Source organism: Streptomyces sp. NPDC029526 (assembly GCF_040637405.1).
In the GTDB taxonomy this organism is placed as follows: Bacteria; Actinomycetota; Actinomycetes; order Streptomycetales; family Streptomycetaceae; genus Streptomyces.
Genome location: NZ_JBEZWE010000025.1, coordinates 1 through 55,254, shown reverse-complemented (window position 1 = coordinate 55,254; position 55,254 = coordinate 1). Strand labels below are relative to the sequence as shown.

Sequence of the window (55,254 nt, the reverse complement as noted above, 5' to 3'; positions counted from 1 at the left end):
GGGGTCCCCACCTGGGGCGGTTATCGGCCCCCCCACCCCCCCCCCCGCTAGCCCCCAACCCCGGCGCGTCGTCGCAGCACTGCGACGACGGCCGTGGTTGTCGGGATCGTCGACCGTTTGAGGGCCGTGCCCCAACCCCGCCGCTTTCTGAGTGAGGGTCATGGTCAGGCTGGCGTCCTCGAAGCGCGTCCGAAGAGCCTCGGCCAGTGCCCTGGGCTCGCGCGGTTGTCCTACCAGCGGAGCAGGGCTGCGAACGGGCCAAACGCAGGATCAGTGGTGCACGGCCCCTGGAACGTAATCGGCGGCGTGGTTCGTCATGCTGCCCCCGAGCCAGGGCTGTGGCCGGCCTCGGCAGCCCACCGGGCGGCGAGTTCTCCGGCGTACCGGATGCGTCTGCCACCGCTTCGGACCCGTCCCCCGCCTGCTGCCCTGCCGCGTACCCGACCAGGAAGGTCGTCAGCGGTGCGGCGGGCGGGGCGACACCGTGAGCGGCATCGCCCGCGAGGGCGAGGAGCAGCGCCCGGTCGACTTCGAGCTCGATGCACAGCTCGGCCTTGAGAGTGGCGGTTCATACCTGCAGTACGTCGTCCACGATCCCTGTCCTCTCGTTCGTGGCCATGCGACCAGTGCGCGGCCTGTGCGCGGAGGGCGGTGGCCGGTTACAGCAGGCTGCTCCAGTAAGGCCAGAAGCGGGTGAGGACGAGGAGCGCAATCACGCCGTACCAGGCGCTGAGGAGCATCCAGTGGGTGTCGCGGACGACATGCAGCACGCCTCGGGGCACGGGGACGATCCCCCGTTCCAGGCAGTGCAGGGTGAGGTACCAGAACAGGGCGATGGTGGCGATCCAGACCACGGCGCAGTAGGGGCAGAGCTTGTTGAGCTCGTAGAGCGACTGACCGATCAGCCAGTGCGCGAACACCACTCCGACCAGCGCGCCGGCGGTCAGCGCGAGCCACAGCCGGCGGTGCAGTCGAGCCCCGCAGAGCACGGCGATGCCCAGGGCGATCACCGCGGCGAAGGCACCCAGCCCCAGCAGCATGTTGGGGAAGCCGAGCAGACTGCCCTGGGGACTGGACATGACGCTGCCGCAGCTCACGACGGGGCTGATGTCGCACGGCGGCTGGTAGGCGGGGTCGCGCAGCAGCCGCCAGTCGTCCACGGTGAGCTGGAAGGAGGCCAGCCAGCCGACGATCCCGGTGACGACCATCACCCACCCCGTGCGGCGGCTCGCGCCCACCGCGGCGGCAGACCGGGTGGACGGGGCCGCCAGCGCGAGCGCGGGTCCGTGACTCATGCCGCTCGCCGGGAGCCCGAGGCTGACCGGGTCCGGCCGCCCGTCGTCGTGGCTGCCGTCGGGGTGGTGCGCCGTCGGTAGACCAGGTACGGGCGAGTCAGGTAGCCGATCGGGGCGCTCCACACGTGGACCAGACGGGTGAACGGCCAGGCGGCGAAGAGCAGGAAGGCGGTCAGGGCGTGGAGCTGGAACAGCAGCGGGGCTCCGGAGATCGCCTCCGGGTGGGGCTGGAGGACGAACAGGCCGCGGAACCAGACGGAGACGGTGGAGCGGTAGTCGTAGCCGGCGCCGAAGACGTTGTGGGCGGCGGTGGCGGTGATGCCGAGCAGGACGGTGGCGGACAGCAGGGGGAAGAGGAGCTTGTCGCTGCGGTCGGTGCCCCGGCGGATCTGGCGGTTCAGCAGCCGGCGGGCGCACAGCATGCCGAGTCCGGCGACCATGGCTACGCCCGCCACCGAGCCCGCCCAGACGGCCGTGGTGTGGTAGGTGTGCTCTGTGATGCCGACGGCTTCGGTCCACGCGTGGGGGATGGCGAGGCCCACGACATGTCCGGCGATGACCATGAAGGCACCGAGGTGGAACAGCGGGCTGCCCCAGCGCAGCCAGCGGTGTTCGAGAAGCTGGGTGGTGCGGGAGGTCCAGCCGAACTGGTCCTGACGGTAGCGCCAGATGTGCCCGACCACGAACACGGCGAGGCAGATGTAGGGGACGGCGACCCACAGGAGCAGGTCGGCACCACTCGCCGAGGCGGCGGCCACGGGGACGGGTACGGCGTTCATCGGAGGCCTTCCGTACGGCTGGTCGGGGCGGGCGGGACTCGCGTCGGCGGGGCCTGCATGGGTGGTACGAAGGTGCCGGGAGGTGCGAACTCCCCGTCTCCGTAGGTCCCGTAGGGGTCGAGGCCGACCTCTTCGTCGGGCGGGCCCTCGGCGACGAGCCGGGCCACTGCCGCGCGGTCGGCCTCGGTGGGCGGTGGCAGCAGGCTGAGCAGCGCGGCCAGGAGGTGTCGGTAGGGGGAGTCGGCGTCGGTCAGAGCACGGTGGATCAGTTCCAGGCCGCGTCGGTGCTGGCGCAGGGGGGCCTCGCCGCCACCGGGGCCTGCCAGGGCTGCGAACTCCAGGACGACCGGAAGGTGGTCGGGGAGTTCACCGCCGCCGGTGTCCCAGCCGGCGGCCCGGTAACGCTGGTTGAGGGTGAGCAGGGCCATGCCGCGGCGGCGGGTGTCGCCGTGCAGGTAGTAGGTGAGGTAGAGGCTGCTTTTCCGGCGCAGGTCGAACATCTCGACGTAGTGCCGCTCCAGCGCCTCGGAATCCTGTGCGCCGAACCAGTCGGTGAACCGGGCGAGGTGTTCCGCCGCGGGCGTGGCCGGCAGAGCTGTGACTGCGGTCGTCAACTCGGCACGCGCTGCGGTCAGTTCCACGTCCGGATACTGCAGGAGCAGCGATACGAGCCGCAGTGTCAGCGCCCGGCCCGCCGTCTCCTCGGGGGTGAGCCTGGCTGGGCGGCGCACGGCGGCCCGGATGCGGGTGCGGACGAGGGCGGGAATCGATGCCGGCAGCGGGCTCACGATCGGCCTCCGGCAGTGGTGTTGCGGCGCAGGGTGGGGATGCCGAGCATGATCTTGCGGGGCTCGGGGTCGCCGGACGTCTCGACCGGGCAGCGGTTCTCCATCGCGGTGAGCGCGGCGGCGTCCTCCTTGTGGGCGGCGGGGACGACGTAGCGGTCCTGGTATTTGGCGACGGCGAGGAGTCGGTGCAGGTCCTCCGCCTCGCGTACGGTGAGCCCGACGGCCTTGAGCACGGCCTCGTCGCCGGCCTCGCCGAGGGTGCGCTCGCGCATGTACGAGCGCAGCGCGGTGAGCTTCATCAGCACCCCGGCGACCACTTCGGAGTCGCCGGCGGTGAACAGCTCCGCCAGGTACTCCAGCGGGATGCGCAGCCGGGTGACGGCAGCGAACACGTGGTCGGGGTCGTCCTGGTCGCCGCCGGCCGCGTCGACGGCGTCCAGTACCGGGGAAAGCGGCGGCACGTACCAGACCATGGGCAGGGTGCGGTACTCCGGGTGCAGGGGCAGCGCGACCCTGTAGCGCATGACCAGGTCGTACACGGGGGAGCGCCGGGCCGCCTCCAGCCAGTCCTCGGGTATGCCCGACGCCCGTGCGGCGGCGGCGACCTCGGGGTCGTGCGGGTCGAGGAATACGCCCCGCTGGGCGTCCAGCAGGTCCTTCTCGTCCGGGGTGGCGGCGGCCTCGCCGACGCGGTCGGCGTCGTACAGCAGCAGGCCGAGGTAGCGCAGCCGGCCGACGCAGGTCTCGGAGCAGACGGTGGGCTGCCCGGCCTCGATGCGCGGGAAGCAGAAGGTGCACTTCTCGGCCTTGCCGGTGGTGTGGTTGACGTACACCTTCTTGTACGGGCACGCCGTCACGCACATCCGCCAGCCGCGGCACTTGTCCTGGTCGACCAGGACGATGCCGTCCTCGACCCGCTTGTACATGGCGCCCGACGGACAGGCGGAAACACAGGCGGGGTTGAGGCAGTGCTCGCACAGCCGGGGCAGGTGGAAGAGGAAGGTCTGCTCGAACTCGAACCTCACCTTCTCGGCCCACTCGCCCGACAGGTTGGGGTCGGCGCCGGCGTTCTCCGGGGCGCCGCCGAGCCCGTCCTCCCAGTTGGCCCCCCACGTGATGGCCGTGGGCTTCCCGGTGAGGACCGAGCGGGGCCGGGCGACGGGCACGTCCGGTCCGGCGGGGGCGCTGATGAGGTTGTCGTAGTCGTAGGTGACCGGCTCGTAGTAGTCCTCCAGGGACGGCAGGTCGGGGTTGGAGAACAGCGAGAGCAGCCGCTTGACCCGCCCCCCGGAGCGCAGGACGAGACGTCCGCGCCGGTCGAGCATCCAGCCGCCCTTCCACTGCTCCTGGTCCTCGTAGCGGCGGGGGTAGCCGACGCCGGGCTTGGTCTCGACGTTGTTGAACCAGGCGTACTCGACGCCGGTGCGGTTGGTCCACGTCTGCTTGCAGGTGACCGAGCAGGTGTGGCACCCGATGCACTTGTCGAGGTTCATCACCATCGCCACTTGAGCCATCACGCGCATGTCAGTACTCCACATCCTGCGAGCGACGACGGATGACGGTGACCTCGTCGCGCTGGTTGCCGGTGGGTCCGTAGTAGTTGAAGGCGTAGGTGAACTGGGCGTAGCCGCCGGCGAGGTGGGTGGGTTTGAGCAGCAGGCGGGTCAGCGAGTTGTGGATGCCGCCGCGGCGGCCACTGACCTCGGTCTTCGGGACGTTCACGTTGCGGTCCTGGGCGTGGTACATGTACACGGTTCCCTCCGGCATCCGGTGGGTGACCACGGCGCGGGCGGCGACGACGCCGTTGCGGTTGTACGCCTCGATCCACTCGTTGTCCTTCACGCCGATCTTCTCGGCGTCCTCCAGCGACATCCAGATGACCGGGCCGCCGCGGGACAGGTCGAGCATGTACTTGTTGTCCTGGTAGTTGGAGTGGATGGACCACTTCGAGTGCGGGGTCAGATAGCGGACGGTGACCTCGGCCCGGCCGTCCTCGCGCAGCTGCTCGTCGCCGTAGTGCCGGGGGGTGTTCAACGGCGGCCGGTAGACCGGTAGTTGCTCACCGAGTTCGGCGATCCAGTCGTGCTGGACGAAGAAGTGCTGGCGGCCGGTGAGGGTGTGCCAGGGCTTCTTGTGCTCGGTGTTGATGACGAACGGGGAGTAGCGGCGGCCACCCGTCTCCGAGCCCGACCACTCGTAGGAGGTGATCACGGAGCGTGGCTGGGCGCGGGTGTCGGCGAAGGTGATCCGCTCGGCCTCGCGTTCGGAGGCGAGCTCGACGAGCCCTTCGCTGCCGGTCTGCCGCTCCAGTTCGCGGAAGCCCTCGGTGGCCAGGCGTCCGTTGGTGGTGCCGGACAGGGCGAGGATCGCCTCGCACATGTCGGAGGCGGTGGCGAGCGAGGGCCGGCCGGCTGCGATCCCGTCCCGGACGGTGCCGTTGCGCCGGCGCAGGTCCTCGATCTCCCGCTCGGGGTGGACGGTGACGCCCTTGGTGGTGGTGCCCAGGGTGTCCAGCAGCGGGCCGACGGCGCGCATCTTCTGCGCGATCGCGGCGTAGTCCCGTTCGATGACGGCCAGCTTGGGCATGGTCCGGCCCGGTATCGGCTCGCACTCCCCGGTCTTCCAGTCCCGCACCACTCCGCCCGGCTGGGCGAGTTCGTCCGGGGTGTCGTGCAGCAGCGGAACGGCGAGAACGTCGGTGCGCGTGCCGAGGTGTTCGGCGGCCAGCTCACTGAACCGGTCGGCCATGGTCAGGAAGGTGTCGTAGTCGGTGCGGGCCTGCCAGGGTGGGGCGATGGCCGGGGTGAAGGCGTGCACGAAGGGGTGCATGTCCGTGCTGGACAGGTCGTCCTTCTCGTACCAGGTCGCGGCCGGCAGGACGACGTCGGAGAACAGACCGGTGGAGGTCATCCGGAAGTCCATGGTGACCAGCAGGTCGACCTTGCCCTCGGGCGCCTCGTCCCGCCACACCACGTCCTTCGGCCGGTGCTCGGGCGGGGTCTCCTCGGAGCGGACTGCCGCGTCGGTGCCCAGCAGATGGCGCAGGAAGTACTCGTTGCCCTTGCCGGAGGAACCCAGCAGGTTCGCCCGCCACACGGTCAGTACGCGCGGGAAGTTGGCCGGGTCGTCGGGGTCCTCGGCGGCGAACCGCAGCCGCCCCGACTTCAGCTCGTCGACGATGTGCTCGGCGACCGGCCGCCCTGCCGCGGCTGCCTCGTCGGTCAGGTCGAGGGGATTGCGGTTGAAGCCGGGGTGACCCGGACTCCAGCCCAGCCGCACGGCCTGCGCGAGTGTGTCCGCGAACGCCTTGCCCTTGAACCGGCCGTTGCCGAGCGGGGAGGCCAGCTCGTCGGGCCCGAACGCCTCGTAGCGCCACTGGTCGGAGTTGAGGTACCAGTACGAGGTGCCCGCCATGTGCCGGGTGGGCCGCTGCCAGTCGAAGGCGAAGGACAGATGCTGCTGCCCGGTGACCGGGCGGACCTTCTCCTGGCCGACGTAGTGCGCCCAGCCGCCGCCGTTGACGCCCTGGCAGCCGGTCATGGTGGTCAGGGCCAGGAAGGCGCGGTAGATGGTGTCGGAGTGGAACCAGTGGTTGGTTCCGGCACCCAGCGCGATCATTGAACGGCCCTGGGTGCGCTGGGCGTTGCGGGCGAACTCACGGGCGATCCGGGCCGCCTGCTCCGCAGGAACCGAGGTGATCGTCTCCTGCCAGGCAGGCGTGTACGGCTCGCTCGCGTCCTCGTACGACGACGGCCATGTGCCCGGCAGCCCGGGGCGTCGTACCCCGTACTGGGCGAGCATCAGGTCGAAGACGGTGGTGACGAGCCGGCCGCCGATCCGGCGCACCGGAACGCCCCGGACCATGACCGAACCGCCCTCCGTGGTTCCCTCGTCGAAGCGGGGCAGCGCGACCTCCGCCGTGTCCACTGCACGCTCGAGAAGGCTCAACTCAGGGACGACATCACCCAGTTCGAGGTTCCAGCGGCCCCGCCCGGCTTTCCCCCAGCGGAAGCCGAGCGAGCCGCCGGGGACCACGGGTTCACCTGTGGCCCGGTCCAGGAGGACGGTCTTGGACTCCGCGTTCTCCTCGCCGTCCTGCCCGAGGTCTGCGGCGGTCAGGAACCCGTCCGGGACGAGACCGTGGTCGTGCTGGCGCAGGGTCACCAGGAACGGCGCGTCGGTGAACTTCCGCAGGTAGTCCTGGAAGTAGGGCACCTCGCGGTCCACGAGGAACTCGCGCAGGATCACATGTCCCATGGCCATCGCCAGCGCGCCGTCGGTGCCGGGGTGCGGGGACATCCACTCGTCGGCGTGCTTGACGTTGTCCGCGTAGTCCGGGCTGACCGCGACGACCTTGGTGCCGCTGTAGCGGGTCTCGGTCAGGAAGTGCGCGTCGGGTGTGCGGGTGACCGGGATGTTGGAGCCCCACATGATCAGGTAGCCGGCGTTCCACCAGTCGGCCGCCTCCGGCACGTCCGTCTGGTCACCGAACACCTGCGGGGAGGCGATCGGCAGGTCGGCGTACCAGTCGTAGAACGACAGCAGCGTGCCGCCGATCAGTGAGTGGAACCGTGCCCCTGCCGCAAAGGACGCCATCGACATCGCGGGGATGGGCGAGAAGCCGGCGACGCGGTCGGGACCGTACGTCTTGACGGTGTGCACCTGGGCGGCGGCGATCAGCTCGCTCACCTCGTCCCAGTCGGCGCGCACCAGACCGCCCTTACCGCGCGCCCGCTTGTACGCCCGCGCCTTCGCCGGGTCGCCGGTGATCTCGGCCCAGGCGGCCACCGGGTCGCCCAGCCGTCTGCGGGCCTCGCGCCACAGCTTCAGCAAGGCACCGCGCACGTAGGGGTAGCGGACCCGGCTGGGGGAGTAGGTGTACCAGGAGAACGACGCCCCCCGTGGGCAGCCGCGCGGCTCGTACTCCGGGCAGTCCGCGCCGATCGACGGATAGTCGGTGGCCTGGTGCTCCCAGGTGATGATGCCGTCCTTGACGTACACCATCCACGAGCACGAACCGGTGCAGTTCACCCCGTGCGTGGATCGCACCACCTTGTCGTGCGACCAGCGGTCCCGGTAGAAGCCCTCCCACTTCGGATCGCCCGTGCCGAACACGGCGCGTCCGTCGGCGGACACCTCACGGCGGGTGAGCAGCCTGCGGGCGGCCAGCGGCCAGCTTTCACCGGTGCGCAGCGCCTCACGCCGTGCGTTCTGATCGTTCTCCATGACCGGGAACGCTAGGCGGCACACCGCGCCCCCCGCCTGGGACCGGCGGTCCCTGCCGGATCGCCTTCCGACCCCATCCTGCAGGTCGCCACAGGGCCCGATGGTCCCTGTGACGGGGACCGGCCGGCCGAGAGGCCACCGCGCCCGACCCTGCATGCCGGGCATGGATCGAGCCGCGGATGCCCATCGGTACGACCGCATTCCGTGCCGGCCAGACGGCCCGTCCCCGTCCCTGACCGCCGCAGGCGCAGCGCGGACGACGCAGTGGCCGACTGCCGCAGGGGACCCCCGCCCGCGCTGCCTCTCCGACGGTCCGTCCGGCCCTCTTGCACTGGCACGAAGAAGGACCAACGGCCCTGTCCGACAAGACCATCGGCTGCCGCGCCGGCCACCGCCGCCGGTGGATGCTGACGGCGACCGATCCGGAGGTGTCTCGTGCACGACCACATCGACCGCCCTCGAGGCCGATTCCACCGCTGTCGCTCGCGGTGGGTGCCGCGCCCTGCCCGGTCAGGTCACCGTCCGGCCGCCCGCCTCGTCTGCCCCGACTCCAGGGCGGCCGGACACAGCCTCCGGGCGCTCGGCCGGGCTGCGCGATGAACGCCGTCGCCCAGCCCATCCGGCGTCAGCGACACGACGCGGGGGAGCGGCCGTTCATCGTCATCTGGGAGTCCACCCGGGCCTGCCCGCTGGCCTGCCTGCACTGCCGTGCCGAGGCCGTGCCCGACCGCGACCCGCGCGAACTGGACACCGCCGCCGCCAAGGACCTGCTGCACCAAGTGGCCGCCTTCGGGCAGCCCGCCCCGCTGTTCGTGATCACCGGTGGCGACCCGTTCCAGCGCCCCGACCTGACCGAGCTCATCGCCTACGGCAGGGAGACCGGCGTCCGGGTCGCGGTGTCCCCCTCCGGTACGCCGACGCTCACCGCCGAGCGGCTGCGGGAGCTGCACACCGCGGGTACCGTCGGCCTCTCACTGAGTCTGGACGGTTCCACCGCCGACCTCCACGACACCTTCCGAGGCGTGGCCGGGGTGTTCCGCTGGACCCTGGACGCCTGGGACACCGCACGCGCACTCGGCATGAAAGTGCAGATCAACACCACGGTCGCCCGGCACAACCTGCACGACCTCCCCGACATCGTCCGCCTGGTCGCCGAGCACGGCGCGATGCTGTGGAGCGCCTTCTTCCTGGTGCCCACCGGTCGCGGCCGCACCCTCGGCGCACTCACACCGGCGGAGACGGAAGACGTCCTCAACTTCGTCCACGACGTCGGCCTGACCGTACCCGCCAAGACCACCGAGGCGCACCACTTCCGCCGCGTCGCCCTGCAGCGCAGGATCCTCGCCGCCACCGGTGACGACCACGTGGCGGTCCTCGGACTCGGACCGCTGTACCGGGAGTTGCGCGAGCGGGCCGCCGAGCTGGGCCTGGACGCCGCAGCGCGCCGGGCGAGGCGTCCGCCGCTGGACGTCAACGCGGGCCGCGGCTTCGTCTTCATCTCCCACACCGGCACCGTGCACCCCAGCGGCTTCCTGCCGCTGGGCGCCGGAAGCGTCCGCGAGACGCCGCTCACGGAGATCTACCGCACCTCCGAGCTCTTCACCGGACTGCGGGACGCCGACCGGTTGGGCGGCCGGTGCGGAGCCTGCGAGTTCCGCCGGGTCTGCGGCGGCTCGCGATCGCGCGCGTACGGCGTCACCGGCGACCCGTACGCCGAGGAACCGTGGTGCGGATACGTCCCCGGATCCTTCCCCCACCAGGCGGAGTTGACCGCGCTGCTGCCCCGCGGCAGCGACGGCGGGAACGCTTCGCACCAGGACAGCGACGCGGGTTCGCAACAGCACCGAGGAGTGGCATGACCACCGTTGCCGACGGGCCCACCGGGACAGGCGACGCGAGCGGACCCGCCAAGTACCCGAACAGATTCAGGGCGTCGGGTGTGCAGGCCCGGCATCTGCGCGCCCACGTCCTGGTCGTGGCGTGGCTGGGCCTGGCCCTGCTCGCGGCCGCGGCGCAGGAGACCATGCCGGTGGCCCGCTGGCTGTCCATCCACATGTTCCTGCTCGGTGCCGTCACCACCGCCGTCCTGATCTGGAGCGAGCACTTCGCCGTCGCCCTGCTGCACGCGAGGATCCCCGACCAGCGCTGGAGCACCGCCCGGCTCGCGACGGCCAACCTCGCCGTGGCCGGACTGCTCCTCGGGGTGTGGACCGCCACTGCCGTCCTCACCGCCGTCTCCGCCGCGTCGCTGGTGGCCGCGGCCGGCGCGCACCTGGTGATGCTGGTCCGCCTGGGGCGGGGCGCACTCGGCGGACGGCTCAAGCCGATCGTCTCCTACTACCGGGCGGCCACCGCCGCTCTGATCGCCGGCGCCGTCCTGGGCTGGATGCTGTCGAGCGGCGGGGCCGGCGGGCCCGGCCGGTACGCCGGACTGCGCCTGGCGCACCTCCACGTCACGTTGCTCGGCTGGATCGGGCTGCCCGTCCTGGGCACGCTGTTCATGCTGTGGCCGACCGTGCTGGGCGTACGGATGAAGGACCGCACCACCACGGTGTCCCGATGGGTGCTGTGGCTCACCGGCAGCGGACTCCTGGTCGCGGCCGCCGCTCTGGCCCTCGGCCGGCGCCTGCCGGCGGCGGCGGGCGTCGCCCTCTATGCGGCGGGCGCGGCTCTCGCCGTCCACCTGCTCGTGCGTACGGTACGCGGCAGCCGTCCCGTGTCCGCGGCAGCAGCCTGGATGCTCGCCACGGCCACCTGCTGGCTGCTGATCGCCGTGGCGGCCGACCTGGCACGGCTCGCCGTCCGACCGCTCGCGGAGGCACAGGCCGCGATCGACGCTCTGCTGCCGGTGCTGCTCATCGGCTTCGTCGCCCAGATCCTCATCGGGGCCCTCACCTATCTGCTCCCGGTCGTCCTCAGCAGCGGCCCCGGAGACCGTGCCACCGTACGGGCGCTGCTCGAACGGGGTTGGCTGCCGCGGCTGGCGGCCCTCAACACCGGTGTAGCGCTCGCGGCACTCCCGCTGCCCGATCCCGCCGCCACGACCGGCATGCTGCTGGCCGCGCTGGCCGGGGCCGCGTTCCTCACCCTCGCGGTGCCCGTACTCGTCCGCAGCAGCCGGAAGGCGTCCCCGGACGCGGGAACCGCCGGTGCGTCTCGGCGCCCCGCGCTGTGGGGCACGGCCGCGGGCGTCGTCCTGACCGTGCTGGCCGCGCTCGTGGCCAACAGTGGTGGTGACACCGGCGATCCGGCCGTCGCCTCCGCGGGGGGAACCGGAGCTGCGGCCGCGACCCGCACCATCGAGGTGACCCTCGCCGCCATGCGTATCCGCCCGGCCCGGCTCGACGTCGCTGCGGGAACGGCGCTGCGGCTGAAGGTCACCAACGCCGATGTCCAGCGCCACGACCTCAAGGTCGAGGACGGCCCGTCGACTCCGATGCTCGGCAAGGGCGACAGTCATACCCTCGACCTCGGAACCGTCACCGAGGACCGCGAGGCGTGGTGCACCCTGCCGGGCCACCGGGCCGCCGGGATGACGATGGACATCGTCGTGAAGGACACCGCGAAGAACGGCACGGCCGAGCACGCGGACGGTCATGACGGGCACTCCACCACCGGGAACGGACTGGACCTCGCCGCCGACTTCTCCGACGGCTGGCAAGCACGCGACGCCGAACTCGCCCCCGCGCCCGGCGGAACCGTCCACGAGGTCGAACTGCACGCCGCCCACACCACGGTGGAGGTCGCCCCCGGCGTGAAACAGCAGATGTGGACCTTCGGCGGCACCGCACCCGGCCCCACCCTGCGCGGCAAGGTCGGCGACGTCTTCGAGATCACCCTCGTCAACGACGACACCGGCATGGGCCACGGTATCGACTTCCACGCCGGCGCCCTCGCCCCCGACAAGCCCATGCGCACCCTCGATCCGGGTGAGCGGCTGGTCTACCGGTTCCGTGCCGAGAAGGCCGGAGCGTGGCTGTACCACTGCAGCACCTCGCCGATGCTCCAGCACATGGGCAACGGGATGTACGGCGCCGTGATCATCGACCCACCCGGCCTGGCGAAGGTCGACCACGAGTACGTGCTGGTCTCCTCCGAGCTCTACACCGGTACGCCCGGCAGCACGGCCCAGGTGACGAAGATGCGCCGGAACACCCCGGACGCCTGGTTGTTCAACGGCATCGCGAACCAGTACACCCAGCGGCCCCTGAAGGCGAAGGCCGGCGAGCGGGCCCGCTTCTGGGTGGTCGCCGCAGGTCCCAGCGACGGTCTCGCCTTCCACATCGTCGGCACCGTCTTCGACACCATGTACAAGGAGGGCGCCTATGCGCTGAAGCCCGGCGACGCGGGCGGTGCCCAGGTACTGGACCTGGCCCCGGCGCAGGGCGGCTTCGTCGAGACGACGTTCCCCGAGGCCGGCCACTACCCGTTCGTCGACCACGACATGCGCCACGCCGAGGCCGGCGCGCACGGCCTCGTGGAGGTGAGCGAGTAGTGGACACCGTCGGCTGGTGGTCCCTGGTGCGTTTCGCGCACGTGGCCGGCGCCGCCCTGTGGGTCGGGGGCCAGCTGGCCCTCTCCCTGGTGGTCCTGCCGCTGGCCCGCCATCTGCTCGCCCCGGAGGCCAAGGACGGCTTCACCGCCGCGGCCGGCCGCCGGTTCGGGATGCTGACCGGGGCGGTGTTCCTGCCCGTGCAACTGGCCACCGGCTGGGCCATGGCCTGGCACAAGGGAGTCACCTGGGCCTCGCTCGCCGAACCCGGCTACGGCCGCACCCTGACCACCAAACTCGCCCTGTTCGTGATGGTGATGTTTGCCGCGGCCGGACACGGCATCGCCCACGCAAAGGGCCGTGCGGACCTGGCCCGCGCCCTGGCGGGCGCCTCCCTCGTCGGCTCACTCGGCGTCGTCGTGCTCGCCACCGCCCTGCCCGTCACCTGACCAGCAGCCACGAAGAAGAAAAGGGAAGAAGAAGGAAAAGGAGAAGGAGAAGGCATCATGCGTACCCGAGCCGTCCTGGACGCAGCCACCGTGGAGTCGCTCCTGAGGGCCGCCGTAGCGGCCCCGTCGATCCACAACACCCAGCCCTGGCGCTTCCGCCTCGACCCCCACCACCAGGTGCTGGAGGTCCATTCGGCACCGGAGCGCACGCTGCCGCTGACCGACCCCCTGCACCGCGCCCAGTACCTGTCCGTGGGCGCCGCCGTCTTCAACCTCCGTCTCGCCGCCCTCCACCTGGGCCGGCGCCCGGAGGTGAGGCTGTTGCCGGACCCGCACAACCCCGGCCTGTCGGCCACCGTACGACTGACCGATCCCCTCGGCGCGGACGAACAGCCAATGAGCGATGGCCTCTACGAGGCCATCGCGCGGCGGCACACGAGCCGGATGCCGTTCACCGGCCGCCCCGTGCCCGAGCCGATCGTGGCGGAGATGACGTCGGCGGCACACGCCGCCGGCGCACGTCTTCACGTACCGGACTTCGCCGGAACACGGCGGCTTCTGCGCCTGACCGCCGCAGCCGAGGCACGCAACCAGGCCCACCCGGACCGCACCGCCGAAACCCTCACCTGGATCACCGCTCCAGGAAGGGATGCCCCCTACGGCATACCGGCCACCGCACTCGGCCCGCCGGACGCGGGTAAGCGCATGCCGATGCGGGACTTCACCGGTCCCCTTTCCGCCGGCCGCCGGCCCGCCGTGTGGTTCGAACGCCACGTCCAGCTCGGTCTGCTGTGGACGGCACACGACCGGCGGGAGGACTGGTTGCGGGCGGGCCAGGCCCTGCAGTACGTCCTCCTGACGGCGACCGCCCATGGGGTGCGCACGTCACTGCTGCACCAGGCCATGGAATGGCCCGACCTGCGGGCCGCGACCGCCCTTCCGCGACCCAAGCGGTGCCACCCTCACGTGCTGATCCGCTTCGGCTACGGACCGGACGGCGCCGGCACACCGCGAGCCCCCGGGCAATCCGCTGCTCGGCCAGCACCGCCTCCCGCAGCCGGAACCGAGGAGGACTGAGCGCTGCACCGTCCTGCTCCGGACACCCGGGGCCTGTCCGTGTGCATACGAGCCAGGTGACCCTTCGGTAGGAGATTCATGTGCCGCGGAGTTGACGGGGGCTGGGTCCCGGGTGCGTCGCGACCGCCGACCCCGCGGTCCCCGTGCACGACAGGAGGCCCGGCAACGGGGTCCTGCCGGAGGACAGCGCCGCAGCGAGTGGTCCATCGGGGGGCTGCGGTCGGGAGGGCCCCGGGCTGATGGCGTATCACCGGGCCCGTGCCGACCGGCCGCCTTGCCCGAGGTCGCGGCGGCCGATATCCGTGCGACGTACCCGTGCGGGTGCCCCTCGGAATAGGCCGAGCCTTTGCATGGCATTGTTCACCAGCTGGTTCTTCGTCTGCTGGTAGTGGTCGAGCCTCATCTTGCGGGTCTCGTGGCCGGTGCCCGAGCCCTTGTAGCCGCCGAAGGCGGCGTGGGCCGGGTGGGCGTGGTAGCCGACCGACACCGCAATCCAAGCGGCCGGAGCCCAGGGCCGCGCCTCACCGCATGCCGGGCGTTCCCCTGAGTTCGCGTCCGGTGACCATCTCCGACTCGATTCGTACGAACACCTCGTCCTGCAGGGGCATCCATGACGCGGGGCCGGTCTCCGAGAGCCGGGCGTGCTCGTCGGGACCGGTCACGACGGTGGCCCGTCCGGTGACGACCACGCTCCAGCCGGACCGGTTCGCGACGTCGAACTCGTCCGCCTCGAAGGCGACCACGACGCCGTCGATGGCGCGGACGAGGTCCGAGTCCGGAGACGTGCGCAGCAGGACGGAGGCGTCCGTGTCGAGGGAGAAGTTGATGGGCAGGACCGCGGGCAGTGCGTGTCGGGTGTAGACGACGCGGCCGACCGGCACCTTGGCGAGCAGGCGCAGGCACTCCTGCCGGTCGAGTGCGCGGAAGGCATCGTTGTGGGACATCGGTCCATCGTCCCCGCGGATGCCGTGTGGGGGTAGGGCCGACCGGCCCTACCCCCATGGGCCCCTCGCGGTGTGCGGACGGCCGACCGCTGCCGTCGTTTCGCGGGAGCCGTGCGGGTAAGCCGGTAGACGAGGGCCGCGGCCGCGCGGAGGGACGCGGCCGCGCGGAGGGACTCCCGGGTCCGAGTCAGAGGACCGTCCGTCCGTCGGCAGGGACTGTTGGCCCATGCCTGCGGTCGGCCCTGATGCGGACAGTGGTTCCTGGAGGCCGTTCCGCAGGCAAGGGGCCTGCGGTCATGTGTGATCCACGTGGCGCAGCACCACCACACGACGAAAGGGACGGACAACATGGCCCAGCCGTTGAAGTCGATGAGCGGCAGTTCGCCGTCAAGCGCCCCGGTGTCCGGCCGGGCTTGGCTCATGCTGGCCCTGGCCACGGTCGGTTTCGCCGTGAACTTCTGGGCGTGGGCGCTGCTCAGCCCACTCGGCCCCCGATTCAAGGACGGCCTCGACCTGTCGTCGTTCGAGCAGTCGCTGCTGGTGGCGGTTCCGGTCGTAGTCGGCTCCCTGGGCCGCATCCCCGTCGGCGCTCTGACCGACCGGTTCGGCGGACGGGTCATGTTCCCGATCGTGTCGGCGGCCACCATCGTGCCGGTGCTCTACCTCGGCCTGGCCGGACACGATTCCCTCGCCGCCCTGCTGATCGGCGGCTTCTTCCTCGGCATCGGCGGCACCGCGTTCGCCGTCGGCGTGCCGCTGGTCAACGCCTGGTTCCCGCCCGAGCGGCGCGGCCTGGCCATCGGCGTCTTCGGCGCCGGCATGGGCGGCACCGCCATCAGCGCCTTGACCACGGTGAAGCTGGTCGACGCGAACAGCATGTCTACCCCCTTCCTGATCACCGCCGCGGTGTTGGCCGGCTACGCCTTGGTCGCTGCGCTGCTGCTGCGGGACGCACCCGGCCGCACCGTGCCGACCGAGCCGCTGGGCCGCCGCCTGGCCACCACCGCCCGGCTGCCCATCACCTGGCAGGCGTCCGCGCTGTACGCGGTCGCGTTCGGCGGCTACGTGGCCTTCTCCGTCTACCTGCCCACCTACCTCAAGACCGGCTACGGCCTCACCCAGGCCGATGCCGCCAACCGCATGGCCGGCTTCGTGCTGCTCGCCGTGGCGATGCGTCCGATCGGTGGCTGGTTGTCCGACCGGTTGGGCCCGGTCCGCGTGCTGGCCGGCTCGCTGGTCGTGGTCGTGGCCGGGGCGGTGACCCAGGCGTTCACCCCGGCGCTGGCCCCGGCAGGCACCATCGCCTTCCTGGGCATGGCCGCCGCTCTCGGCGCGGGCAGCGGAGCGACCTTCGCTCTGGTGGCCCTGCGTACCCCGGCCGACCAGGTCGGCTCTGTCACCGGTGTGGTCGGCGCCGCGGGCGGCCTGGGCGGCTTCCTGCCGCCGCTGGTCATGGGCTCGCTGTACGGTCAGTACGGAACGTACGCGGCCGGCCTGGCCCTGCTCGCCATCGTCGCCGCCGCCGCGTTGGCCTACACCCTCACCGGCGTCCGCACGGCGGCCGGTGGTGGCAAGCGCACGCCGCGTGCCGGCCGTCGGCACACGCCCCGCACGCCCCCCCCAATCCCCGCCTTGCAACAACAATTTTGGGCCTTGCGCCCCGCTCAGCTGAGCGGGGCACAGGGCCGACATGCCCAGGTGCGGTCACTCGAAGTCCGGTTAGCCCACCCTGGACGCAGAACGATCTTCACCAAGTCGCACGCTGCTCGTGGAGTTGGTTGTTGACCTTGCCGGGGGCGGCAGTCGTAGAGTCAGCAGCGGCCGGAACCGATCACGATTCGAACGGGCGTCTCGGGTGCCCGGAGCGGAGTGGCACGGTGAGTACGGAGACCAGCCCGGAACGGGCACGGGCGGGCATGGACGGCGATCTGGCGGAGGCGCTGGTGCGCAGCCGCCGCTTCTTCACCAGGGCGGAGGTCTCTGACGACCTGCGCACCCTGCACCGCAAGGGCGGCCGGCAGGCGGACGAGTTCTACCGGGACCGCTGGTCGCACGACAAGGTGGTGCGGTCCACGCACGGGGTGAACTGCACGGGTTCGTGCTCGTGGAAGGTGTACGTCAAGGACGGCATCATCACCTGGGAGGCCCAGCAGACCGACTACCCCTCCGTCGGCCCGGACAGCCCCGAGTACGAGCCCCGGGGCTGCCCGCGCGGTGCGGCGTTCTCCTGGTACACCTACTCGCCCACCCGGGTCCGCTACCCGTACGTGCGGGGCGTGCTGCTGCAGATGTACCGGGAGGCCAGGCGGAGGCTGGGCGACCCGGTGGCGGCCTGGGCGGACATCGTCTCGGACCCCGAGAAGGCGCGCCGCTACAAGCGGGCGCGGGGCAAGGGCGGCCTGGTGCGGGCGAGCTGGGACGAGGCGGTGGAGATGGTCGCCGCCGCGCACGTGCACACCATCAAGGAGTACGGGCCGGACCGGCTGGCCGGCTTCTCGCCGATCCCGGCGATGTCGATGGTCTCCCACGCGGCCGGGGCCCGCTTCTACTCACTGCTCGGCGGGGCGATGCTGTCGTTCTACGACTGGTACGCCGACCTGCCGGTGGCCTCTCCCCAGGTGTTCGGCGACCAGACCGACGTCCCGGAATCCGGGGACTGGTGGGACGCCGGGTATCTGATCATGTGGGGGTCGAACCTGCCGGTGACCCGGACCCCGGACGCCCACTGGATGGCCGAGGCCCGCTACCGCGGCCAGAAGGTCGTCGCGGTCTCCCCGGACTACGCGGACAACGTGAAGTTCGCCGACGAGTGGCTCGCGGCCCAGCCCGGCACCGACGGGGCGCTGGCGATGGCCATGGGGCATGTGATCCTCAAGGAGTTCTTCGTCGACCGGGCCACGCCGTACTTCACCGACTACGTGAAGAAGTACACCGACCTGCCATTTCTGGTCGCCCTCGACGAGATCGACGGCACGCCGGGCACCTACCGGCCGGGCAAGTTCCTTACCGCGGCCGACCTGGGCGGCGAGCATGCTGAGGCTGAGCACGCGGAGTTCCGCACCGTGCTGCTGGACGCGGCCATCGGGCAGCCGGTGGTGCCGAACGGCACGCTCGGCGACCGCTACGGCGAGGCAGGGGCCGGGAAATGGAACCTGGATCTCGGCACCATCGACCCTCTCCTGTCCGCCGGAGGCACTGACGAGGCACCGGTTGCCGTCGACTTGCCCCGCTTTGAAGTTCCCGACGGCAGCGCGGGACGGCTGCGACGTGGCGTACCGGTGCGCAGGGTGGCGGGCCGCTTGGTGACCACGGTGTTCGACCTGCTGCTGGCGCAGTACGGGGTGGGCCGCGATGGGCTACCGGGTGAGTGGCCGGCGTCGTACGAGGACGCGAGCGAGCCGTACACCCCCGCCTGGCAGGCGGCGATCACCGGGGTCGCCGCGGAGAAGGCGGCCAGGATCGCGCGTGAGTTCGCCGCCAACGCCGAGGAGTCCGGCGGCCGTTCGATGATCATCATGGGGGCGGGCACCAACCACTGGTTCCACTCCGACACCATCTACCGGGCCTTCCTCACGCTCACCACGCTCACGGGTTGCCAGGGCGTCAACGGCGGCGGCTGGGCTCATTACGTCGGCCAGGAGAAGGTCCGTCCGATCACCGGCTACTCGGCGATCGCGACCGCTGCGGACTGGAACCGTCCGGCCCGGCTGATGATCCAGACGGCGTACTGGTACCTGCACAGCGACCAGTTCCGCTACGACCCGTTCTCCGCCGATACCCTCGCAGCGGCGGGACAGGGCGGCCCGTTCGCGGGGAAGACCACCGCCGATGTGATCGCGCAGTCGGCACGGATGGGCTGGATGCCCTCGTATCCGACCTTCGACCGCAACCCGCTGGACCTCGCCGACGAGGCGGAGGCCGCGGGCCGTGACGTGGGCGCGCACGTCGTGGAGGAGCTGAGGTCAGGGCGACTGGGGTTCGCGGGTGAGGATCCTGACGCGCCGGAGAACTTCCCGCGGGTGCTGACCGTGTGGCGGGCCAATCTGCTGGGTTCCTCGGCGAAGGGCAACGAGTACTTCCTCAAACACCTGCTCGGCACCGACGCGTCGGTGCGTGCCACGGAAGCGCCGCCGGACGCCCGCCCGCGGGATGTGGTGTGGCGGGAGGAGGCCCCGGAGGGCAAGCTCGACCTGCTGCTGACGCTGGACTTCCGCATGACCAGCACCACCGTCTTCTCCGACGTCGTCCTGCCGGCCGCGACCTGGTACGAGAAGCACGACCTGTCCAGCACGGACATGCACCCCTTCGTGCACGCCTTCAACCCGGCCATCGCCCCGCCCTGGCAGACCCGCACCGACTTCGACGCCTTCCACACCCTCGCCAAGGAGTTCAGCCGCCAGGCCGCCGAACACCTCGGGGTGCGCAAGGACGTGGTCGCCGCGCCGCTGCTGCACGACACCCCCGACGAACTGGCCACCCCGCACGGCAGGGTCCGCGACTGGAAGGCAGGGGAGTGCGAGCCGGTGCCCGGCCGCACCATGCCGAAACTGATCACGGTCGAGCGGGACTACGGCGCGGTCGCCGACAAGATGGGCGCCCTCGGCCCGCTGCTGGACACCCTGGGCGCCACCACCAAGGGCGTCACCTTCAAGGTCGGCCGTGAGCTGGAGTACCTGCGGCACAAGAACGGCACCGTGAGGGGCGGCCCGGCCGACGGACGGCCCTCGATCGCCCGTGACTCCCAGGCCTGCGAGGCGATCCTCGCCCTGTCCGGCACCACCAACGGGCACCTGGCCACCCAGGGCTTCCACACCCTCGAGGCCCGCACCGGCACGCAACTCGCGGACTTGGCCGCCGAACACGAGGGCAAGCAGATCACCTTCGCCGACACCCAGGCCGCTCCGGTCCCGGTCATCACCAGCCCCGAGTGGTCCGGCTCGGAGACGGGCGGACGCCGCTACTCCCCGTTCACGGTCAACGTGGAGCGCCACAAGCCGTGGCACACCCTCACCGGCCGCCAGCACTTCTACCTCGACCACGACTGGATGACCGCTCTGGGTGAGCAACTCCCCGTATACCGACCGCCGTTGAACATGGACGCGCTGTTCGGCGAGCCACGGCTCGGAGAGGTCGGCGAACTGGGCGTGACGGTCCGCTACCTCACCCCGCACAACAAATGGTCCATCCACTCCGAGTACCAGGACAACCTGTTCATGCTCTCGCTCTCCCGAGGCGGTCCGACGATCTGGATGAGTACCCAGGACGCGGAGAAGGTCGGCGTGAGCGACAACGACTGGGTGGAGGCCGTCAACCGCAACGGTGTCGTCGCCGCCCGCGCGGTCGTCTCGCACCGCATGCCCGAGGGCACCGTCTACATGCACCACGCGCAGGACCGGCTGATCGACGTGCCCCGCACCGAGACGAGCGGCCGGCGTGGCGGCATCCATAACTCCCTGACCCGCCTGCTCATCAAGCCGACCCATCTGATCGGTGGCTACGCCCAGTTGTCGTACGCCTTCAACTATCTCGGCCCGACCGGCAACCAGCGCGACGAGGTCACCGTCATCCGACGCCGCGCGAACCAGGAGGTGGAGTACTGAGATGCGTGTCATGGCCCAGATGGCGATGGTGATGAACCTCGACAAGTGCATCGGGTGCCACACCTGCTCGGTCACCTGCAAACAGGCGTGGACCAACCGCACCGGCGTCGAGTACGTGTGGTTCAACAACGTCGAGACCCGGCCCGGGCAGGGCTACCCCCGCCGCTACGAGGACCAGGAGACCTGGAAGGGCGGCTGGGAACTCAACAAGCGTGGGAAGCTCGCGCTGAAGGCGGGTGGCCGGTTCAAGAAGCTGGTCACGATCTTCTCCAACCCCGTCATGCCGTCCCTGGACGACTACTACGAGCCCTGGACCTACGACTACGAGACCCTGACCAACGCGCCCCTGCAGGAACACACCCCGGTCGCCCGCCCCAAGTCCCTGATCACCGGCAAGGACATGAAGATCGCCTGGTCGGCGAACTGGGACGACAACCTCGGAGGATCGGCGGCGACCGGCGAGAAGGACGTCCTCCTCAACGAGGTCTCGGAGAAGATCAAGCTCGAGTTCGAGCAGACCTTCATGTTCTACCTGCCGCGCATCTGCGAGCACTGCCTCAACCCGTCCTGCGCGGCGTCCTGCCCCTCCGGGGCGATCTACAAGCGCGAGGAGGACGGCATCGTCCTCGTCGACCAGGACCGCTGCCGGGGCTGGCGGATGTGCATCACCGGCTGCCCCTACAAGAAGGTGTACTTCAACCACCGCACCGGCAAGGCCGAGAAGTGCACCTTCTGCTTCCCCCGCGTCGAGGTCGGTCTGCCCACCGTCTGCTCCGAGACCTGCGTCGGCCGGCTGCGCTACATCGGGCTCGTCCTCTACGACGCCGACCGCGTCCTGGAAGCCGCCTCGACGCCTGACGAGACCGGCCTGTACGAGGCGCAGCGCAAGGTGTTCCTCGACCCGCACGACCCGACCGTCATCGCCGCAGCCGAGAAGGCCGGCATCCCGCGGGACTGGATCGATGCCGCGCAGCGCTCCCCGATCCACGCCCTGATCAACACCTACAAGGTGGCGCTTCCGCTGCACCCGGAGTACCGCACCCTGCCCATGGTCTGGTACATCCCGCCGCTGTCCCCGGTCGTCGACGCGGTCCGTGACACCGGCCGGGACGCGGAGGACCACGGCAACCTCTTCGCCGCAGTGGACGCCCTGCGCATCCCCGTCGGCTACCTGGCCCAGCTGTTCACCGCCGGCGACCCGGCTCCCGTGGACGCGGTACTGCGCCGCCTGGCGGCCATGCGCTCCTACATGCGCGACATCAACCTCGGCCGCGAACCGGACGCCTCCATCCCCGCCTCGGTCGGCATGGGCGAGGAACAGATGTACGACATGTACCGGCTGCTCGCCCTCGCCAAGTACGACGAGCGCTACGTCATCCCTCCCGCACACGCCGAACAGGCCCACAGCCTCGAGGAACTGGCCACCGAGTGCAGCCTCGACTACGAGGGCGGACCCGGCATGGGCGGCTCCGGCCCCTTCGGCGAGACCTCCGGCGGCGCCGCCCCCATCGCGGTGGAGAACTTCCACGCCCTGCGCGACCGGCAGACCGCCGACACCCCGGCAGCGCCCACCGACAAGGCCGCCCGCGTGAATCTCCTGAACTGGGACGGCAAAGGCTCCCCGCCCGGCCTGTTCCCGGACCGGCCATCCGACGGCAGCAGCGCCGACGGGGACAGCGACGGGGAGGTCGATCCGAAGCCGTGAAAGCCTTCAAGAAGAAGACCACCCGCACCGATCGCACCGACTCCTGGCACCCCTACGCCTGGCAGGCCCAGTCCTTGCTGCTCGCCTACCCCGACGAGCAGTTCGAGCAGCGCCTGACCCTGGCCGGCCGGGTCGCCGCTTCCCTGCCCGAACCGGTCGCCGGCCCTCTGCTGCGCTTCACCGCACACGCAGAGCAGACCGCCACCGCCGACTTGACCACTGCCTACGTCGCCGCCTTCGACCACCGCAAGCGCTGCTGCCCTTACCTCACCTACTACGCCCACGGCGACACGCGCAAACGGGGCCTCGCCCTGCTGCGCCTGAAGCAGTCCTACACTGCCGCCGGCTGGCGTCTGACCGACGACGAACTGCCCGACCACCTCGCCGTCGTACTCGAATTCGCCGCGACAGACCCGGCCACCGGAGCGCGCCTGCTCACCGAGCACCGCGCCGGACTGGAGCTGCTGCGCCTGGCCCTGAACGACGACGGCTCCCCCTGGGCACACGTGCTGGACTCCGTCTCCGCCACCCTGCCCGCACTCGCCGGCGGTGACCGCGAAGCCGTCCTGCGTCTCGCCGCCCAGGGCCCGCCCGAAGAACAGGTCGGTCTCGACCCGTACGCGTCGTCCCCCGTGTTCCTGCCCGACCCCGTCGTAGGAGGCCCCCGATGACCGCGCCGGCGCATCCCCTCACCCTGGCGGCGGAGTCAGGCACCGGGGGCATCCTGTTGTGGGTGGTCCTGCCCTACGTCGCCCTGGCTGTCTTCGTCCTCGGCCATGTCTGGCGTTACCGCTACGACAAGTTCGGCTGGACCACCCGCTCCTCCCAACTGTATGAACGGCGCCTGCTGCGCATCGGCAGCCCGCTGTTCCACTTCGGCATCCTCGTTGTACTCCTCGGACACATCGGGGGCCTGCTCATCCCGAAAAGCTGGACCGAGGCGGCCGGCGTCAGCGAGCACATGTACCACATCGGCGCGGTCGTCCTCGGCACGATCGCGGGTGTCGCCACGCTTGGCGGAACGGCCATCCTGATCTACCGCCGCCGCACCGTCGGCCCGGTCTTCTCCGCCACCACCCGCAACGACAAGGCCATGTACCTCTCCCTGACCGTGACCATCGTGCTCGGCCTGGCCGCCACGGTGGCCGCGAACGTCGTGGGCGGAGGATACGACTACCGCGAGACCATCTCCCCGTGGTTCCGTTCCATCTTCTATTTCCAGCCCGATCCGGACCTGATGACCGGCGCGCCGGTGCTGTTCCAGCTGCACGCGATCAGTGCCCTGCTGCTCTTCGCGGCTTGGCCCTTCACCCGGCTTGTCCACATGCTCACGGCCCCCCTGGGCTACCTCACCCGCCCCTACATCGTCTACCGCAGCCGCGACACCCGGCTCGGCGCACGTCCCCCGCGCCGTGGCTGGGAACGCGTGGGGTGACGAGAAGATCCGGATCGCTCCGGGTCACGATCGACGAGTCGTAGGGAGCCGATGCCGGAGGTGATGTTCTCGAGAGCCCGGGTGCGCGCGTCGGCCGGGAGCTCGACGTCGAGGCCCGCCGTCTCGACCGCCGTCGGCACTCAGCTTCGGCCGTGGTCGGGCCTGTGGCCGGGCGACGTCGAGCAGGTCCGCCACGTCGGTGGCCTCCCGCTCGTGGCGTCTTCGCAGTGAAGTGAGGGCGGGGCGAGGGCTGCGGCTCGCCGGGGCCCGGTCACTCCTTGCCGCGGACGACGGTGACGGGGCAGTGGGCGTGGTGCAGCAGGGCCTGGCTGACCGATCCCAGGAGCAGGCCGGTGAAGCCGCCGCTGCCGCGGGCTCCGGCCACCACCAGTTGGGCCTCCTTGCTGGCGTCGATCAGCGCGTTGCGGATCCGGGACCGCGTCAGGCGCCGCTCGACGGTGACCTGCGGGTAGCTCTCCTGCCATGCGGCCACGGTCCGGTCGAGGAGCTGCTGTTCGGCCTCCCTCAGCCGCTCGGCGTCCGCCACGACCGAGGTCAGCGGATCGCCGGGCCCCTCGTAGGCGCGTTCGCTCCAGGTGTTCCACACGTGCAGTGCCACGAGCGGGGCGCCGCGCAGGGCGGCCTCGGCGAACGCGAACTCCACGGCCCGTTCCCCGGCCGGGGAGCCGTCCACGGCGAGCAGCACCGGTCCGGCCGGGTCCGGCCGGCCGCGCACCACCATCAGCGGGCCGTGGCCGTGCGCGGCCAGATGGACCGCAGTCGAGCCGAGCAGCAGCCCGGAGAAGCCCGTGAGGCCGCGGCTGCCGACCACCGTCAGCGCCGCCGACCGCGACTCGATCTCCAGGACCTCGAACGGGTCACCGGGCACCACCGAGCGAGTGATCTCGATGCCGGGTGCGACCGCGTGCGCGCTCTCCTCCGCCCGGGCCAGTCGTCCGTCCACCATGGGTTCCAGGCCGTGGTCGGCAGGACTCCACGGCGCCGCGCCGGACGGCAGGTGCGCGGACGGGCGGCCGATGGCGTGGACGATGCGCAGCGATGTGCTCCGCAGGCGGGCCTCGCGGGCCGCGACATCGACCGCCGTGAGACTCGACGCCGAGCCGTCCACTCCCACGATCACCGGATCACTCACTGTGCTCTCCCTCTTCGGGAGGCCGCGGACGCGGCCCCTCGCTTTCACCCTCCAGCAGGATGATCATCCAGGTCAAGGGTTGACCAGGTCAGGACCCGGGACGTTCGACCCCGGCCCGACCCCAGCCCGATCCGGCCGGCCCCGACCCCGGATCCGGCTCGGCCGGACACCGAGGCGGGCGTACTCGGGTGGCCTGCCGCGCTTGCCGAGGGCACCGAGTACAGCGAGGCTCCGGGGTGATCCCCACCCGGCACCGCCCCGAAGGACGGGGCGGTGGGCGAGGCGTGTCAGTGGGAGCCGTCCGCTCCTCGTACCACCGCCACCGGGCAGTGCGCGTGGTGCAGAAGGCTCTGACTGACCGATCCCAGCAGCAGACCCGCGAAGCCGCCCCGGCCTCGGGCGCCCACCACCAGCAGCTGGGCGGAACGGCTCGCCTCGATCAGCGTCTCGCGCGGACCGCCGTGCACCACCTTGCGCTCCACCACCACGTCCGGACAGCGCTCCTGATGGCCGGCGAGCGTCTCGGCCAGCAGCCGCTCCTCAGCCTGAGCCAGTGCACCCGGAGGGTTCGCGTCCGGCTCCGACGGGTCCTGAGGAGAGGGCAGTGGGGCGTTCCAGTTCGTATAGGCGTGCAACGCCAGAAGAGGCGCCTTGCGCAATGAGGCCTCGGCGAAGGCGAACTCCACAGCTCTGTCGCCCGCGGCGGAGCCGTCGACGGCCAGCACCACCGGACCGTCGTCCTGCGGCTGCTCGCGCACCACCAGCACCGGGCACCGGCCGTGCGCCGCCAGATGGACCGCCGTCGAGCCCACCAGCAGGCCGACGAACCCGCCCATCCCGCGGGAGCCGACGACGAGCAGCTCGGCGGCACGGGACTGGGCCTCCAGCACGGTCAGCGGTTCACCGGTCACCACGACGTGACTGACGTCGATGTCCGGCGCCGTCGCACGGGCCCGTTCCACCGCCTCGATCACCAGACGGTCGACCATGCCGCGCAACCCGCCCTCCGGCGGGCCCATCGGCGACGGTCCCAACGGCACGTGCATCGCGGGCCACAACCACGCGTGCACCACGCGCAGTGCCGCCCCGCGCAACCGGGCCTCCCGCGCCGCCACCTCCACCGCCGTCAGACTTGACGCCGATCCGTCCACACCGACCACCACAACACCGCTCACCGTGCCTCCTCGTGCGGGTCTCCTGTTTCCACGGCCGGCCTCCCTCGGACACCGTCCGCCGACAAGGGCCGGGGCGGACCCGCCCGGCGGCCGTCCGGATCATCCCACGGGCCGGAAGACGTGCGACCACGGGCGGTGTCCCGTACGGCAGTTGCCGCCGCCGGGTGTCCGTCCGGCCCGGCCTCTGCGGGCCGGACGGACACCCGGCGGCCGGGACCAACGGGCCCAGCACGGGACGTGCGGCCGTTCCCCTCGTCCCGGCCCGGCCGGAAGGATCGGTGCCGAACGGTTCCTTTCCCGGCGTCCCGCGGCACTCCCGCGCCCGGCCCGAGGAGTCTCCATGACGAAGACAAACCGCCCGCGTGGCCGGCGTGACGGAGGTGAAGACCCGTCCGTCATCCAGGAGAACCACCACACGCCCGCGCGCCGACGCCAGGACGAGGGCGGCCGCCAAGGGCCCGGACGCCACGGTCACGCACCGCCCGCCGTCCCCGCACGACCGCGGAACCCGCCTGGGCGAGCGACTGCCCGGGGCCTGCGGGCCTGGACGGACCGGACGTCACCGACGAGGCCCTCTCCCCGCCCGCGTCCCTCGTCATCGACCAGTTCGGGAACCGGCCGCACACCATCAAGGCCGTACTCGTCACCCTCTGGAGGACCGAGCCATGCGCATCGTCGTCGCCCTGGGCGGCAACGCCCTGCTGCGCCGGGGTGAACGCCCCGACGCCGCGGTACAACAAGTCAACGCCAACCGGGCCGTCACTGCCCTCGCCGCACTCGCCCGCGACAACGAACTCGTCATCACCCACGGGAACGGCCCCCGGATCGGCCCGCCGGCCGTCGGAGGCGCCGCCGATCCCGCCCTGGCCCCGCCCTGCCCGCTGGATGTTCTGAGCGCCCAGACGCAAGGCGTCATCGGGTCCCTGCTCGTCCGGGCGCTGCGCTACGCCCTGCCCGGGCGGCAGGTCGCCGCACTGGTCACCCACACCGTGGTCCGCGCGGACGACCCGGCCTTCGAGCGGCCCACCGAGTTCGTCGGCCAGGTCCACTCACGGGAGGTGGCGCACGCGCTTGCCCGTGAGCGCGGCTGGCACATCGCCAAGGACACCACGGGGTGGCGCCGCGTCGTGCCGTCCCCGACGCCCGAGGCCATCGTCGAGGCGGACACCGTCCAGGCACTGCTGAGCAGCGGCACCCTGGTCGTCTGCGCCGGCGGCGGAGGGGTTCCGGTGACAGCCGACCGTGGCACCGGTGGGCTGACCGCGGTGGAGGCCGTCGTCGACAAGGACCTCACGGCCGCGCTCCTGGCCGAGGAACTCAAGGCGGACCTTCTGCTCATCCTCACCGACGTCCCGAACGTCTACGCCGACTTCGGCACGGCCCGCCAGCAGCCGGTGCTCGACGTGACCCCCGCACAGCTTCGGGACGGCGCCTTCCCCGAGGGGTCGATGAAGCCCAAGGCCGAGGCCGCCGCCCGGTTCGTGGAACGGACCGGTGGTCTGGCCGCGATCGGAGCCCTCGATGCCGCGCACGCCATCGCCCACGGAACGTCGGGGACGCTCGTACGGCCTGAACTCGCCCTCTGACGACGGTGGGCGGCGAACCGTAGGGCCGGACACCGGGACCGTCGGATGCCGGGCGAGGACCAGCGGCCCCTGCCGCCACCGCCCCGCGGAACGAACACTCGAAGCAGCCTGAAGGAGGTTCACCATGACCCGTACCATCACCGTCGGACTGGACGGCTCGCCCGCGAGCGTGGCTGCCGCGGACTGGGCCGCACGCGAGGCACAGCTCAGGGACCTGCCCCTGCGGCTCGTGACCGCATGGCAGTGGCAGCCCCCCGTCTACGCGCCGCCGGCCGCACTCGGCGTGCCGGTGCCGCCGAGAGATCTCCAGCACGCAGGAGCGCAGCGCTTGCTGGACGAGACACGGAAGCGCGTCGCCGAACGCCGTCCCGGCCTGCTGATCGACACGGACGAGATCTCCGGGTTGCCCGTCCCTGCTCTGCTGAAGGCCGCCGAGGACGCCGAGCTGCTGGTCCTGGGATCCCGCGGACTGAGCAGGACGGCGGGATTCTTGCTCGGTTCCGTCTCCCTCCCCGTCCTGGCCTCGTGCAGGCGACCTGTCGTCCTCGTCCGGGCCGCCGGACAGGGCGGGAAGGAAGACCGACCGGAGCCCTCGGCACCAGGACTCTCCGCTGCCACCGACCACCGCGACGTCGTCCTCGGCCTCGACCTGCACAAGCCCGACGACGCGGTGATCGACTTCGCGTTCGACGCGGCTTCGCGGCGCGCCGCACGCCTGCGGATCGTCCACGGCTGGACGCTGCCGCCCTACACCTACGGCGGCGACCTCATGCCCGGCCTGAACGACCGCACGGCCGCCCAGGTGCGGCGCGAACTGGCCGACGTCCTGCGGCCGTGGCAGGAGAAGTACCCCGCGGTGGAGGTCAGCGCGCAGGCCACGGTCGGTGGTGCGGGCGGCCACCTGATCGACGCCTCCTACGACGCCGCTCTTGTGGTCGTGGGCCGGCGGGTCCGCCGGGCGGCGGTCGGTGTGCACATCGGGCCGGTGACCCAGGCGCTGCTTCACCACGCCGGCGCTCCGGTAGCGGTGATCTCGCACGACTGACCGGAAGAAGTACGCGGGACGACGGCCGGTCCCAGGGGGACGGAGTCCCGGGTGAACGGCGTGCCGACGCGCGGCGCTCGCGGGGTGCGAGGCTCCGGCTACGCCTGCTCGGGTCCCGGCCCGCCCGTGACGCAAGCGGGCCGGGACCCCGCCGTGCACCGGTGGGGTCCCCGGCCCGATCACGCCCCGCACGACGCGTCGCACCGGGCTGCCGCCCGGACCGCCACCGAAGCCCCCGGCACAGCTCGTTGGTCAGAGCCGGCCTCGGCACAGCCGATGACCGTCCCGCGCGCCGCCGGTGGTGGCCGATGGTCCCTGTTGTCCGGGGCTGTTGAGTCCTTGGGTGCGGACCTTCGGCGTCGGGTGCGGGGTGGGGGGAGCCGGGAGAGTGGGTGGTGTCAGGAAGCAAGCCGGAGTCCGTTCGAAGGAGTCACTGTCATGGCCGTGCACCAGTCCACGCACCGTGGTTCGGGTTTTCACCTGCCGTCGTTCCGCCGCGACCGCGCGGTTTCCGCGCCGGAGGCGGCTGTGCCGGCGGAGGCCGGCAAGCTCACCGCGCGGGCCTATGTCCTGGCCTCGGTGCGGGTGTTGATGGGGTTCGTCTTCCTGTGGGCGTTCCTCGACAAGACGTTCGGCTTCGGTTATGCCACCGCGTCCGGCAAGGGCTGGATCGACGGGGGCTCGCCCACCGAAGGGTTCCTGGGGCATGTGGCGGTCGGTCCGATGGAGTCGACGTTCCACGCGTGGGCCGGGGCGGCGTGGGCGGACTGGCTGTTCATGCTGGGTCTGCTGGGGATCGGACTGGCCCTGACCGCGGGGGTGGCGCTGCGCCTGGCGGCCTTTGCGGGCGCGGTGATGATGGCGCTGATGTGGGTGGCGGAGTGGCCGCCGGCGAAACACTTGTCGGACGGGTCGGCGAGCATGTCGACGAACCCGTTCGTGGACTACCACCTGATCTACGCGGTGGTGCTGATCGCGCTGGCCGCGATCTCGGCCGGTGACGCGCTGGGTCTGGGCCGCCTGTGGGCCCGGCTCCCGATCGTCCGCGACCACGCGTGGCTGCGCTGAACCAGGCCGGTGAGACGGACCCCTCCCAACGACCCGCCACACCAGCACGCCGACAGCCCCCGGCGGGAAGTCCACCGGGGGCTGTCACGTGGGCCGTCCGCCTGTCGGACGGCCCACGATGACGACCAGCGAGCCTGGCCCCGCAGGGCACGCTCCGGCGCCTGGGACGGTACGCGAGGCGCCCGAGGAAACCCGGCACACCCAGGGAAGCATGGTGAGGAGGAGACGTATGGACGTCACCGAGGTGCTGCTTCCCGGCGTGGGGCTGCGCTACGAGTTCGTCCAGGGCTGAACCGTGCATGCGGTCAATGTGAAGACCGGTTCACAACAGGATGACGGGGCATTGAGCCTGCTCGGCGCGGTCACCAGACGCCTGGCCCTGACGCCCGTACCGCTGTACCTGCTGGCGGGACTCGCCTTGGGCGACGGTGGACCGCGCCGGTCCCGGCGGCCTATGCGTTCGTCAACACCGGCGCCGCGATCGGGCTGATCCTCCTGCTGCTGACTCTCTGTCTGGACTTCACTGTCCGGGAATTCACGGTCGGCTTGCGCCGTCACCGGTCCTCCGCGGTCGTGGACCTGGTCCTGAACGCCACCCCGGGCGCCGCGGCGGGATGGCTGCTCGATCTCGACGCCGCGGGGCGTCCTCGCCCTGGTCGGTGCGACCTATGTCTCGTCCTCCGGCATCATCGCCCGCCTTCTCGGCGATCCGCGCAGACTCGGCAACCGCGAGACGCCGTCGGTGCTGGCGCTGGAGGACTTCGCCATGGCCGCCCGCCTCCCCCTGTTCGCGGTCGTCGCCACCGGTGGCACTTGACGGGAGGCACTGTTCGCCGTGCTCGTGACCACCTCGGTGGTGGGGCGCGGCCATCGTCGCGTCCAGACGTTGGGGGGCATCATGCGGGCCGGGTGCTGTCCCCGGCCGACGCCGAACAAGTAACTGCTCAGAGTCCTCGGCCGCACCCTGGTCGTTGCCGCGCCGGCCGAGCTGATCCACGTCTCCTCCCGCTACGGCCGCTGCTCCCAGGTCTGGTCGACTGCACGCGGGAACAAACCCGTCGAGAGGGCGCGGACCGGTACCGGTCGGCGTGCCGCCCCGGGAACCGGACAGGTCCGTGGCGCGCGGGCGGGGGCGGACACGGGCGCCTCCGGCGAGCACGTGCCGGCCTGGCCGAGGCCGCCGACGGGCCGTGGAACGGCCGGCAGGAGCCGGTGGTGCCCGGACCGCGGACATCCGGTCCGCCGTCCGGGCCCGTCGCTTCCCGGCAAGGGCGAGCGGGAGGCGCCCGCGAGGGCTGCCTGCCCGTCGGCGGGATCGGCCGACGTGTCCGTCCGCACGGTCGGCGAAGCGGTCAGGCGGGCCGGTCGTCGCGGAGTTCGCACCCCAGGGCGTCCGTCAGCGACCCGTGGACCTCGAAGGCGTCCGCCGGTCCGGTGTGGCGCACGATGGTGCGTAAGCGGCCGCTGTCGGAGACGAGACGGAGCCTGCGGTGCCGCTCACGGGTCCGCGTGCGTGCCCTGCACGGCATTCCCCAGCGCGGAGCAGTCCAGAAAGGGCACGGGACACAGGTCCACGACCAGCTCGGGGCGCGGGTACGCGGTGAGGGCTTCCCGATGTGCCGTGACGATCGGTGTCACGGCGATGCCGAGGTCCCCGCGCAGCTCCAGGGCGGTCGTGTCACCGACGGTGTACTCGGAGCGGATCGGGCCGGTGCGGGCGTGCTTCTGTGTCGAGTGCTGCTTGTCGAACCGACCGGAAGATCGCAGGGCAGGAGGACGCGCAGTGCAGACTCAGCTCAGCGCTCAGTGCTCAGGGATCAGGGAGTTGAGTCGGGTGAAGAGCTGATCGGCTCGTGCGATCGTGGCCGGATTGATCAGCGGCGTCAGGGTGGCCTGCTCGCGGAGGAGAACGGCCGCCGGTTTGTAGTGGTTGAACCGCGCCGGGATGTTCCGCTTCTTGAACTCGGCCTCGATCTGGCGGACAACGCGGGGGTCCTTGGCGTTGAGGTCCGCTGCCGTGATCGGGGTGGTGAGCTCGGCCGCGTAGGCGCGGTTGACCAGTTCCAGGTAGAAGTCACGGTCGAAGAGGTCCTCGACGTCGGCGTCAGCCGCGCTGGTGAACTCGCTGATCTCGACGAGTCCGTTCCTGGCGAGCTGGGCGTTGTCCCGGAGGCGCTGGATGGCCCCGACATCCTTGGTGCTGGAGTCGACGAGGACCGCGACGTTCAGTTTGTTTGCACCCAGGAGGGTCACGAAGGTGGACAGCTTCCCCGATCCGCCGATGGGGGTCTTCACCCAGCGGGGGTCAAGCCCGGTGGAGCCGTTCGCCTCGGCGATCTCCGTGAGGACGTCCAGGTAGATCAGGTCACTCGGGCCTTCGAGGAGCAAGACGTGCTCGCCCACGAACAGCGTCTGGGTCATCTCGATCCCCATCGCAGTCAGCAGCGGGAACACAGTGTCCTCGTCGGCCTTGAAGATCTCCGAGGAGACCTTCGCGCCGCCGCGTTCCATGTCGATGACCGTCCGGACCCTTTGGAGGTGGTCGGGATCGACCATGAACGGGGAGTGCGTGGTGTAGAGGACCTGGTGCTTGGGGGCCAGCCGCTCGTCGATCAGACGGAGCAGGTCAGCCTGAGCTCGGCCGTGCAGGGACAGGCCCGGCTCGTCCAGCAGCAGGATCAGGTCCGTGGTGCCTGCGTCTTCCAGCTCGTTGAAGTAAGCGAGGAAGCTGAAGAACCAGACGAAACCGCGGGACCGGTCGTCGAAGGGGACCGATGCCCGGTGGCGGCTGTTGAAGACGCGGACCTGGAGGATCGGTCCCTCGTGGAAGGGAGGCTGGGCCCCGGTTTCAGGGGTCAGGACCTCCAGCCGGACTTCCAGCTCCTTGTTCTGCGACCAGTAGTCGAAGACCTCGTCCGAGATGACGTTGCCCGCGTTCTCCATCTCGCGGATGAGCCGTTCGTGCTGGCCGGAGTCCTGGAAGTCCTCCGGTGAGACTCCCGCCATATCCAGCAGGCTCAGCAGGGCGCGCTCACCGCGCTTGAGGTCTCCCGATGCCCGGCGCCGGACCAGATCGGGCAACGAGACCTTGCCGGGCATCGTGTCGTAGTCCGCGAAGTAGACGAACTTCGGCATGAGCGGGGCGGCGTACTCGTCGATCAAGTACGAGCCGAGATCGCAGTCGCGCCAGCCCCGGATGCGGTCAGCCAGCGCGGACGCCTCGGACGGGAGCTCGTCCAGTGCGTCGAGGGCGTCGAGGAGCTCTCCGATCGTGCAGGCGCCGCCAATGGCCTGGGTGGCCGCAGCCGGCAGGTCCAGGGCGGAACGCAGGTGGTCGACGACCGCAGCCTCGTTGTAGTGGAGCTCGAAGGTCGCCTCGTCGTCCCGATAGCCGATGACCACATCGAATTCGGGGCTCCTCAGGGCCTTCGAGCCAAGCTCCCCCTCAATGGTCTTCCTCTCGGTGTCGTCGAAGCGGAAGGTCGCCCGGAGCACGGGGATCTGCTTGCCAGCCGGCAGCTTCTTGCGCTCGCGGGTCTTGCGGGCGGGGAAGTCGACCACTTCGTCGAAGGCAGCGGGCTCCACGGGGTTGAGCCGGAAGAGCGCCTGGAGGAGCGTCGTCTTGCCTGACTCGTTCTTCCCGACGAAGCAGGTGACGTCCTCTTCGACGTCGAATGTGGAGGAGTCCTCGACGGAGCGGTAGTCGGTGATACGGGCCTTGATCAGTTGCACTGTGCTGCGGGTCCTTCCTCGTTTCCAGCGAGGTGGCCCGGCGTGCCAGATCGAGAGGCAATGATCACAACGGGATGACACTGAGTGCCTTCGGCGTTGTGTTCGAGGTATGTTCCAGATGCCAATCAGGAGAGACCCCGGTGCCCGTCGACCTCGACGCCGCCGGGGTCCTCTTTTGAGCTAGATCTGAGGGTAACCCGCAGCACTGACAATCCCTCACGAATTGCTTGCCCCACCAGGTTGGACGGTTGGACGGGCTGGTCAGCGCGGCGGAGGTAGAGCCTAGTGCGGGCGGCCTGATCGACCGGGCGCGACAGGACGCCCGCACCATGATCAGCTCTGGGTGTCCTCGTTCGCATCCTCGATCGCGTCCTGCGTCGCCTCAGCGAGTTCGTCGATCAGGTCGTCGAGTTCCTCGACTGCCTCGTGCGCCAGCAGACCGATGCCGATCTTCATGAGTACTCGACGGAGGAGCTTCCCCTTCATACTCCTGGTTGCGTTCGAATTGCCGTTAACGTTTTCCTCGCCGGATGCGGAACCCATGCCGCTCCCTCCCTGTAATCAGTGTTTCCTTATGAGACGCGGGAGGACGGGGAACCTCACTGTGCATAAGAAGCGGAGAGGCCCCCGGTCCAGCGGACCGGGGGCCTCTCTGACATTCCATCACTCTTGGAGAGTGAGTCGTGGACTCATGCTCCCCGGGATGAAGATCGGACGAGTGTCATGCACTCGCCCATGGGCAGTTGCGAAGGTGATGGATTGCTTGCTGCTGTTGTGTGTAGTCAAGAGGCTGCCAAGCCAATTGACGAGCGCCGCGACGAGAAGCACGGCCGCTTGGATCATGTGGGTCTTTCAATTGAAGGGCCCGGGTTCTGCGTTTTCCATGGTTTTCACCTCTCTTCTTTTCGCTGTGACGCCAAGGCGCTGCCGTCCGTTGGCCCGCCAAGGAATGCATCGACGTAGTCGATGGCGTCGGGGTCGCCAAGTCGTGCTGCGGTGCGCCACCAGCGCCCAGCCGACTCGTCTTCTCCGATTAGTTCCAGAAGTTCTGCCGCGCGGCGTGCGCTCGCCGCGTGCTTGACTCCTTCCTCTCGATATCGGTCAAGGACCGTGTGGTCCCCTCCTGAGACAGCTGCTGCTTCTTCCCTTTCGCTCAGGCCCCGACCGGGGGCCGGTCCGGCAGCCCGAAGGCTGCCGGACCGACCTGCGGCCGAACTCTCCGAAGCACTGTCTGCGGCGAAGATCTCGTTCCGCAGTTGCTGCATTTCAGCGTCGTTCATGCTCCGGGCGAGGGCCTGAGCATCTCGGCGCAGCATGGCCTCGATGCTCAATTACGCCCTCCTGTAGTCGATCCCCTGCTGGATGAGAGCCTCACGAAGACGCCTCAGAGCCAGGCTGTGCATGTTATGCACGGTCGCCGCATCGATCCCGAGTTCGTCCGCGATTTCCTTCGGGGACATGCCGTCGTAGTAGCGGAGCCAGATGATCTGGCGCTGCCGACGGGGCAGTTTCTTGATTTCGGGACGAAGTAGGTCACGGAGACCGTGGACATACTCCGCAGATTCTCGCGGATCGGGGATTTTGTCCTCGATCTCGGAGATCTTGTAACGTCCTTTGGCCTTGTAATGGTCCTTCAGGACGTTTCCTGCGACTGCGTAGGCGTAAGGTCTGATGTCTTCGACATTGACGCCTCGTTTTTCTGCTGCGGAAATTTTCGCGAATACTTCCTGTGCGAGTTCCGCCGCGACTTCGGGGTCTGCCTCCCCTCGTCGCATGTAGAAGTGGATGATGTAGAAGTTTTCGATCAGCCATTCGCTGATTGTCTGCTTCTCATCCACTGGCGGCATCCCGGATGGAATTCCGCTTGGGTCCCTCCTGAAGGAGGGGCTTGCGCCGGGGCGGTCGGCGAGTGGCTTCGGTCACTGCCGGTGGCTGCCCCGGGCTGTTGGATCGGGCCAGCATTTCGGTGGCGTCCCTCTCCGCGTGCTAGCCGTTCTGTGACGGCGGGAGGGACGTGCGCATCATCCGCTCCTGTGGAGTCTGACGACGGGCTCCCAGGAACCTCACACTGTCAGAACAAGATTTTTTTTAAGGCCTGAGCGAGACGGGTCACGTCCGCTGGAGTGGTATATCGACGGCCACTTGGTGATCTCGGTTTGAGGGTACGCGGTGAGTTCGGTGGGCAGGGTGGTGTCGTCGGTTTCTGACTCGATCGGGTGGAGTCGGGCCTTGGCGAGGAGGTCGCGGCCCATGTAGCGGCGGGCTTCGGTCCACTCGTCGTTCTGCTCGGCCGGCACGGTACCGACGGGCCGGATAGCGGCCGTGCGGTCGGGGAAGATGCCGACCACGTCGGTGCGACGCCGGATCTCCTTGTTCAACCGTTGCTGCGGATTGTTCGACCAGATCTGCTGCCAGATCTCCCGCGGGAAGGCGGTGAAGGCCAGCAGGCCGTGCTGGGCGGCGTCCAAGTGACCCGCTGCTTTGGGAAACTTGGCCTCCAACGCGTCCAGGACATGGGTCGTCTGCGCCTTCACCGCGTCGGTGTCGGGCTGCTCGAACACGGTCCGCAGCAGGGTTGCCACCCAGGGCTGGGCCGACTTCGGCACCTAGCTCAGCAAGTTCGTCGCATAGTGGGTGCGACAGCGCTGACGGGAAGCGCCGGGCAGCACCGCGCCGATCGCGTCCACCAGGCCGGCGTAGCGTCGGAGATGACGAGCTGGGTGCCTGACAGGCCGCGGGCGATCAGAGACCGCAGGAAGGCCAGCCAGTCGGCGCCGTCCTCGGCGGTGGCGACATCGATGCCGAGGATCTCGCGGTGGTCGTTGGCGTTGACGCCGACCGCAACCAGGGCGTGGACATTGATGATGCGGCCTCCCTCGCGGACCTTCTGGGTGAGCGTGTCGACCCAGACGAACGAGTACGGGCCGGCGTCCAGGGGTCGGTTGCGGAAGGCGGTGACCTGTTCGTCCAGGTGCCTCGCCATTGCGCTGACCTGGGACTTCGACAGCTGAGTGACGCCCAGGGACTCGGCGGGCTTCTCGACCCTGCGAGTGGAGACGCCGAGCAGGTAGGCGGTGGCGACAACCGAGATCAGGGCCTGTTCGGCCCGGCGCCGCCGTTCCAGGAGCCAATGTGGGAAGTAGCTGCCCTGCCTCAGCCTGGGAACGGCGAGCTCGACGGTCCCAGAGCGGGTGTCCCACTCGCGCGGGCGATAGCCGTTGCGGTGGTTGACCCTCTCGTCGCTGACCTGCCCGTACTCGGTGTTGCAGAGGACGTCGGCCTCCGCCGACATGAGCGCATCGGCGAACGTCTTGACCATCGCGCGCAGTAGATCCGGACTCACCGCGGTGAGATTGTCCTCGGCGAGGGCTTGCAGGGGCAGACTGTCGGGTGCGGTCATCGTGCTGAACTCCTTCAAAGACTTGGTCGTCTTGAAAGATCAGCCGGTGGCCGTTCTCGTATCCGGACCCTCACTCCGACGCCGGGCCAAACGCCCGGATCAGGTGGGAACCCGTACACCACTTCCCAGGACGCAGCCGGCGCGGCCCTGCTCGGTGGTGTGGCGTACCACCACGTCGCCCAGGTCTTCGCCGAGAACAGGGGGATGGCGAAAGGGCGTGGGGGGCAGGGCGGCCTTGCGGCCGCGGCGGCTCATGCCGACACCACCGGGATGAGCTTGGCGTCCATGTCCTGGATGCCCTCGCTTTCCTCGGCGATCCGCGCCAGCAGCAAGGTGAACCGGTCCTGGGACCATCTCTCGCCGCCGCCCTCCACCGGCTCGGGCTCGGCCATCAGCGACCGCAGCTGCAGGTCCGAGACGGGCGCTAATGGTGGAGTCGGATATCGCTACGGACGGAATAGCAGAGACCAGCCGGTCCGCACCGCGCCATTCTGAAGTACTTGCCTTTCCATCGAGGCTGCTGCACCGATCCGACCCACGGCGGCAGCGGGGGATCATCGCGTCTGATCTGCAGCCTTTCCGCCGGCGCCGAGCGAGGCGCCTACTTGGTCAAGAACAACGTGATCGACTCCGTCTCGATGCTCAAGCTCTAGCTCCGCGCCGACGACCGACAGCTGGTCGGGCTACCGCCTCACGGGTGGCGGCGCCACGTGCTGTCCACGGTCCTTCGCAGTGTCAGCCGCCACGGGCTCAGGAAGGCTCTTAACGGGCGATCTTGCGGCCTCACCCGGCCAGCTAGCACAGCTCGATAAGAATCCGGAGTCGCCGTCACCTCCGCCTACTGGCGCGCGGGCCCTGCGGTGGCGAAGGGCAACGGGGCTTCCGCGCACGGTGGGACTGATCAGCTGCCGGTTGTCTGTTGGGGTGTGGCTCCGTAGTGGCGTTGGCGTCGGCTGTATTCGGTGATGGCCTGCCAGAGGTGTCGTCGGTCGACGTCTGGCCAGAGGTGTTCGGTGAAGTGGAGTTCGGCGTAGGAGCTGTGCCAGGGAAGGAAGTTGGAGGTGCGCTGTTCGTTGCCGGTGCGCCACAGCAGGTCGACGTCGGGCATGTCGGGGTGCGGGAGGTGGCGGGCGAGATCGTTTTCGGTGATCCAGTCGGGGTTGAGGCCGTCGTTTTTGACGGTGGCGGCCAGGCGGGCGGCGGCGCGGGTGATCTCGTCACGGCCGCCGTAGTTGATGCACAGGGTGAGGGTGAGGCCGGTGCGGTCGCGGGTGGTGCGCTCCCGGGTGAGGAGGAGGTCGACGAGGTCGGCGGGGAGTTTTCCGGTGCGGCCGTGCCAGCGGATGCGGACGTCGAGGTCGCGGTAGGGGTCGGTGGCCAGTTCGTTGCGGATGACGTCGAGGATGGCGTCGACTTCTTCGGGGTCGCGTTTCCAGTTCTCGGTGGAGAAGGTGTAGAGCGTCAGGTGGCACAGGCCGATGTCCAGGGCGCCGTGGACGGTGTCGCGCAGGGCGAGGGCGCCGCTGCGGTGGCCGTGGGCGCGGGGCAGTCCTTGCTGGGTGGCCCAGCGGCCGTTGCCGTCCATGATGACGGCGACGTGGGCGGGCATCTGGGCGCTGGTCAGGTGAGGGGGCCGTGCCCCGCTGGGATGCGCCGGCGGGGCGGCGAAGGCCCGGGCGCGGGGACCGGCCAGAAGGGGGGTGGGCGGCGCGCAGGGTGCGGTGGTGCCTGGTGTGCGGGGGGCGGGGAGGGTCAGGTGGGTCAGGCGCCAGGCGAGGGCGGCGCGGGCCCGGGCTGGGGCCAGAATGCGGGCGCTGGTCGCGCGGGCGGGCCGCGGGGGCGTGTGGAGCAGGGCGGGGCCGGCCTGGTTGATGGCGTCGAGCTGGGCGTGCAGGAGGCGGGCCATGCTCTGCACGATGGTGGCCGGGCCGGGGTGCATGCCGCGGGTGAGGGACGGCTGGGTGGTCCAGCGGCGGGCCAGGGCCGTCAGGTGCGCGATCAGCTCGGCGACCGGTGTGCTCCAGCGCAGCCCGGCGAGGTCGTCACCGCTGCCGGGGAACGCCTTGAACACCTCCTGGGGCAGGAGGAGGTCACCGTCGGCGAGGTCGGCGGCCAGGTCGGTGAGGATGTCGGTGAGCCGGACGCCGTCCAGAAACTGCTCGTAGTTGTCCTTCTCATCCAGGCGCAGCGCGAGGGGCGCGCCGGCCCGGTCGAACAGGTCGCGGACCTGGTCGAACCAGGGCAGCAGGGTGTCGCGGCCCCAGGCCCGCCAGGCCGCCCAGTCGTCGAAGTGCCGTCCTGAGGCGTCGTTCTTGACCAGGAGCATGGCGTCGGTGAGTTCGGATAGGTCCAGCTGCCAGCGGATAGCGGTGTCCACCAGGGCGTGGCGGACCGGGTCGCTGCTGCGGCCGAGGTGCAGGTCGCGGGTGAGGCCGGTGATCCACTGCTCTACGCGCCGGGCGCGTTGCTCGGGCGTGGCGTCGCGCTCATCGGCCAGGTCGTCGATGGCGTTCGCCGCCGCCCACAGCGCCCAGCAGGGAGGCCGCAGCGCCGGCGGGGCCAGCTGGATCAGGGCGTACTCGACCGGGTCCTCCCGCTGAGTGCGCTGGCGGCACAGCCGGTAGGCCGCGCGAAGTCCGGCGTCGCCGGTGATTGGCGCGCCGTACTCCTCCGGCCGTGCTGCGGCGAGCGGGGACGGTGAAGTGGTGGGCATGGCTCGTCTTTCGTGATCGGTGGCCGCGGTGAACGGGGAGGGGCAGCGCGTCGCCGGCCCTCAACTCCTGGCTCCTGGCCGGGCGGCTGCGGGCGGGAGGACCCGGTCCCGCCGGCTGGCGGGTGGGACCCGGACCGCCGCTTCGCGCCGGTCGCCGGAGACCGGAAGGGGGTGTGGCGCCGGGTTGCCGGTCAGACAGTGGGCGTGGCGGCGGCGTGCCGTGTGCCGGTGTCGCCGGGGGGCGAGGCGGCTGGCCGGGTCAGTGTGCTGCGGGTTCGGTGGTGGAAGGCGAGCAGCGCCAGGGCAGCGGCCGCGGTGCACCAGGCGAGCTGGATGAGCAGGCTGGTGCCGGCGAATGTGGTGGAGAAGCCTGCGGCGATGCTGGTCTGCATGGCGCCGTAGGACGGCAGGAACTGGGTGACGGCGTCGTCCGCGCCCGCGCTCATGATCGGGTTCTGCAGGAGCAGGTCGATGATGCTGGTCATGACGATGGCGAACATGCCCTCCACCTCCCGGCGCAGCAGGGCGCCGAAGCCCACGCCGAGGACGCCGTAGGTCATGCCGGCGGTGAACAGGGCAAGGGCGAGGTGGAAGGGCTGGTGCGGGTCCCAGACCAGGCAGATGACGGCCGTGGCGTAGGCGGCGATCACCGCGGCGGCGGCGCAGAGGCCGGTCAGCTTGGCGGCCATCAGGTGGAAGCGGGGGAAGCCGGCCATGGCCAGGCGCCGGTCGAAGGGGCCGCTGGTGAACGTCGCGGCGAACATGAGGAAGCCGGTGATCAGCGTCACCGCGTTCAGCGCGCCGCTGATCGAGGTCAGCTCGTTGCCGTGCGGCGCCAGCCATTCCCCCGTGGCGCGCAGCCGCACCCGTACAGGCGGGGCTGGGATCGCCGCGTAGGCCAGCGCGGTCCACAGCGGCAGGAACGCCGCGATCAGGACCAGGGCGAAGTGGTTGCGTCCGTGTTCGAGCAGCGCGTACCGGGCGGCCGTGGCGAACAGGTCCCGGTGCCGCTTCATGCCGCCACCGTCATTCCGGCGCGCAGCCTGCCGTCCACCAGCTGCCACGCCTCGTCCAGCCGTTCGACGTCGTGCGCCAGGTGCGTGACCACGAGCACGGTCCGGCCCGCGTCCCGCAGCCGCCCGGCCAGCTCCCAGAACCGCAGATACGTCTCCCAGTCGAAGCCCTGGTACGGCTCGTCCAGCAGCAGCACCTGCGGATCGTGCATCAGCGCCAGCGTCAGGCTCAGCTTCTGCCGGGTCCCGCCGCTGAGGACGCCGGCCCTCTCGTCGCGGTAGGCGGACAGTCCCAGCACGTCCATCACCTCCTGCGCCCGGCGCAGATTGGGCAGGGCGAACGCGCGCTGGAAGAACAGCAGATGCTGGCGCACCGTCAGCGCGTTGTTCAGTACCACCTGCTGCGGGCAGTAGCCGAAGCGGCCGGTGTGCCGGACCGTCCCTCGCGTTGGACGCAGCTCCCCGGCAAGGATCTTCAGCAAGGTGGACTTGCCCGCGCCGTTCTCCCCGACGATCCCCGTCACCGTGCCCGCGGCCAGGCGCAGATCCACGCCCCGCAGCACTTCATGGCGGCGGTAGGAATGGCACACTCCCCGGATCTCCACCGCACCCCCTCCTCACATCCCGTTCCGACACCGCCACCCCTCCTAAACGATCACCACGGCCGGAAGTCACGCCAGGACTGCACGGCATCACCACACCGCCCGCAACAACCGGTTCTGGCGCGGGTCGTCCCGATCGGGTGAACAGACCGGCACCCGGCGAACCGTCGCAGCGGGCATGGGAGCGATCAACGCAGTGCACGTGGCGCGGCCGGGCCTGGCGGCGGCAGATTCCGCCAAGGCACCCGGCTCGTGCGGGCCGGCACCACGGCTCGCACGCACCGCCCTGACACCGAGGCGCTACCGGTCCGGACCGGCTCAGGAGTTCGCCTTGGCTGTTCGCGCCTTCGGTGCTCGTTCGCCTGCTGACGTCAGCCGCGTATGCCATCCAGTCGCCCCATCCGCAGGTCAACGACGTGGTGCAGCACCACCAGCATGAACAAGGCGAAGGAGTGCCTGGCCAGGTGCGGGGTGCAACACGGAGGTTCGGCGACGACGCCGTCCAGCACCTCGGCGCATCTCAGCGACGCAGTGCGAAAGGCGTTCTCCCACGACGCCGGGCGGAACGGCAGACCGGACTCGTTCAACCACAACCACAGCGGTTTCGGCCCCGCCGGGCCTTCGATGAACAACGTCATCCGCTCGGCCGCGTCCGCATCGGACAGCGGCGTCCGCCCCTCGACTCCGTCCTGGTGCCGCCAGTGCAGCACCTTCTTGCGCAAACCCGCGACCTTCGTGACCAGCCGCATCCGCGGCAGACTCTCGTAGCGGCCCTTGGCCTGGGCGCGGCGGATCCTGTCCGCCCGCGACGACTCTATGTAGCCCTCGACGCCGCCGACCACCGGCGCCAGGCGCCCCGAGTAGTAGCGGGCACCGCCCAGCTGTGTGCGCGGGTTCTCGATGGTCAGCAGCGATGCCGCCTCGGTCAGCCGCATTCCCGACGACAGCAGCAGGTCCGCGAAGGCCGCGTTGCGGTCCTCCAGCCGCCCAACCCAGCCCGCCGCCAGCACCCCCTGGGCTGTGTAGCCACGCAGGCCGACGTTCACCCACATGCGGGACGTCCGCGGCGTCAGCCAGTGGACATCGCTGGTCTTGGCGCCCTTCGCCCGTGCCTGCGGAACCCGCATCACCTGGCCGGTGCGGCCGATGACGTCGCGCATCAGGACCGGATTCCGTACGACGTGCTCGCGCCAGTCGGCCCACTCGTGGAGGCGGGTTAGCGCGGCCAGTCCCCGGTTTCAGCGGGACCCGCCGACCTTTCCCGGGCTCGCGCTGGCCCGGGCCCGCCAGTACTCGAAGTCCGCGAGGTCGTCGTTGGTGGCCTGGTTCTAGACCTTGCCCCGGCCCAGAGGAAGTCGAAGAACAGGCAGCCAGTCGTCCGTGTAGGCGCGCTTGGTCTTCGGCGCCGGCTTTGCGAACCCCGACCGGCACAAGTAGAGGCTCAGCAGTTCGTCGATCCGGTAGTCCGGCGACAACATGATCGGGTCTCCCGGATGGGTCCCGGTCCTCACGGTCGGACAGATCCTCCATTTCCGCAAGTACGGGTATCCAATCCGCTGGGATCGATGGCCGTTCGGGTGACCAATACACCTGCCACCGCACGTGCTCCGCCTTTTAGTTGGGCGCCATCAACACGCTCATCCAATAGGGAACACGTCTCGTGCGTCATATGGACAGCCAAGTGCACGTGCCCGCCGGGCAGCAGGGCCCGATGGTCCACGCGCCGGGGTCGTGGACCCCTCCGGCATGCCGGCCGGTACCGCCCGGCACGGCGAGGCCGCCGCGAGGAAGCGGTCAGGCTCCCGTACGGCGGCTTCCGGCACGGCCGTGTTCAGCCGTGGTAGGCGGTGCGCATGAGTTCCTGCATGTCGGCGAGCATCGGCATCCTCGGGTTGGCGGGTGCGCACTGGTCCTCGTAGGCGTTGAGGGCCTGCTGGGGCAGGGCGTCGAGGAAGGCGCGCTCATCGACGCCGAGGGCCTGGAACGTCGGCTCGATGCCGACGGCGTCGCGCAGGCGCTCGACGGCGGCGGCGAGGGATTCCACGCCCTCGGCCGGGGTGGCGGCGGGCAGGCCGAGAGTGCGGGCGATGTCCTGGAAGCGTTCGGGGGCACAGTAGTTCTCGTACTTGGGCCAGCCGGTGAGCTTCGTGGGGACGGTGCCGTTGTAGCGGATGACGTGGGGGAGCAGGACCGCGTTGGTGCGGCCGTGCGCGATGTGGAAGGTGGCGCCGAGAGTGTGGGACATGGCGTGGACGATGCCGAGGAAGGCGTTGCCGAAGGCCATGCCCGCGATGGTGCCGGCGTTGTGCATCTTCTCCCGGGCCTCCGCCGCGTCTCCACGGTTGTTCACCGATGCCTCGAGATGGCCGAAGATCAGACGAATGGCGTGGAGGGCCAAGCCGTCGGTGAAGTCGTTGGCGTAGACGGAGACGTACGCCTCGATGGCGTGGGTGAGGGCGTCGAAGCCGCTGTCGGCGGCGAGCGCCGGGGGCAGGGCGGTGGTGAGGAGGGGGTCGACGATGGCCACGCTGGGGGTCAGCGCGTAGTCGGCCAGCGGGTACTTCTTGCTGGTGGCGGGGTCGGAGATGACGGCGAAGGGGGTGACCTCGGCGCCGGTTCCGGAGGTGGTGGGCACGCACACCAGACGGGCCAGCCTGCCCAGGGTGGGGAAGCGGAAGGCGCGCTTGCGGATGTCGGAGAACTTCTGCCGCATGTCGGCGAAGTCGATGCCGGGCTGCTCGTACAGCAGCCACATCACCTTGGCCGCGTCCATGGGCGAGCCGCCGCCGAGCGCGATGATCGTGTCGGGACGGAAGTCCCGCATGAGGTCGGCACCGTGCTGTACGGAGTCGATGCTGGGTTCGGGCTGGACGTTGTCGATGATCTGGAGGGTGACCGGTTCCCGGCGCCGTTGCAGGACGCGGCTGATCCGGTCGACGAAGCCGAGACGGGTCATGGTGGCGTCGGTGACGATCGTGACGCGGTGGACGTCCGGCATGGAGGCCAGGTAGCGGATGGCCTGCGGCTCGAAGTAGATCTTCGGCGGGACCTTGAACCACTGCAGGTTGTTGCGGCGGGTGGAGACCCGCTTGACGTTGAGCAGCTGGGCGGCGGAGACGTTGTTGGACACCGATGTGCTCCCCCAGGAGCCGCAGCCCAGGGTGAGCGAGGGCAGCAGACCGTTGTAGACGCCGCCGATCGCACCCTGCGAGGACGGCGAGTTGACGATGATCCGCACGGTCTTCATCCGCTTGCCGTACGCCTCGGCCATGGCGGGGTCCCCGGTGTGGATGACGGCGCTGTGGCCCTGGCCGTGGAAGGCGACCATGTCGGCGGCCAGGTCGAAGCCGTGGCGCTCGTCCTCGGCGCGCAGCACGGCGAGGACCGGGCAGAGCTTCTCGCGGGTCAGCGGCTCGTCCGGGCCGACGCGTTCGGCCTCGACGAGGATGACCGAGGCGTTCTCCGGCACGGAGAACCCGGCCCGTTCGGCGATCCAGGCGGGGCTCTGGCCGACGGCGGACGCGTTGACCTTGGGCTCGCAGCCGGCGCCCGACCCGCCGGTGGCGGGGAACAGGAAGGACTCCAGCTTCGCCTTCTCCTCCGGGGTGGCCAGGTGGGCGTGGAGGGTGCGGAACTCGGCGAGCGCCGCGTCGTAGATGTCGGTGTCCAGGATGACGGCCTGCTCGGAGGCGCAGATCATGCCGTTGTCGAACGCCTTCGACAGCACCAGGTCGTTGACGGCCCGGTGCAGCTTCGCGCTCTTGTGCACGTACGCGGGGACGTTGCCGGCGCCCACGCCGAGGGCGGGCTTGCCGGCCGAGTAGGCGGCCTTGACCATGGCGTTGCCGCCGGTGGCGAGGATCAGTGAGACGCCCGGGTGCCGCATCAGAGTGCGGGTGGCCTCCACCGACGGCTGCTCGATCCACTGCACGCAGTGCTCCGGCGCTCCCGCGGCGACGGCCGCGTCCCGTACGACGCGGGCGGCTTCGGCGCTGCACCGCTGGGCGGAGGGGTGGAAGGCGAACACGACCGGGTTGCGGGTCTTCAGCGCCAGCAGGGCCTTGAAGATGGTGGTGGAGGTCGGGTTGGTGACGGGGGTGACCGCGGCCACCACGCCCACCGGTTCGGCGATCTCGACCATGTCCTCGATGTCGTCGCGGGCGATGACCCCGACGGTCCTCATGTGCCCCATGCTGTGCGTGACGTGCTCGCAGGCGAACATGTTCTTGACCGCCTTGTCCTCGAACACCCCCCGCCCGGTCTCCTCGACCGCCAGACGGGCCAGCGCGGTGTGCTGGTCCAGGGCGGCGACCGACGCCTTCTTGACGATGTGGTCGACCTGCTCCTGGGTGAGACCCCCATAGTCGACGAGTGCCTTGAGGCCGGCCGTGACCAGACGGTCCACGGCGACCGCGGTGTCGGACGGGGCGTCGGTCCCGCGGTCCTTGGTCCGCACGTTCTGTCGGGTCATGGTGGTGTGCCTCCGTCATCAGGGGCCGCCGTGGTGTACGGCGGCGCCGCTCTCTGCCTTCACTGTTCTCCGACAGCGCCTGCCGCAGGAGGCGTCGAAGGGCCCCTTCCGTGTCCGTCCGGCCCGGCCCGGCAGGGACTGTCGGCCCGGGCCGGACGGAGCCACCGCACGGCCGCGCCCGCCGCGTTCACAGGCTCCCGATCCGAGCGGGTGGGGTGGCCGCCGCACAGTCGTCGGTGTGGAAGGTGAGGCGGTTCACCACGCCGACCACGCCTTCGAGGCGCCAGGCGGCGTGAATGAGCTCCGGCACCTGACTGCGCCGTTCGACACGGCCGGCGAGGGTGACGACACCGTCGCGCACGGAGACGAGGACGGCGTCGGACGGCAGCTCCAGCGTGCCGACGACGATGTCTCCGGTCACCTGGCGGCGGATGTCGTCGTCCGCGCGCAGGAAGACCCGGAGGAGGTCGCGGCGGGTGGCGATGCCGATGAGGCGGTCGGCTTCGTCGACCACGGGCAGCCGTTCGACGCCACGGCGCTCCATCAGCCGGGCCGCGTCCGGCACGGTCTGCTCCGGGTGCACGGTGATCGCGGGGCTCGACATCACGTCCTCCGCCGTGAGGGCGGGAGGAGGTGCGGAGCCTTGCCGGTATGCCTGGACGCGTACCAGGTCGCTCCCGGACAGGACGCCGAGGACCTTGTCGTCGGCGTCGATCACCGGCAGCCCGCTGATCCGGTGGTGGTCGAGCAGCCGCACGACCTCCTTGAACGGTGTCGTCCGGTGGGCCTGGACGACGTCCCTGGTCATCACTTCACCGACGGTGTGAGCGGTCATGGCGGATTCTCCTTCACGGGCGCGGACGGACAGGGCCGGAGCCGGTGGCCGGCTCCGGCCCTCCCGCCGGGTCGGGCAGGCGCGGTGCGGCGCCTACTTCTGCGGGCCGCCGCGCCACGGGGGCGGTGCGGCCGTGCGGCGGGTGGTGTCGCCTCGGTGGGCGGCGCGTTCGGTGGTGGCGCGCAGCCGGTCGTGGAGCCGGTCGGCGAGTTCGCGGGCGGTCGCCTCGCGGGCGTGGACGACGACGAGGTCGCCGCCCACCCGGATCTCGGCGCCGGCGGACCAGGGCTGTGCGATGCGGCGGGCCGTGGCCCTGACGATGCGCACGTCGCCGCTGACGGGCGGCAGTCCTGGCCGGTCCAGGGCGGTGCCGACCTTCTCGCGGAGATAGGCGAGGGACTCCTCGTCCACCCTGCCGTCGGCGCGCACCCGCACGGTGGCGGTATTCTCACGGGTACCGATGTCCTTGGCGGTCATGTGATCCACTCCCTGTGATCGTTCTGGGACACCTCAAGACTGCCGCGCTTGCCCTCCGTGTCCCAGAGGCGACCGACCTCGGTGGGAGGGGCTCCTCGGCCCCTGGCATCAGGGCCGAGGAGCCCCGGGCCTCACCTGCTGTCGCTCCCTTCGGTCTCCTCCAGCGCCGCCCGGCCCGCCTCCAGCCGCGCCACCGGCACCCGGAACGGTGAGCAGGAGACGTAGTCCAGTCCCGCGGTGTGGAAGAAGTGCACCGAGTCGGGATCACCGCCGTGCTCGCCGCACACGCCGATCTTGAGGTCCGGGCGGGTGGCGCGGCCCTCGGCGACGGCGATGCCCACCAGCCGGCCGACCCCGTCACGGTCGAGCGTCTCGAACGGCGACGTGGGGAAGACGCCCTTGTCGAGGTAGGCGGAGAAGAACTCGGCTTCGACGTCGTCACGGGAGAAGCCCCAGGTGGTCTGGGTGAGGTCATTGGTGCCGAAGGAGAAGAACTCCGCCTCCTCGGCGATCCGACCGGCCGTCAGGGCCGCCCTGGGCAGCTCGATCATGGTGCCGACCGGGCAGTCGACGCCGACCCCGGACGCCTGTGAGACCTCGGCCAGCACCCGCCGCACCTCCTCGCGCACGAGGTGCAGTTCCCGGACGTCCCCGACGAGCGGGACCATGATCTCCGCATGCGGATCTCCGCCGCTCAGGAGGCGCTCGGCGACGGCCTCACCGATGGCCCGCACCTGCATGGCGACCAGGCCGGGGACGACCAGTCCCAGGCGTACGCCGCGCAGGCCCAGCATCGGATTCTCTTCATGCATGCGGTTGACCGCGGTCAGCAGCTCGACGTCGTGCGGGTCCGGTTCCTCGTCACGGGCCTGGGCGGTGGCGATCCGCACCGCCAGTTCGGTGTGGTCGGGCAGGAACTCGTGCAGTGGCGGGTCGAGCAGCCGGATGGTGACCGGCAGGCCGTCCATCGCCTCCAGGATGCCGGTGAAGTCCTGCCGCTGAAGGGGGAGAAGGTCTGCCAGGGCCCGGTCGCGCTCGGCGTCCGTGCCCGCAAGGATCATCTGCTCGACCAGCTTGCGGCGCTCGCCGAGGAACATGTGCTCGGTGCGGCACAGGCCGATGCCCTGTGCTCCGAACCGGCGGGCGCGGGCGGCGTCCTCGGGAGTGTCGGCGTTGGCCCGCACCTCCAGGCGCCGGACGGTGTCCGCGCGGGACAGGGCCCGGGCCACCGCGTCGACCACGCGACGCGCGCCCTCGTCCTCCCGGCCGCCCTCCAGGAACCGGATGACCGCCGAGTCCACCAGCGGCACCGATCCCGGGTACACCGCTCCCGCGGAGCCGTCCACCGAGACGACGGTGCCCTCCTCGACGACGGTGCCGTCCGCGGTGGTGAAGCGGCGGGCTTCGGTGTCCACGGTGAGTTCCTCGGCGCCGCACACGCAGACCTTGCCCATGCCGCGGGCGACGACGGCCGCGTGGCTGGTCTTGCCGCCCCGGCTGGTGAGGACCGCCTGGGCGGCGATCATGCCGGGCAGGTCGTCGGGGGTGGTCTCCTGCCGGACCAGGACGGCCTTCTCGCCGGCCGCGGCGCGCCGTACGGCCTGGGCCGAGTCGAAGACCACGGCACCGACCGCCGCGCCGGGGGAGGCCGGGACCCCGCGGGCGAGCGCGGTGCCGGTCGCCGAGGTGTCGAAGCGCGGGAACATCAGCCGGGCCAGGCCCTCCCCGTGCACTCGGGCCAGCGCCTCGTCCGGGGTGACGAGCCCTTCGTCGGCCAGTTCGGCGGCCAGCACGAACGCGGCCTCGGCGGTGCGCTTGCCGACCCGCGTCTGAAGCATCCACAGGGTGCCGCGCTCGATCGTGAACTCGATGTCGCACAGGTCCCGGTAGTGCCGCTCCAGGGTACGCATGTGCATACGCAGCCGGTCGTAAGACGTGGCGTCCAGGCGCTTCAGCTCGGCCAGCGGCACGGTGTTGCGGATGCCGGCGACGACGTCCTCGCCCTGCGCGTCGGGCAGGTAGTCGCCGTACGGGCCGGGGCGTCCGGTGGCCGGGTCGCGGGTGAAGGCGACACCGCTGCCGGAATCGGCCCCGAGGTTGCCGAAGACCATGCGCTGCACGTTGACGGCGGTGCCCAGGTCGTCGGCGATGTGCTCGCGCCGCCGGTACAGACGGGCGCGCTCGCCGTTCCAGGACTCGAACACGGCCAGCACCGCCCGGCGCAGCTGCTCGGCGGGGGACTGCGGGAAGGGCTCCCCGGTCTCCAGGCGGATCAGGTCCTTGTACGTCTCGACCAGCTCGGCCAGGTCGGACGTCTCCAGGTGCGTGTCCTCCTCGACGCCGCGCAGCCCCTTCAGGCGGGCGAGGGCCTGCTCGAAGCGTGCGGAGTCGACGCCCATGACCGTGGCGCCGAACATCTGGACGAGACGGCGGTAGGAGTCCCAGGCGAAGCGTTCACTGCCGGAGACCTTGGCCAGCCCGAGGACGGAGTCGTCGTTCAGGCCGATGTCGAGGATCGTCTCCATCATGCCGGGCATGGAGAACCTCGCGCCGGAGCGGACGGACAGCAGCAGCGGGTCGTCCGGCTGCCCCAGCACCCGGCCGGCGGACCCCTCCAGGGCCGACAGGTGCGCGGAGACCTCCTCCCACAAGCCCGCGGGTTCGCTGCCCGTGGCCAGGAAGGCGCGGCACGCCTCGGTGGTGAGGGTGAAGCCCGGTGGCACGGGGAGTCCCAGCCGGGTTATCTCGGCCAGGTTCGAGCCCTTGCCGCCGAGAAGGTCGGCCATGTCACGGCCGCCCTCGGTGAAGTCGTACACGTAACGGACCATGACGCTGCGCTCCTCAAGCGTGGGGGCGTGATGCTTCCAGCGTCGGACGGGGGCGTGCTCGGCGCGAGGTGCCGGCCGTCCCGCCCGGGGGACCGGTCGGCCCCGGCTCGCACCGTCCGTCCCGGAAGGACCTTCGGGAGCCTGGCCGGGGCTGTACGGCCCGTGTACCACCCGCTCGGCCGGGAGGACGCTCGAAGACATCGGAAGTCATCCAGCCGGGAGGGGACACGTCATGCCGCACGACATCGTGGTGGGGGTCGACGGATCGGCCGCGGGCCTCGCCGCCGCGCACTGGGCGGCGCAGGAGGCCCAGCGGCGGGGGAGGGGTCTCACCGTGGTCCACGCCTGGCACCGCCACGCCCGTCCCGCGCCGTACATCCCCATGGACAGCAACGAGCACGACTGCGCCGAGCAGCTCCTGCGGGAGGCCGTACGCAGTGTCCGTGCCGCCCACCCGGGTCTGCGGATCACCGACCGGCTCGTGTGCGACGCGACGGTCACCGCTCTGCTGGCCGCCTCGGCCGACGCCGACCTGCTGGTTCTCGGTTCCCTCGGCCTCGGGGCCCTGAGCGGATTCGTGACGGGCTCCGTGTCCCAGCGCGTCGTCGGCCGGTCCGCCCGCCCGGTCGTCCTGGTCCGGGCGGGGCGGGGAGCCGCCGATGAGCACCTGCCGGCCACGGACGGCGTCGCCCCGGAGGAGATCCCGACAACGCCCTACCGCCGGGTGGTCCTGGGACTGCGGACGGACCGTCCCTGCGACGAACTGATCGAGTTCGCCTTCGACGCCGCCCGCCGACGTGACACCGGCCTGCGGGTGGTCCACGCCTTCCGGACGCCGTTCCGCCCCGCACCCGCTGCCTCGGCGCCCCTGGTGACCGTCGCCCCGGAGGGCCCGGCTCTCGTCCCGCAGCCGCGGGCCCAGACGCTGGCGGACGAGGAGCGCGCCCTGACGGCGGTGCTGCGCCCCTGGCGGGAGAAGTACCCGACCGTCCCCGTGACCGAGGCGGTCACCGAAGGACGCGCCACCGTCGCACTGGTGCGGGCCACCCGGGACGCGGGCCTCCTCGTGGTGGGCCGCCGTACCACCGACCACCGGGTCGGTGCCCACACGGGCCCGGTCACCCACGCCGTCCTGCACCATGTCGGATGCCCCGTCGCCGTCGTCCCGCACGACTGAGGTGGCGGGGGCACATCGGCCGGCTGCCGGCCCGCCGGGGCCGGCCGGTCGGTGCCGGCCCCGGCGGACGTGAGGGGGCACCGGCACCGCGGCGTCACGGTCGGGCACGCGCACCGCGCCTCCCCGGCTGTCCGGCTCTCCCACGACGGAACCGTCCTGCGGTGCGCTGTCGTCGGGACAGGGGGCCGAAGGTCCCGGCCGGCCGGGGGCGGAAGGGACCCGCCCGGTGCCCTGTCCGGCACTCCTCGCCGCGAGCCCGCACGACGAGCATCGACAGTGACAAGACCGTTCGAGGAGAGGACCTGAGATGACCGCGACGGTGACAGCCGGCCCCCGGACCGCCGATGCCTGGCGGCAGTTCGCCGGGAGCGGGTGGCGTGAGCGCATCGACGTGCGCGACTTCATCCAGGCCAACTACACCCCCTACGAAGGCGACGCCGCGTTCCTGGCCGGTCCGACCGAGCGCACGCTCGCGGTCTGGGGCAAGGTGGCCGCACTGTTTCCCGAGGAACGTCGCCGGGGCGTCCTCGACGTCGACCCGGGCAACCCGTCCACCATCACCTCGCACCGGCCCGGCTACATCGACCGCGACCGTGAACTGATCGTCGGCCTGCAGACCGAGGTCCCCCTGCGGCGGGCCATCATGCCGAACGGCGGGCTGCGGATGGTGGAGAACGGACTCAAGGCGTACGGCTACAAGCCGGACCCCTTCGTCACGCGCGTTTTCGGGAACTACCGCAAGACCCACAACGACGGCGTCTTCGACGCCTACACGCCCGAGATGCGGGCCGCCCGCAAGGTCGGGATCATCACCGGGCTGCCGGACGCCTACGGCCGGGGCCGGATCATCGGCGACTACCGGCGGGTCGCGCTGTACGGCACGGACCGGCTGATCGAGGCCAAGCGCGCCGAGCGGGCCCTGCTGGACGCGCGGCCCTCCGGCCCGGACGTCATCCGGGACCGTGAGGAACTGGCCGAGCAGGTCCGGGCGCTGGGAGAACTGACCGAGATGGCCGCCTCGTACGGCTGCGACGTCTCGCGTCCCGCCGCCACCGCGCACGAGGCGGTGCAGTGGCTCTACCTGGGCTTCCTGGCCGCGGTGAAGGAGCAGAACGGCGCGGCGATGTCGCTGGGCCGCACCTCCACCTTCCTCGACGTCTACCTCCAGCGGGACCTGGACGAAGGGATCCTCGACGAGTCCCGCGCCCAGGAACTGATCGACGACTTCGTCATCAAGCTGCGGATCGTGCGCTTCCTGCGCACCCCCGAGTACGACGCCCTGTTCTCCGGCGACCCGACGTGGGTGACGGAGTCCATCGGCGGCCTCGGCGCCGACGGGCGCACGCTGGTCACCCGCACCTCCTTCCGCTTCCTGCAGACCCTGTACAACCTCGGCCCGGCCCCGGAACCGAACCTGACCGTGCTGTGGTCGCCCCGGCTCCCGGCCGGCTTCAAGGAGTTCTGCGCGCAGGTGTCCATCGACACCAGCGCCGTCCAGTACGAGTCCGACGAGCTGATGCGCCCGCGCACCGGCGACGACACCGCGATCGCCTGCTGCGTCTCCGCGATGGCGGTCGGCAAGCAGATGCAGTTCTTCGGCGCCCGCGTCAACCTGGCCAAGGCGTTGCTGTACGCGGTCAACGGCGGCCGGGACGAGATGACCGGCGAACAGGTCGCCCCCCAAATGCCGGCGCTGACCGGGGACTACCTGGACTACGAGGAGTTGTCGGCCTCCTACGACCGGGTCCTGGACTGGCTCGCGCGGACGTACGTGGACGCGCTCAACGTCATCCACTACATGCACGACAAGTACGCCTACGAGCGCATCGAGATGGCCCTGCACGACTATCCGGTGCACCGCTTCATGGCGTGCGGCATCGCCGGCCTGTCCGTCGCCGTGGACAGCCTGTCCGCCGTCAAGCACGCGCGGGTGAAGGTGTTCCGCGACGCGACCGGACTGGCTGTCGACTTCCAGATCGAAGGCGAGTTCCCGGCCTACGGCAACAACGACGACCGCGCCGACGCACTCGCCGTCGACCTGGTGGAGTCGTTCATGGAGAAGGTGCGCAAGCACCCCACCTACCGCGACGCCGAGCACACCCAGTCCGTGCTGACCATCACCTCCAACGTGGTCTACGGCAAGCACACCGGCAACACCCCCGACGGCCGGCGCGCGGGCGCCCCGTTCGCCCCCGGCGCCAACCCGATGAACGGCCGCGACCGGCACGGGGTCGCCGCCTCCGCCCTGTCGGTGGCCAAGCTCCCCTACGAGGCGGCGCGGGACGGCATCTCCCTGACCACCACCATCACCCCGGAGGGCCTCGGACACGTCCCCGAGGAGCGAGCGGGTCACCTGGTCGGCATCCTCGACGCCTACATGTCCTCGGGCGGCTTCCACATGAACGTCAACGTGCTGGACCGGGCGACCCTGGAGGACGCCATGGAGCACCCGGAGAAGTACCCGGAGCTGACGGTCCGGGTCTCCGGATACGCCGTCAACTTCGTCCGCCTGACCCGCGAGCAGCAGCTCGACGTGATCAGCCGGACCTTCCACGGATCGCTGTGAACACCACTGTCGAGCCGGTCACGGGCCGGATCCACTCCTGGGACCTGTCCACGGGAGTGGACGGTCCCGGGACCCGGTTCGTGCTGTTCCTCAGCGGCTGCCCCCTGCGCTGCCTGTACTGCGCCAACCCCGACACCTGGCACATGCGGGACGGGAAACCGGCCACCGTCGACGAGGTGATGGCCGAGATCGAGAAGTACCGGGCCTTCGTCACCACCGCCGGCGGGGGAGTGACCCTCACCGGCGGCGAGGCCCTCCTCCAGCCGGCCTTCACCGCCGCGGTCCTCCGCCGCTGCAAGGAGCTCGGACTGCACACCGCGCTCGACACCTCCGGGTTCCTCGGCGCCCGCGCCACGGACGAACTCCTCGCCGACACCGACCTGGTGCTGCTGGACGTCAAGTCCTTCGACGCCCGCACCTACCGGAAGCTGACCGGCGGCGACCTCGCCCCCACCCTCGACTTCGCCACCCGCCTCGACCGGCTGGGCAAGCGCGTGTGGATCAGGTACGTCCTGGTGCCCGGCTGGACCGACGACGAGGACGCCGTCGACGGACTCGCCGGCTTCCTCTCCGGCCTGGGCTGCGTCGAGCGGGTCGACATCCTGCCGTTCCACAAGCTCGGTGCCGCCAAGTACGACGCCCTGGGTGTCCCCTTCACCCTGCGGGACACTCCGGTCCCCGACGCGGCGCTCGTGGACCGGGTACGGGCTCAGTTCCGTGGACGTGGCCTCGCGGCCCACTGAGGCGGGCGGGCACGGGACCGACCTCCCCTGGACCTCGGCCGCCCTGGCAGGATGGGGAGTTCGACGGAGACCGAGGCATCACGAGGAGCATGCGATGGCGCACACCGAGCAGGGCGACGGCACGGGAAGCCCGATCAAGGTCTTCCTCCTGGACGACCACGAGGTGGTACGGCGGGGAGTGCACGACCTGCTGAACGACGAACCGGACATCACGGTGGTCGGAGAAGCGGCGACGGTGGAGCAGGCACTGATCCGGGTCCCCGCCCTGCGCCCCGACGTGGCCGTCCTCGACGTGCGCCTGCCCGACGGGGACGGAGTGACCGTCTGCCGTGAACTGCGCTCGAAGATGCCGGACCTGGCCTGCCTGATGCTGACCTCCTTCGACGACGAGGAGGCGCTCCTGGACTCGATCATGGCGGGCGCGGCCGGGTACGTGCTGAAGCAGATCCAGGGCTCGGACCTGATCTCGGCCGTGCGGACGGTGGCCCGCGGCCAGTCGCTGCTGGACGCCAGCGCCACGGCCAGGCTGATGACACGGCTGCGGGGCGGCGGACAGCAGCCGGCCGAGGAGCCGGACGTCCTGCCGGGCCTGACCGACCGGGAACGCGAGATCCTGGACCTGATCGGCGAAGGGCTGACCAACCGGCAGATCGGCCAGCGGCTGTACCTGGCCGAGAAGACGGTCAAGAACCACATCTCCCGGCTGCTCGCCAAGCTCGGTGTGGAACGCCGTGTCCAGGCCGCCGTCATCGCCACCCAGGCACGCGACCGGACGCGGTCCGAAGCCCCCTAGGGTCTGTCGTCAAATGATCTTCGATCGGGGATCATGGTCGGGTGATACGTCGCCATGAACTGTCCGATGCCGAGTGGGCCTTCGTGC

The 55,254-nt window shown here is 70.7% G+C and carries 40 protein-coding genes and 2 pseudogenes; 18 read left to right on the top strand and 24 right to left on the bottom strand.

The window, feature by feature from the left end; all coding sequences use genetic code 11:
* Nucleotides 1–314: 314 nt before the first annotated feature.
* The 6 genes and pseudogenes from AB0F01_RS29610 to AB0F01_RS29585 form a co-directional block, all read right to left on the bottom strand.
* Nucleotides 315–562 (bottom strand): annotated as a pseudogene (locus AB0F01_RS29610) (DUF6457 domain-containing protein); the annotation flags it as partial.
* Between the two features lie 97 nt (nt 563–659).
* Nucleotides 660–1,295 (bottom strand): vitamin K epoxide reductase family protein, encoded by a 636-nt coding sequence (locus AB0F01_RS29605; RefSeq protein ID WP_362102013.1) that lies wholly within the window; start codon nt 1,293–1,295, stop codon nt 660–662.
* A complete protein-coding gene (gene narI / locus AB0F01_RS29600) occupies nt 1,292–2,074 on the bottom strand; it encodes a respiratory nitrate reductase subunit gamma (protein WP_362102010.1) in 783 nt (260 codons plus the stop codon). The genes AB0F01_RS29605 and narI (AB0F01_RS29600) overlap by 4 nt, the downstream gene beginning before the upstream one ends.
* Entirely contained in the window at nt 2,071–2,862 is a 792-nt protein-coding gene (gene narJ / locus AB0F01_RS29595; RefSeq protein ID WP_362102007.1) for a nitrate reductase molybdenum cofactor assembly chaperone, read from the bottom strand. Before narJ (AB0F01_RS29595) ends, narI (AB0F01_RS29600) begins: the two co-directional genes overlap by 4 nt.
* A complete protein-coding gene (narH, locus tag AB0F01_RS29590; protein WP_362102004.1) occupies nt 2,859–4,385 on the bottom strand; it encodes a nitrate reductase subunit beta in 1,527 nt (508 codons plus the stop codon). The genes narJ (AB0F01_RS29595) and narH (AB0F01_RS29590) overlap by 4 nt, the downstream gene beginning before the upstream one ends.
* Nucleotide 4,386: 1 nt before the next feature.
* Nucleotides 4,387–8,088, bottom strand: coding sequence for a nitrate reductase subunit alpha (locus AB0F01_RS29585; protein WP_362102003.1), 3,702 nt, complete (start codon nt 8,086–8,088; stop codon nt 4,387–4,389).
* Between the two features lie 596 nt (nt 8,089–8,684).
* Here AB0F01_RS29585 and AB0F01_RS29580 point away from each other — a divergent pair.
* Genes AB0F01_RS29580 through AB0F01_RS29565 form a run of 4 tightly spaced genes read left to right on the top strand, consistent with a single transcriptional unit; the run spans nt 8,685 to nt 14,106 of the window.
* On the top strand, nt 8,685–9,947 hold the full coding sequence (locus AB0F01_RS29580; RefSeq protein ID WP_362102000.1) for a TIGR04053 family radical SAM/SPASM domain-containing protein: 1,263 nt from the start codon (nt 8,685–8,687) through the stop codon (nt 9,945–9,947).
* Nucleotides 9,944–12,583 carry a multicopper oxidase domain-containing protein gene (locus AB0F01_RS29575; protein WP_362101998.1) on the top strand — a complete coding sequence of 880 codons (2,640 nt, stop codon included), beginning with the start codon at nt 9,944–9,946 and terminating at the stop codon, nt 12,581–12,583. Before AB0F01_RS29580 ends, AB0F01_RS29575 begins: the two co-directional genes overlap by 4 nt.
* A complete protein-coding gene (locus AB0F01_RS29570) occupies nt 12,583–13,029 on the top strand; it encodes a hypothetical protein (protein ID WP_362101995.1) in 447 nt (148 codons plus the stop codon). The genes AB0F01_RS29575 and AB0F01_RS29570 overlap by 1 nt, the downstream gene beginning before the upstream one ends.
* Before the next feature lie 57 nt (nt 13,030–13,086).
* Nucleotides 13,087–14,106, top strand: a complete 1,020-nt coding sequence (locus AB0F01_RS29565; RefSeq protein ID WP_362101992.1) for a nitroreductase family protein — start codon at nt 13,087–13,089, stop codon at nt 14,104–14,106.
* A 247-nt stretch (nt 14,107–14,353) separates the two neighbouring features.
* Here AB0F01_RS29565 and AB0F01_RS29560 read toward each other — a convergent pair whose 3' ends face one another.
* Nucleotides 14,354–14,593, bottom strand: a complete 240-nt coding sequence (locus AB0F01_RS29560; protein WP_362102020.1) for a hypothetical protein — start codon at nt 14,591–14,593, stop codon at nt 14,354–14,356.
* Nucleotides 14,594–14,627: 34 nt separating this feature from the next.
* A complete protein-coding gene (locus tag AB0F01_RS29555) occupies nt 14,628–15,050 on the bottom strand; it encodes a pyridoxamine 5'-phosphate oxidase family protein (RefSeq protein ID WP_362101989.1) in 423 nt (140 codons plus the stop codon).
* A 369-nt stretch (nt 15,051–15,419) separates the two neighbouring features.
* Between AB0F01_RS29555 and AB0F01_RS29550 the strand changes: the two genes are divergently transcribed.
* From AB0F01_RS29550 to narI (AB0F01_RS29530), 5 genes are all read left to right on the top strand, one after another.
* Complete coding sequence (locus AB0F01_RS29550; RefSeq protein WP_362102019.1) at nt 15,420–16,835, top strand: MFS transporter; 1,416 nt, start codon at nt 15,420–15,422, stop codon at nt 16,833–16,835.
* A 131-nt stretch (nt 16,836–16,966) separates the two neighbouring features.
* Nucleotides 16,967–20,650: a nitrate reductase subunit alpha gene (locus AB0F01_RS29545; RefSeq protein WP_362102016.1), complete on the top strand. Its 3,684-nt coding sequence runs from the start codon at nt 16,967–16,969 to the stop codon at nt 20,648–20,650.
* A 1-nt stretch (nt 20,651) separates the two neighbouring features.
* Nucleotides 20,652–22,355, top strand: a complete 1,704-nt coding sequence (gene narH, locus AB0F01_RS29540) for a nitrate reductase subunit beta (RefSeq protein ID WP_362101986.1) — start codon at nt 20,652–20,654, stop codon at nt 22,353–22,355.
* Complete coding sequence (gene narJ, locus AB0F01_RS29535; protein WP_362101983.1) at nt 22,352–23,026, top strand: nitrate reductase molybdenum cofactor assembly chaperone; 675 nt, start codon at nt 22,352–22,354, stop codon at nt 23,024–23,026. The genes narH (AB0F01_RS29540) and narJ (AB0F01_RS29535) overlap by 4 nt, the downstream gene beginning before the upstream one ends.
* Nucleotides 23,023–23,790, top strand: a complete 768-nt coding sequence (narI, locus tag AB0F01_RS29530) for a respiratory nitrate reductase subunit gamma (RefSeq protein WP_362101981.1) — start codon at nt 23,023–23,025, stop codon at nt 23,788–23,790. Before narJ (AB0F01_RS29535) ends, narI (AB0F01_RS29530) begins: the two co-directional genes overlap by 4 nt.
* A 271-nt stretch (nt 23,791–24,061) precedes the next feature.
* Here the strand turns inward: narI (AB0F01_RS29530) and AB0F01_RS29525 are convergent, their stop codons facing one another.
* Nucleotides 24,062–24,943, bottom strand: a complete 882-nt coding sequence (locus AB0F01_RS29525; protein ID WP_362101978.1) for a universal stress protein — start codon at nt 24,941–24,943, stop codon at nt 24,062–24,064.
* Between the two features lie 287 nt (nt 24,944–25,230).
* Nucleotides 25,231–26,118: a universal stress protein gene (locus AB0F01_RS29520; RefSeq protein WP_362101976.1), complete on the bottom strand. Its 888-nt coding sequence runs from the start codon at nt 26,116–26,118 to the stop codon at nt 25,231–25,233.
* Between the two features lie 665 nt (nt 26,119–26,783).
* Here AB0F01_RS29520 and AB0F01_RS29515 point away from each other — a divergent pair.
* From AB0F01_RS29515 to AB0F01_RS29500, 4 genes are all read left to right on the top strand, one after another.
* Nucleotides 26,784–27,704, top strand: coding sequence for a carbamate kinase (locus AB0F01_RS29515; protein WP_362101973.1), 921 nt, complete (start codon nt 26,784–26,786; stop codon nt 27,702–27,704).
* Nucleotides 27,705–27,828: 124 nt separating this feature from the next.
* Nucleotides 27,829–28,749, top strand: coding sequence for a universal stress protein (locus AB0F01_RS29510; RefSeq protein ID WP_362101970.1), 921 nt, complete (start codon nt 27,829–27,831; stop codon nt 28,747–28,749).
* A 438-nt stretch (nt 28,750–29,187) separates the two neighbouring features.
* Nucleotides 29,188–29,817: a hypothetical protein gene (locus AB0F01_RS29505; RefSeq protein WP_362101967.1), complete on the top strand. Its 630-nt coding sequence runs from the start codon at nt 29,188–29,190 to the stop codon at nt 29,815–29,817.
* A 118-nt stretch (nt 29,818–29,935) separates the two neighbouring features.
* Nucleotides 29,936–30,109 carry a hypothetical protein gene (locus AB0F01_RS29500; protein WP_362101964.1) on the top strand — a complete coding sequence of 58 codons (174 nt, stop codon included), beginning with the start codon at nt 29,936–29,938 and terminating at the stop codon, nt 30,107–30,109.
* Between the two features lie 1,511 nt (nt 30,110–31,620).
* Here AB0F01_RS29500 and AB0F01_RS29495 read toward each other — a convergent pair.
* The 6 genes and pseudogenes from AB0F01_RS29495 to AB0F01_RS29470 form a co-directional block, all read right to left on the bottom strand.
* Nucleotides 31,621–33,549 (bottom strand): AAA family ATPase, encoded by a 1,929-nt coding sequence (locus AB0F01_RS29495; RefSeq protein ID WP_362101962.1) that lies wholly within the window; start codon nt 33,547–33,549, stop codon nt 31,621–31,623.
* A 333-nt stretch (nt 33,550–33,882) separates the two neighbouring features.
* The gene (locus AB0F01_RS29490) at nt 33,883–34,035 is read right to left on the bottom strand and encodes a hypothetical protein (protein WP_362101959.1); all 153 of its coding nucleotides are present in this window, start codon (nt 34,033–34,035) and stop codon (nt 33,883–33,885) included.
* 404 nt (nt 34,036–34,439) lie between these two features.
* Entirely contained in the window at nt 34,440–34,880 is a 441-nt protein-coding gene (locus AB0F01_RS29485) for a hypothetical protein (RefSeq protein ID WP_362101956.1), read from the bottom strand.
* Entirely contained in the window at nt 34,881–35,387 is a 507-nt protein-coding gene (locus AB0F01_RS29480; RefSeq protein ID WP_362101953.1) for a sigma-70 family RNA polymerase sigma factor, read from the bottom strand.
* Between the two features lie 381 nt (nt 35,388–35,768).
* A pseudogene (locus AB0F01_RS29475) lies at nt 35,769–36,949 on the bottom strand (IS256 family transposase); the annotation flags it as partial.
* Nucleotides 36,950–37,200: 251 nt separating this feature from the next.
* Nucleotides 37,201–37,341 carry a hypothetical protein gene (locus AB0F01_RS29470; protein ID WP_362101951.1) on the bottom strand — a complete coding sequence of 47 codons (141 nt, stop codon included), beginning with the start codon at nt 37,339–37,341 and terminating at the stop codon, nt 37,201–37,203.
* Nucleotides 37,342–37,449: 108 nt separating this feature from the next.
* Here AB0F01_RS29470 and AB0F01_RS29465 point away from each other — a divergent pair, with 108 nt between their 5' ends.
* On the top strand, nt 37,450–37,602 hold the full coding sequence (locus AB0F01_RS29465) for a hypothetical protein (protein WP_362101948.1): 153 nt from the start codon (nt 37,450–37,452) through the stop codon (nt 37,600–37,602).
* Between the two features lie 248 nt (nt 37,603–37,850).
* Here the strand turns inward: AB0F01_RS29465 and uppS are convergent, their stop codons facing one another.
* From uppS to ppdK, 8 genes are all read right to left on the bottom strand, one after another.
* Complete coding sequence (uppS, locus tag AB0F01_RS29460) at nt 37,851–39,662, bottom strand: polyprenyl diphosphate synthase (RefSeq protein WP_362101945.1); 1,812 nt, start codon at nt 39,660–39,662, stop codon at nt 37,851–37,853.
* 191 nt (nt 39,663–39,853) lie between these two features.
* Complete coding sequence (locus AB0F01_RS29455; RefSeq protein ID WP_362101942.1) at nt 39,854–40,678, bottom strand: ABC transporter permease; 825 nt, start codon at nt 40,676–40,678, stop codon at nt 39,854–39,856.
* A complete protein-coding gene (locus AB0F01_RS29450; RefSeq protein ID WP_362101939.1) occupies nt 40,675–41,280 on the bottom strand; it encodes an ABC transporter ATP-binding protein in 606 nt (201 codons plus the stop codon). The genes AB0F01_RS29455 and AB0F01_RS29450 overlap by 4 nt, the downstream gene beginning before the upstream one ends.
* Nucleotides 41,281–41,648: 368 nt before the next feature.
* Nucleotides 41,649–42,437 (bottom strand): hypothetical protein, encoded by a 789-nt coding sequence (locus AB0F01_RS29445; protein ID WP_362101936.1) that lies wholly within the window; start codon nt 42,435–42,437, stop codon nt 41,649–41,651.
* Between the two features lie 671 nt (nt 42,438–43,108).
* On the bottom strand, nt 43,109–45,748 hold the full coding sequence (gene adhE, locus AB0F01_RS29440) for a bifunctional acetaldehyde-CoA/alcohol dehydrogenase (RefSeq protein ID WP_362101934.1): 2,640 nt from the start codon (nt 45,746–45,748) through the stop codon (nt 43,109–43,111).
* Nucleotides 45,749–45,935: 187 nt separating this feature from the next.
* A complete protein-coding gene (locus AB0F01_RS29435; RefSeq protein ID WP_362101931.1) occupies nt 45,936–46,583 on the bottom strand; it encodes a CBS domain-containing protein in 648 nt (215 codons plus the stop codon).
* A 93-nt stretch (nt 46,584–46,676) separates the two neighbouring features.
* Entirely contained in the window at nt 46,677–47,060 is a 384-nt protein-coding gene (locus AB0F01_RS29430) for a hypothetical protein (protein ID WP_362101928.1), read from the bottom strand.
* A 131-nt stretch (nt 47,061–47,191) separates the two neighbouring features.
* Entirely contained in the window at nt 47,192–49,888 is a 2,697-nt protein-coding gene (ppdK, locus tag AB0F01_RS29425) for a pyruvate, phosphate dikinase (protein WP_362101925.1), read from the bottom strand.
* Nucleotides 49,889–50,120: 232 nt separating this feature from the next.
* On the opposite strand from ppdK, the gene AB0F01_RS29420 reads away from it, so the two are divergent.
* The 4 genes from AB0F01_RS29420 (at nt 50,121) to AB0F01_RS29405 (ending at nt 55,167) form a co-directional block, all read left to right on the top strand.
* Nucleotides 50,121–51,065 carry a universal stress protein gene (locus AB0F01_RS29420; RefSeq protein ID WP_362101922.1) on the top strand — a complete coding sequence of 315 codons (945 nt, stop codon included), beginning with the start codon at nt 50,121–50,123 and terminating at the stop codon, nt 51,063–51,065.
* Between the two features lie 307 nt (nt 51,066–51,372).
* Nucleotides 51,373–53,631, top strand: a complete 2,259-nt coding sequence (gene pflB / locus AB0F01_RS29415) for a formate C-acetyltransferase (protein WP_362101919.1) — start codon at nt 51,373–51,375, stop codon at nt 53,629–53,631.
* Nucleotides 53,628–54,374 (top strand): pyruvate formate-lyase-activating protein, encoded by a 747-nt coding sequence (pflA, locus tag AB0F01_RS29410; protein ID WP_362101916.1) that lies wholly within the window; start codon nt 53,628–53,630, stop codon nt 54,372–54,374. The genes pflB and pflA overlap by 4 nt, the downstream gene beginning before the upstream one ends.
* Nucleotides 54,375–54,468: 94 nt before the next feature.
* Entirely contained in the window at nt 54,469–55,167 is a 699-nt protein-coding gene (locus tag AB0F01_RS29405) for a response regulator transcription factor (RefSeq protein WP_362101913.1), read from the top strand.
* Nucleotides 55,168–55,254 lie beyond the last annotated feature (87 nt).

Bases quoted from the DNA above. Each gene is read 5' to 3' on its own strand.
- AB0F01_RS29605 (WP_362102013.1), bottom strand. From the start codon at position 1,295: ATGAGTCACGGACCCGCGCTCGCGCTGGCGGCCCCGTCCACCCGGTCT.
- narI (WP_362102010.1), bottom strand. From the start codon at position 2,074: ATGAACGCCGTACCCGTCCCCGTGGCCGCCGCCTCGGCGAGTGGTGCC.
- narH (WP_362102004.1), bottom strand. From the start codon at position 4,385: ATGCGCGTGATGGCTCAAGTGGCGATGGTGATGAACCTCGACAAGTGC.
- AB0F01_RS29585 (WP_362102003.1), bottom strand. From the start codon at position 8,088: ATGGAGAACGATCAGAACGCACGGCGTGAGGCGCTGCGCACCGGTGAA.
- AB0F01_RS29580 (WP_362102000.1), top strand. From the start codon at position 8,685: ATGAACGCCGTCGCCCAGCCCATCCGGCGTCAGCGACACGACGCGGGG.
- AB0F01_RS29575 (WP_362101998.1), top strand. From the start codon at position 9,944: ATGACCACCGTTGCCGACGGGCCCACCGGGACAGGCGACGCGAGCGGA.
- AB0F01_RS29565 (WP_362101992.1), top strand. From the start codon at position 13,087: ATGCGTACCCGAGCCGTCCTGGACGCAGCCACCGTGGAGTCGCTCCTG.
- AB0F01_RS29555 (WP_362101989.1), bottom strand. From the start codon at position 15,050: ATGTCCCACAACGATGCCTTCCGCGCACTCGACCGGCAGGAGTGCCTG.
- AB0F01_RS29550 (WP_362102019.1), top strand. From the start codon at position 15,420: ATGAGCGGCAGTTCGCCGTCAAGCGCCCCGGTGTCCGGCCGGGCTTGG.
- AB0F01_RS29545 (WP_362102016.1), top strand. From the start codon at position 16,967: ATGGACGGCGATCTGGCGGAGGCGCTGGTGCGCAGCCGCCGCTTCTTC.
- narH (WP_362101986.1), top strand. From the start codon at position 20,652: ATGCGTGTCATGGCCCAGATGGCGATGGTGATGAACCTCGACAAGTGC.
- narI (WP_362101981.1), top strand. From the start codon at position 23,023: ATGACCGCGCCGGCGCATCCCCTCACCCTGGCGGCGGAGTCAGGCACC.
- AB0F01_RS29515 (WP_362101973.1), top strand. From the start codon at position 26,784: ATGCGCATCGTCGTCGCCCTGGGCGGCAACGCCCTGCTGCGCCGGGGT.
- AB0F01_RS29510 (WP_362101970.1), top strand. From the start codon at position 27,829: ATGACCCGTACCATCACCGTCGGACTGGACGGCTCGCCCGCGAGCGTG.
- AB0F01_RS29505 (WP_362101967.1), top strand. From the start codon at position 29,188: ATGGCCGTGCACCAGTCCACGCACCGTGGTTCGGGTTTTCACCTGCCG.
- AB0F01_RS29500 (WP_362101964.1), top strand. From the start codon at position 29,936: ATGACGACCAGCGAGCCTGGCCCCGCAGGGCACGCTCCGGCGCCTGGG.
- AB0F01_RS29490 (WP_362101959.1), bottom strand. From the start codon at position 34,035: ATGAAGGGGAAGCTCCTCCGTCGAGTACTCATGAAGATCGGCATCGGT.
- AB0F01_RS29470 (WP_362101951.1), bottom strand. From the start codon at position 37,341: ATGGCCGAGCCCGAGCCGGTGGAGGGCGGCGGCGAGAGATGGTCCCAG.
- uppS (WP_362101945.1), bottom strand. From the start codon at position 39,662: ATGCCCACCACTTCACCGTCCCCGCTCGCCGCAGCACGGCCGGAGGAG.
- AB0F01_RS29455 (WP_362101942.1), bottom strand. From the start codon at position 40,678: ATGAAGCGGCACCGGGACCTGTTCGCCACGGCCGCCCGGTACGCGCTG.
- AB0F01_RS29445 (WP_362101936.1), bottom strand. From the start codon at position 42,437: ATGCGCGACGTCATCGGCCGCACCGGCCAGGTGATGCGGGTTCCGCAG.
- adhE (WP_362101934.1), bottom strand. From the start codon at position 45,748: ATGACCCGACAGAACGTGCGGACCAAGGACCGCGGGACCGACGCCCCG.
- AB0F01_RS29435 (WP_362101931.1), bottom strand. From the start codon at position 46,583: ATGACCGCTCACACCGTCGGTGAAGTGATGACCAGGGACGTCGTCCAG.
- AB0F01_RS29430 (WP_362101928.1), bottom strand. From the start codon at position 47,060: ATGACCGCCAAGGACATCGGTACCCGTGAGAATACCGCCACCGTGCGG.
- ppdK (WP_362101925.1), bottom strand. From the start codon at position 49,888: ATGGTCCGTTACGTGTACGACTTCACCGAGGGCGGCCGTGACATGGCC.
- AB0F01_RS29420 (WP_362101922.1), top strand. From the start codon at position 50,121: ATGCCGCACGACATCGTGGTGGGGGTCGACGGATCGGCCGCGGGCCTC.
- pflB (WP_362101919.1), top strand. From the start codon at position 51,373: ATGACCGCGACGGTGACAGCCGGCCCCCGGACCGCCGATGCCTGGCGG.
- AB0F01_RS29405 (WP_362101913.1), top strand. From the start codon at position 54,469: ATGGCGCACACCGAGCAGGGCGACGGCACGGGAAGCCCGATCAAGGTC.